Raw genomic sequence first — 57,671 nt, 5'->3', positions numbered from 1 at the left:
AAACCTACAATTGTAACGTACCAGACAGATTTGCAGGAATTTACAAATCCTGAGCGTGGTTTTTATAGACCATTTGGTACTAAAATGAGCGATTTTAAACAATTAGATGCAGAAGAATTAATTAACTTAAGGGAGCCAAACCCAGCAGCAGGTGGGTTTCAAGTAGGTAGTACTTTAACATACAGGTCATATCAGTTTAATACTTTTAAGGATAAACCTTTGACGGCTGATGTCTTACTCAAAATTCAAAAAGATATGGACATTGTTAGAGAGGTTGGTAATAAAATAATACTTAGGTTTACCTATAGTGATACTTGCTGTACACCTCCTTTTAATGATGCTCCAAAAGAAACTATTTTAACACATTTAGATCAATTAAAACCTCTTTTAGATAAAAACACGGATGTTATTGCAGTAGTTCAAATGGGACTCATTGGTCCATGGGGAGAACAATTTTATTCAGATTATTTTGGTGATTTAGAGCATGGACCTGTCACAGAACAACATTGGCTTGACCGTTCAGAAGTTATAAATAAATTGCTAGAAGTTGTTCCAGAGTCAAGAATGATTCAAATACGTGCACCTTATTATAAATTACGTTTTCTTGATGGTAAAGATGCTCATCCAGCAAAGGCTAAACCTTTAACCGAAAAAGAAGCATTTAAAGGGACTGCAATATCAAGACTTGGTCATCATAACGATTGTATCATGGCAAATTATGATGATTATTGGACTTACAATTCCTTTCATGAATGGCCCGCTGTAAGTGACACGCTAAACTTAAAACCTTATATAGCAGCAGAAACGAAATTTTTGGTCTTTGGAGGCGAAACTTGTCCTGGCGGTTTAAATGGTGAAGATGTATATAGTCCAGAAAATGATTGTGAATCAGAAGGTGGAAAAGCACAACATTATTTAAAAAGGTTTCATACATCATTCTTAAACACCTCTTGGTCTGGTGCTGTTAATGGTGATTGGACAAACATATGTATAGATGAAATTAAAAGAAATTTGGGATATCGTTTTGTCCTAAAGCGTGGTGTTTATCCATCAGTAATAAGAAATGGAGAAAAATTAGATATCGAGTTAGATCTTGTTAATGATGGCTATGCTTCTACTTATAATTACAGGATTGTAGAACTTGTATTGCGTAATATTGAAAGTCAAAAAGTCCATAAAATGAAAATTGACACAGATCCTAGGTATTGGTATACAGATGAACTACAAACAATTAAACTCAATGCTGAATGGCCAGAAGAATTGTCGAAAGGGAACTATGAATTGTTTATTAATCTACCTGATTCAGATTCGACTATATACGAACGACCAGAATATGCCATACGCTTAGCAAGTACCTATAAATCTAAATCAATTTGGGACGCCTCAACGGGATGGAATCTTCTGTTGTCTTCTATTAGTGTTCAGTAATCAAAGATTAAGCAAGAGTTACATCTTATTGTTGTGGGAAAATTATAAAGAAATCGTTACTTTTTAAAGTTCGTATTTAAATATAACCTTTCTACTTTATCTCTTGCCCATTGTGTTTTTCGTAAAAACTTTAGGCTTGATTTTACCGTGGGATTGGAATGAAAACAGTTAATTTTTATACGTTGGTCTAAGCCATCCCAGCCATAATGGTCTACAAGGTCATCTAATATTTTAGCGAGCTTTAAACCGTGTAACGGATTGTTAGGTTGTTCTGTACTCATATTACCAATCAATAGGTTTATAATCTTTTAGAAACTGACCGCACCAATGCTTGCCTGTATTGATACCATCAAAAAGAGGATCCATAACTCGTGCAGCACCATCTACAATATCTAACGGTGGTTGAAAGTCGTGTAAATCTTGTTTTCTTTTGGCCAATTCAGCAGGATCTTCATCGGTAACCCATCCCGTGTCAACGGCATTCATAAAAATACCATCTTTGGCTAAGGCTCTTGCAGAAGTATGTGTTAACATATTTAAAGCAGCTTTTGCCATATTGGTATGCGGGTGGCGACTTTCCTTAAAAAAGCGGTGGAACTTTCCTTCCATTGCAGAAACATTAATAATATGTTTTTGACCCGTATTGCTTTTTTTCATCAATTCAGAAAGGCGATTACATAACACAAAAGGTGCTACGGAGTTCACTAACTGAACTTCTATCATTTCAGTGGTTTCTATTTCACCGAGTTTTAAACGCCAGCTGTTGGTTTTTCTTAAATCTACTTGTTGTAAATCTGCATCCAATTGCCCTTCAGGGAACACCTCTTGAGCAACTAGTGTATTGTCAAAACTATACGGTATTTGAGACAATTTTGCAGAAGCCCTTAAACCAATTCCGGGTTCGGGACCGTGCCATGTTACTGGCATGTTTTTAGTAGAAGAGGCTCCAGAAGTCAATACTTTCAATTCATCTAAACAACCTACATGATCTTGCAGTAAATCTCTAGCAAATTTTGGTAACGAATCTATAGGTCGTTCTTCATTTTCCATTAAATGGGAATAAAAACCTGCAGGACGACGTACTGTTTGAGCAGCATTGTTTATTAAAATATCTAAGCTATCATAGTTGTGCTCAATATAATTACAAAAGATTTCAACACTTGGTATGTGTCGTAAATCAAGTCCGTGAATTTTTAAACGATGTCCCCACTCCGTAAAATCAGCTTCTTTAGAGAAACGTAATGCAGAATCTACTGGAAAACGTGTGGTAGCAATAACGGTTGCACCACCTCTTAATAACATTAAAGTTATATGATAACCAATTTTTAGACGAGAACCTGTAATAACTGCAACTTGCCCTTTTACATCGGCATTCTGAAAACGTTTTGCATAGTTAAAATCGCCACATTCGGTACACATAGTGTCATAGAAGTGATGCAATTTTGTAAATACGGCTTTACAGACGTAACAGTTTCTAGGCGATTCTAATTCTAATTGTTCTTTTTCTTCTAAGGCAGCAGCTCCTAATAATTTAGGTGCAGTAAATACGACTGCTTCACGTGCACTTCTAATCCCCGTTTCTTTACGAGCAGCTCTATCTCTTGCGGCTCGCTTCCGTTTTGCAGCTTTCTTTCCATCCTTTTTTCTACGAGAAAATTCTTCTCTACTTGGTCTAGAAAGCATTCCTGACGCTTTTAATAAAGCGGTACGCTTTACTTTGGGAATGTCAAAAATTTGATCGGTATCCGTAACTAATTGTTCAAGTATAGCAATGCACTTATCAATTTCTTCTGATGAAATTTCTGGTGTTGTATTTTTTTCTTGATGCTCTTTCTGCATTTACTTATTATCATTTAAAAGGATGTGAATCATATGAAAGATTTCACGTAAAGACCGCTAAGGTTTTCGCAAAGAACGCAAAAATTATTACTGTTTGTAATTAATTTCTTCGTATTCTTTGCGTTATTTATTTAGATTCAGAAACTGACCTGAAATACGGCATACTAAAATAACCTTAAGAAATACTTAAAACTTCCCGTTGTGTACCCTATCGAAATCAGCTATTAAAGTGAAATCTACTAAGATCAAAACCATAAAGCATCAGTTTTATTAAAAAATAAAATGCCAACTACTTTTTTAGCTTCATAAAATAATCGAAAATTTCTGGAACATTTTCACTTCCCATATCAGCATCGAAAGCTGCCTGAAGGTTACCCGAAGTTGCTTCAGCAATCTGGGAAACTGTACCAAGATCTTTCATCATCTGTACGAAATAGCCTAGATCTTTATTGGCATTTGCAATTGAAAATCCTAAATCACTTACGTTATCTACAGCGTAGTGTTTACAGAATTTCATAAAAGGTGAATTAGATGGGCCAGATGACATAATATCAAAAAGCTGCTGTCCATCTACACCTGCAAGTTTAGCAGCGGCGAAAGCCTGTGACATCGCTACAACAGTAGTCATTCCCATAAAATTGTTAATTAACTTCGTTGTATGACCAGCACCGAGAGCACCTAGATAGAATACGTTTTCACCTTGCTCGTCAAGAACAGGTTTCACTTTTTCAAAGGTTTCTTTATCTCCAGCTGCCATAATGTTTAGTAGTCCATCTTTGGCATGAGCTGGTGTGCGACCTAGTGGAGCATCAATCATGCCGGCACCTTTATTGGCAAGGTCTTTACCTATTTTTTTAGTAGATTCAGGAATCGATGTTCCGAAATCAATCAATACAGCACCTTTTTTTATACCTGCCAGAATTCCTTCATCGCCATAAACGATTTTTTCTACAACAGCAGAAGTGGTTAAACATAGCATTACGATATCACTTTTTTCAGCTAATTCTTTTGGCGAAGTTGCTTCACTAGCATTACCGCGAGCGATAACAGTAGCAACAGCTTCCTTATTTAGATCTATAACTGTTAGCTCGTAACCCCTCTTTTGAAGGTTTTCAACCATGTTGGCTCCCATTAGGCCGAGTCCGATAAATCCGATAGTAGGTTTTTTCATATTTAATTTTAAATTATTGGCAAAGATATGATAATTGACTTTCAAGAGGGCAATTAGTTTCTTAAAAACAGAAAAATATTGTCAAATAACAACTTTCTCAAAAGGAAAAAACTAAATGAGTTTCCAATAAACATACACTATTGCATACACAAAAGTTTAATATGATTCAAGCTTTTGTTAAATGCTTCATAGAAAGTTAAATGAATGTAATTCTGGTATTACCCCTAGCTAAAATGCTAAATTCTAAAAACTCTTACTTTTTTCTTCTTTAACCGGGTGTTGTTTAATTTATCACACAATTGAGTAGCAATTGAAGCAGGAACAGCTACAAAAGCACAATCAGGCTTTAATTCTATAATGCCCAATTGGTCCTTATTAATTTCACCTTGTTTAAAAAAGAGTCCTGCAATATCGCCTTTAGAGATTTTATCTTTTCTACCACCGGAAATAAATAAGGTAGTCCAAAATTGAGCTTTACGTTCACCTGTATTTGTTAATTTTTCAATGGGTGCTTTCCCTACAAAGTCTGGAAAGACTTCACCATCACCTTTTATCAAATATGCCGTTCCTTTTGCATTTACTCTGGCCGTTCTTCCATTTCTATGCGTATACGCTATCTCTGTTTTGGGAATTTCATAATGAATAATGAATTTCATCTCTGGAACATCAATACCACGTGATGCTAAATCACTGGCAAGAAGAATAGAAACACTTCCATTTCTTAATTTTATTAAGGCACGTTCTCTTTCTTGTTGCTCCATGTCTGCATAAAAACGGGTATGTGCAATGTTCTTTTTGTCTAAAAAGACACTTAAATCTTCCAATCGCTCTTTCTTATTACAAAAAATAATACCGGGTTCATTACCCAACTCATGTAATAAGGCCACAACGGTATTGTGTTTGTTTTTAGAAGACGAAACAATAGTTTTTACTACCAATTTTGAACCTGAAGTATCATCAAGATAGTTTAGGGTTACTGGTTTTCCAATATTTAGATATTTTGGTAAAGCCGCTCCTTTGGTAGCGGATGTAAAAATACGCTTATCAATATTTGGTAAATAGCTAATAATATCTTTCATTTCGCCATCAGCCCCTACTTCAAATGAGATGTCATATTCATCTACGACTAAGGTTCTTATCTCGTCTGTAGAAAAACGTTCTTGCTCAAAATGATCGAACAGTCTACCAGGCGTACCTATTAGAATAGAAGGCGTATGTTTCAATTCAATTTTATCTTTTGCAATAGATCTTCCGCCATAAATGGCATTGGCTTTATATCCAGAACCCATGTTTCTAATTACGTGTTCTATCTGAATAGCCAGCTCTCTAGAAGGTACAATAATCAATGCTTGAACTTCTTTTGATTCAGGATTCAATCTTGCAATTAATGGTAATAAAAAGGCCAAGGTTTTACCAGTTCCTGTAGGTGATAAAATGATGGTATTATCATTATTATCTATAACCTCCAAGGCTTCTTCTTGCATTGGATTCAGGGTATAAATCTTTAATTTTTCAAGAATGTCTTGTTGCTCTTTGATGATATTTGCCATATCTATTTTTTATTTTTTTTATTTTTTGAAGTTCCTGCTGCTGGAATAGCCACTTTTTTGGACTCCAAATAATTCGCCAATACTTTTTCTATTAATTCCTCTTTGGTTAAATGATGGAATATCGTTCGTACTTGTTTTTTTAAGTCTTCAGAAACGGTATGATTGGGCTTGGTTTTAAATATTTTTTTAGCCCACAGTAAGGTATTGTTTTCTTCAATACTCTCTGCATCTGCTTTTTTAAATCGATTAAATGTAATACCCAATGCATTTTCAAAAAGAGCAATATCTGCTACTTCTTCTTTTTGGAGTACGGTTAACGAAAGTCCCTTCGCTCCTGCCCTCGCTGTTCTACCGCTACGGTGAACATAAGCATCATAGGTATCTGGTAAATGGTAATTGACAACATATTCAATCTCCTTTATATCAATACCTCTAGCTGCTAAATCGGTAGCTACCAAAATATCAATATAACCTTCTCTAAATTGCCCCATGATACGGTCACGGATTCCTTGGGTAAGACTTCCATGTAAAGCACCTGAAGAAAATTTATTAATGGCTAAGTTTTTTGCTAATTTATTAACGGCGGCTTTGGTTTTACAAAAGATAATACCACGCTTGCCTTGTTTTGTATTTAAGAAATGTAACAACACTTCTAATTTTTCAATAGGTTCTACTACCACAAATTGATGGTCTATCCCTTGATGTCCAACGGTTGACATGTCTGCTTCTATATGCACTACATGTTTAGACATATAATTTTGAACCAATTGTTTTATGGTTCCAGGCATGGTTGCCGTAAACAATAATGTTCTTCTTTTTTTAGGAATTATTTTGATAATGCTGTCTAGGCCTTCTTTTAAAGCACTTACCATTTCATCTGCTTCATCTAACACTAAATACAAAATATTTTTAATGTCAATAGCGTTTCTTTCTACCAAATCTGCCAAACGACCAGGTGTAGCTACTACAATATGCGTAGTACTTTTTAGACGTTCTATTTGAGGTTTAATGGGAATACCACCGCAAACTGTAGCTATAGAAACGGAAAGCATATGTGCCGAAAAAGATTCTAAATTACTCGTGATTTGCTGCCCCAATTCTCTGGTAGGCACTAAGATAACCGCTTGTATAGCTGTGTTTTCTAAATCTATTAATTGCAATAATGGCAAGCCAAAAGCGGCCGTTTTACCTGTACCAGTCTTTGCTAAAGCCACAACATCTTCTTTCTGTTGCAATATAACAGGTATTGTTTTTTCTTGAATATCTGTAGGAACAGATATTTGTAAATCAGCTAACCCTTTTTGTAGCTGTGCATTAATTCCGAGATTGGAAAAACCCTTTGACATAAAAAATAATTTTGGCAAAGATAATGAACCTCTTTACAGGGATGCTATAAAATGGTGGATTAATGTTTAGTTGTTGTTCTTTATGCTATCCTTTCTGGTAATTTCTTCTTCTAGCAATAAAAAGTGTTAATGGTTCATTAAATTATTATTAAATGTTTGTTAGTCCTTGATTTTTCATAAAAATATGTAGAACTTCGTAAAAAACTTAATAATGACAATTTTTGTAGACATGGATGATGTGATAGCCGATACTTATGGCAAACACATAGAGTTGTATAATAAAGAACATGAAAAAGAATTAAGTGTAAACCAAATTTCTTCTGGTGAAGTCTGGCAAAATGTACCAGAAATGCATGTTGAAAGTATTAGAGCACATGCAGTAATGCCTGGCTTTTTTAGAGATTTAGACGTAATTAAAGATAGTCAAGAGATAATGGAGGCATTGTATGACAAGCATGAGGTATATATTGCAACAGCGGCTACTCAGTTTCCTAGCTCATTAAAAGAAAAAAGTGATTGGTTAGATGAGCATTTTCCATTCATTACATGGCAACATCGTATTATGTGCGGTCATAAATTTATTCTTAAAGGTGATTTGTTAATTGATGATAGAACTTATAATTTAGATAAATTTGACGGTGATACCTTACTTTTTAACTCACCACATAATAGTCATGATAATGGTTATTCTCGTGTTGCGTCATGGTTAGAAATAGCCGAACGTTTATTGTAGAAGTATTTACTTCTCAATACTCCCGCCATTTTGGAGTCCAGTTTGCTACCGCAAAATGAAAACACTCAAAAAGATGTTTTACTGATATCCTTTTTATAAATTAACTTATTCGTCCGTTCGAGTGATCTCGAAGAATGAGTCCCGACGCTTCGGGAGTATCGAAAACCTTTTCTTCTCCATACATCCTACGCTTCTGGGTTTATTTGCTACCACCTCAAAGAAAACAATTAAAGAGATATAATAATAGTTTTTGTATTATTCGTTGCGTTTACAGTCCATACACAAAATGTGGACAGAATAACGGAATTATAAAAAATATAAATATAAGCAACATAATTGCCCAAATTGCACCCATTAGTAATGGGTAAGCAACGAGCGAATCTTTTAAACTTGGTTTTATGGTATGAGCTATCAAACCGTGAACACCCAATGACAGTAAAAAGAACAACAGTGTCGCAATTATTATAATAAATAATGTTGAATGTGTTTGTTTAAATATATTTAGGTAAATACCTAATAATATAGCAATTACAATACAGATACTATAGAGTCTTCTTGCCATGATATTGTTTTTAAAACTAGTAGTAGGTTTTGTTAAAACTTAATAGAGGAAGTCTACCATAAGACTCCATTTTAATGACTAAGTCGTGATGGAATAATTGTTTTAAAAGCCCTTTTCTTTTACGTTTTAATACCGCAATAATATCCACATTTACTTCGCCCAAATACAGTTTTAAATCTTCAAAAGTATGGTCTGAAGGAATATTTTCATAGATGATATTTGGGTAATGAACTTTATCGTTAATATGATCTTCAAATTCTTGAATTCTAATCATGGGGTCAAACTCTTCTGATGGAGAGATATGTACCACCTTAATTTCCGCATTATATGGTTTGGCAATTTCTATCAAGGTAAGAATGGCTTGTAAATCTTTATATTCAAAATCGGTTGCATACACTATTGTATTGATATCTTTATGTGTGGCATCTTCAGGAATGGCCAACACGGGACAAGGAGCTTTTTTTATAAGCTTTTTTGTGGTATTACCCATGATAAATTCTTTGAATGCACTGGTACCTTTCATACCCGTAACCAATAGAAAAGCATTTAATTCTATCACTTTCGAAATGACAGCTTTTGTAACAGACATATTTTCAATGGCTTCTGTTTTCACATTCATACGTTCTAAATCATTTCCCAAATGTTTTGTGCAGTATTCAACAAGAAGTTCATTATTGTTTTGATATGCCACTTTTTCAAAGTCAGGCACGGGCTCTTCGACTTCAGTATCAAAAATAGTAGGATAATCAAAGATATGAACTACCAATAAATTGGCGTTTAGTTTAGAACTTAGTGCATGGGCATATTTTAATGCTGCAATGGCATTTTCTGAAAAGTCGGTAGCGTGAATAATAGTTTTCATTTGGTTGCTTTTATTATTATTTATGCTATAAATGTAGTATGATGTTTTTGGCTCTCCAATGACCTGAATCAGTATGCATTACTTTTTTAGCTGATTTAAATCATTTTTAATATGTAGTGTAAGGCGTAACTTTATTTTTTAAATTTGAAGTATATTTATACTTGTAGTTATTTGATTAATAGGCTTTTATATTTGAAATTAGTTCATAAACAAAGAAGTATCCAGATCATGAAAGAATTACACACCATCTTAAATGAAATAACAGAACTGACCAGTACCTTAGAAACCAAATACCCAGAGCTTTATCAGTTTTTAGGGGAAGATCCATTAACTATTGGAGCTGATGACCATCCTGAAATTGATATAAAAGTGATGAAAGATTATTTAGAGAGTTTAAAGGAAATACTAAAGCATTACCTAGATTCGCATAAAAGTGTAACTTAAGGGGTGAGTTAAGATATTTCTATCCTTAAATTACGTTCGAGTGATTTTAAAGTACATCACTTCTCGATACTCCCGACACTTCGGGATTTTTCGGCTATTGCCTCAAAGAAAACACTCGAAGTGACGTCTAATTGAGTAATAACAATAAAATCTAACAATTGAGCATAAAAAAAGTCCATCATAAATGATGGACTCTTAAATCTTAAAGTATATAAAATTAGATAACTTTTACGTTTACTGCATTTAATCCTTTTTTTCCTTCTTCTAAATCAAATTCAACTTCGTCGCCTTCGTTTACTTCATCTATTAATCCAGAGATGTGTACAAAATGATCTTTATCTACACCTTCTTCTGTGATAAATCCAAATCCTTTAGAATCATTGAAAAATTTTACTGTTCCTTTACTCATTGTAATGTAATTAAAATTATAATATTATTTTTGAATTGCAAAGATGATGCTATTTTTATAACAAACAACACTTTAATTGGTTTATTTTCAATTTATTATAAGAATGATGGTTGTTCGTTAACCCAATTATTAATAAAAAGGGCAACCTTTAACCATGTTTTATACGATTTATGAAGTGCATTATATTTTAAAAAAATTAGAATTGTAATTTTTTTAGTTTCGCTGTATTAATTAAAAAACCACCTGAATAGGTGGTTTTTTATTGTGTTGTGTTTATTAGGATTCTTAAACTAAACTTACTTTTACAGCACTTAGTCCTTTATCTCCTTGCTCTACTTCAAACTGAACGTGGTCATCTTCTCTTATATCGTCAATAAGATTTGAGGTATGAACAAATATTTCCTCATCAGAATCTTTTACTTTTATAAATCCAAATCCTTTTGCACTATTAAAAAACTTTACGGTACCTTCTTTCATTATTTCTATTTTATTATTATTAATATTAAATAATTTATTTATTAATTTTTTTATCATTATTTCTATGTTTATATTATTATCTATCGCTTATTTATAGGCAACAATTAACGATGGTCTTTTTCCCAAAAACCGAAGCATCTTTAAGTGCACGCGAATGGCCTGAAAGAAACTGCTTTGCACATGATAAGGCATGTTAAATTCTTTGGCTGTATCGGCTACTATTTTTGTTATATCTCTATAATGTATATGGCATACATCTGGCAGTAAATGATGTTCTATTTGGTGATTTAATCCGCCAATCAACCAAAATAAAACTTTACTATTTGGAGAAAAATTAGTAGTTGTTTCAAATTGATGTCTGTGCCACTCTTCTTTCATTGTCCCTTTTTCATCAGGTAGTGGAAACTCGTTGTCTGGCATAATATGAGCAATCTGAAAAACGGTACTTACCAAGAGTCCGGTTACAAAATGCATGCTTAAAAATGCCAATACGATAATCCACCAGGCTAAAGGAATCATAATTAACGGTAAGACTAAAGCATATGAATAATAAATCAGTTTCCAAGCCGTCATGCTTACTAATGCTTTTTTATATTCATTTTTTTTATTCAAAAAGCCCATGTTTTTATAGCGTTTTAAACTTGCAAAATCTTTAGAGGTAATCCAGAATATGGTAGACATTCCATAAAAAAACCAAATATAAATATGTTGATATTGATGTAACCAATGGTGTTTGGCATGCGGAGAAAATCGTAGGAAAAACGGTGTGTTAATATCATCATCAGCTTCATCAATATTGGTAAAAGTATGATGCAACACATTATGTTGAATTTTCCATACTGCCGCATTTGCCCCAATAAGATTGAAAGAATACCCTAATATGGTATTGATTGTTTTGTTTTTTGAGTATGATCCGTGGATGGCATCATGCATAACACCCATGCCAATACCTGCCATTCCCAAACCTGATACTAAATATGCTACAAATAACATCGCTGTTGATGTAACCACACCTGTGCTTAACAATAATAAGGGGATAAAAAACAAGGTTAACATCACAACGGTCTTGGTAACCATGTTGGCATTTGCCTTTCTACTTATCGCATTGGTTTTGAAATGAAAATTTACGCGTTTTCGTAAGGTTTTAGAAAAATCGGAGTTGTTTGTTCGTGAAAAAGTTGGATTTTTGATATACTATTTGTTTACTGTTTGCTAAGGCATTCTTAAAAATGTAACTTTTTTGATGCCCAAAAAAAGAAACGCAACTATTGAAAGAAACCGTAAATAAACTTATTGAAAAACTATAATGAAGTGTAACCCGCACCTAAGAAAACAGTAAAAGTACTTTGTTATTCCTTACTTCAAACAGCCATACTGTTTGTTGTACTATCTAAAAACGCTAAAGAAAATTAAATTCGGTTCAATTGAAATATATTCAATAAAAAGGAATGCTTATTAGCTATTTTATTTGACAAAGGTAGTCTAAATTAATGGAGCAGCTCCTAAGGTAACGTTAAATCGAGAAAACCAATCCAATAAACAACTTGAAAGCTGTCGTGTTTTTTATCTTTTTTTCGAGTATGTTTTATAGTGAAAAGTTGAATTACTTACACAAAATCATCAAGCTTTTTTCATCCATTAATAGGAATGCTTGACGTAATTATTATTATTATTATTATTATTATTTGGTAATAAATTCCACTTCCCTACCCTTCTCTACGCAATACCTCTAATGGCGGACTTTTCAATACACTTCTAATATTGCTAAGTCCGATCAGTAAAACCAAGATAGTAATACCTGGTAAGAACACTAAAAACGGAATTATAGATGGTATAAAAGGTTCTTTAAACAATAACGTTGCTAAGATTTGACTGCCAATTAAAGACAATAAAATTCCTACCAAACTACCAAGGATACCTAAATACAAATACTCTAACGCGGTAATTTGTAAAATTTGCTTGCTTTTTGCACCTAAGGTTCGTAACAATACACTCTCCTTAATTCGCTGACGTTTACTGGTGCGTACAGAGCCAATCAACACAATAATACCTGTGAGGATACTAAAGAAAGCCATAAAGTTGATTACCCACGAAATTTTATCAAGTATATTTTCAACTACAGAATACAATTGTCGTAAATCGATCACAGATATGGTTGGAAATTTTTTCACTAAATCGCGTTGCAGCGAAGCGGCACTAGTATCGTCAAGAACATGTGTACTTAACACATGAAATTGTGGTGCACTTTCTAATACGCCTTTTGGGAAAACGATAGAAAAGTTCATTTGCATTTTTGCCCAATCTACTTTACGGATACTCCCTACGGTGGTTTCCATTAACACACCTTGTACATTAAAAACAATTTGGTCTCCAACACTAACTGCGGCTCTTTTGGCAAGATCTTCGGCTATAGAAATCACAATAGGGTCTCCTGGTTTTAACGTTGTAACCCAAGTGCCTTCAATCAATTCTTCTGAGGGTATTAAGGAATCACGATAAGTAGTTCTAAATTCATGATTCAATACCCATTCATTAACTTTTGAGGTGCTGTCTTTACGAATATCATTGGCCAATTCTCCTTTTATACTGTGCATTCGCATAGTAATTAGGGAAATGTTATCCAAAACATGTAATCCTTTATCTGTAACTTCTTTGGCAACGGCTTGTCTTTGGTCAGGCTGCACATCTAATAAAATGATATTGGCATTTTCAGTACTCGATTCTAAGGCGGTTTTTGCCAACAATATATCTTTTGTAAAATAGAGTGTACTAATTAAAAATGTACCTAAACCTATCGCCAATATCAAAACCATGGTTTGATTGTTAGGGCGAAATAGATTTAATAAGCTTTGTCGAGCTGTAAATCCCCAAGAAGCAGGAAAATATTTTTTTATGGCTTTCATAAAAAGAGTGGCAATACCTGCCAAAATAGCAAAAGTGATGGATACACCTACTACAAATGCAAAGGCAAAAAGAACGTCTCTTAATAACCAATAGGAAAACAAATAGATAAAAAGAATGATGGCTATAAAGGTTAAAGCTCTTGCTCTTCTAGGTTTTTTACTATTGTCTTCACTCACTCGTAATACTTCTAAGGGTGATACATACCACGTATTCAATAAGGGTAATAATGCAAATAATACGGACATTAACACACCTAATAAAACCCCCATGACAATAGGTTGTGGCGTAATTGAAATTTCAACTTCAAAAGGTAAAAATTCCTGTAACAGTAATGGAAACGCTTGTTGTAACCCAATACCTACCACTGTACCGAGTATTCCACCTAACAAACCAATTCCAGCAATTTGGATCAAATAAATTAAAAAAGTTTGTTTTCTAGAGGCTCCTAAGCATTTGAGAACGGCCACATCGGTTAATTTTTCTTTAATATAGATATGTACTGAACTAGCAATACCAATACAACCCAGTAATAGAGCAATAAAGGCCGCCAGATTTAAAAATTTACTTACATTTTCAGAACTTCGTCCTACACGTTGACTGGTACCAGTATGTGTATCTAAATCAGCATCCTCGGCATCTAAAATAGGATCGTACTTTTTATCCAATGCTTCTAAATCCATAGTTGGTGGAGCAATAAAAAAGTATTGATATTCTTTGCGACTTCCAAATTGCAACAATTCGGTTTTTTCTATAAAACGATAAGGTATAAGTACAGTTGGTGCCACAGAAGTAGCAATTGCCGTACCTCCGGGAATGGATTTTAAGGATCCTACAATTGGTAAACTTAGTTTTCCTAATTTAATAGTATCACCAGGTTTTAGATCATATTGTAGCATTAAGGTAGCATCAACCAAAGCTCCGCCTAATTCTTGATAAGTTACTGCAGCAGTAACAGGTAGCGTTTCTAAAGTTCCGTAAAAAGGAAAGCCACCTTCAATGCCTCTTACTTTTACTAATTTACTGTCATCATTTTTTGGAAAGGCTGCCATCGAAGAAAAATTCACTTCTGAAGCTGCTGGTCCAAGTGAATCTATTATGGCTTGTACTTTTTCATTAGGGATTTGCCTGCTGTCAATAATATAATCAGCCCCCATCATTGCCTTTGACTGTGACTTAATATTTTGCTTTAGATTTTCGCTAAATAATTGAATGGAAACTACCGCGGCAATACCCAAAATAATAGCTGCCATAAACAGTAACAGTCTTGAACTACTTGCCTTACCATCTCGCCACGCCATTTTAAACAACCATGGTACCCCTGCTTTTGAATTAGATTGTTTCATTAAACGGTGGTTGTTCTTTCGTTAGCAATAATCTTTCCTCCTTTTAATCTTAAAATTTGCTGGGTTCTATTGGCCAATTCTAAATCGTGTGTAATAATTACCAGTGTGGTTCCAGCTTCCTTATTCAATTCAAAAAGTAATTGTATTACCTTTTCTCCTGTTTCTTCGTCGAGATTACCCGTTGGTTCATCAGCAAATAAAATGGATGGTGTTGTTGAAAATGCTCTAGCTAAGGCTACACGTTGTTGCTCTCCACCTGACAATTGTGATGGGTAGTGATCGTAACGGTCAGAAAGCCCTACTTTTTCAAGTAACTCCATGCCTATTTTTTTTGCATTCTTAGCTCCTTGCAACTCTAACGGAACAATTACATTTTCAATAGCTGTTAATGTGGGGAGTAATTGAAAGTTTTGAAAAATAAAGCCCACTTCTTTATTTCTTAACTGAGCACGTTCATCTTCATTTAAGTCATTTAAATTTTGCCCACACAGTTCCACACTACCTGAACCTGGTTCGTCTAAACCAGCACAGAGACCGAGAAGTGTTGTTTTTCCACTACCAGAGGGTCCTACAATAGAGAAGGTGTCTCCTTTTTCAATTTCAAATGAGATATTTTGTAAAACTGTTATTTTTTTTGAACCACTTGAATATGTTTTCTCAAGCTCGTTAATCTTTAATATCTTTGACATACTTTTAATAAAATTCTTTTATATGAACCTGTTCAGGGATAAGTCGCAAAATAAGCAAATGATTACAAAAATATATGACTCCTTCAATCCAATTTTCTTAAAGTTTTGTTATTTTATGATAGCTACTGTATTGATCTCTTGTCGTGGTGATGTTGCTAAAAAAGAAAACACTGAGGAAGTAAAAACAACCGAAGGTGTAGTTACGGATAAAACAGATTCTAAGAAAATTCTATTCTTTGGCGATAGTCTAACTGCAGGTTATGGTCTTGATGATATAAATGATGCGTATCCTGCACTGATTCAATCTACCATAGATTCCTTAGGGCTCGACTATACTGTTATAAATTCTGGTGTGAGTGGAGAGACCAGTGCGGGAGGTAAAAGCCGTATTGGATGGGTATTGAAACAAAAGGTTGATGTGTTTGTATTAGAATTAGGAGCTAACGATGGCTTACGAGGTATTCCTTTAAAAGAAACTAAAGCTAATCTCCAGTCGATTATAGATACCGTAAAAGAAAAATTGCCAGAGGCTACTATTATTTTAGCAGGCATGGAACTCCCACCTAATATGGGCCCGGAATATACTTCTGAGTTCCGAACCGTTTTTTCTGATTTAGCATCCGAAAACAAGCTACCCTTTATACCTTTTATCTTAAAAGATGTAGGTGGTGTGGTTGAATTAAATCAAGCAGATGGTATTCATCCTACGGTTGAAGGACATAAGATTGTGGCGAATACTGTTTGGGACGTTTTGGTAAAAGTGGTGGAATAGATGTATTATTACATAAACTAATTTAGTTTATACCAAATGAAGTTATAATGCATGATGCAACCCCGCTTTATTTTTTATAAATTTGGCTATAGACTTTCTTGTACTAATTAATTGATTGTAATTGTATTTATAAAGCATGCCAGACATTAAAAAATTCGGAACTTTTGCAGGTGTTTTTACACCTTCTCTACTTACAATTTTAGGTGTTATTTTATATATGCGTTTGGGGTGGGTTATTGGTAACGCTGGCCTTTTTGGTGCTATTATAATCATACTTATTGCACACGTAATCTCTATATCTACGGGATTGAGTATTTCATCTGTAGCCACGGACAAAAAAATTGGAGCTGGAGGTATTTATTATGTACTTTCACGTAGTATGGGAATTCCCATTGGCGGGGCCATTGGTATTGCGTTGTATGTGGGTACCGCATTTTCTATTGCATTATATTTAGTAGGTTTTGCAGAGAGTTTTAATGGGTATTTCAATTTTGGAATGGGTATTAACGATTTAAGAATTACCGGAACCATTGCATTGGTTTCATTGACTGCTCTAGCTCTAATTAGTACTTCTGTAGCATTAAAATCTCAGTTTTTTATATTGGCTGCTATCGCAGTTTCTTTAGTTTCTATATTTTTAGGAACACATGATTTTACACCACATTCAGTTTCTTTGTTACCTGCAGAAGGGGCTGTATCCTTAGAAATTGTATTTGCTATTTTTTTTCCAGCAGTTACTGGATTTACGGCAGGTATTGCAATGAGTGGCGACTTAGAAAACCCTAAAAGATCAATACCAAATGGTACATTATGGGCCATAGGAGTTGGCTTAGTAGTATATATAAGTGTCGCCATTTTTATGGCATATACTGTTGACTCTGAAGTCTTGAAATCGGATTATAATATTTTAATGAAAATAGCAATTTTTGCACCTGCTGTTGTAGCGGGAATTTGGGGAGCTACCTTATCTTCTGCTCTTGGCGGAATTTTAGGTGGTCCTAGAATGTTACAAGCCATGTCTGTAGATAGAGTTACTCCAAGAATATTTGCTAAAGGACGAGGCGAAAATAGAGAGCCAGTAAATGCTTTATTATTGGTGTTTTTAATTGCTGAAGCAGGAATATTAATTGGTCAATTAGACGTAATTGCACGTGTGGTGTCTATGTTTTATTTGGCTGCCTATGCGTTTATAAACATTACGTTTTTTTTAGAAAGTTGGGCTAATCCTGATTTTCAACCCTCTTTTAAAGTAAAAAGATGGATTGGCTTACTTGGATTTGTAGCCTGTTTTGTAGTAATGTTTAAACTAGATATGGTAGCCATGATGGGAGCATTGGCAGTAATTGGAGGTTTATATTTTTGGTTACAACGAAAGGAAGTGAAAATTAAATCTACCGATATATGGAAAAGTGTTTGGGAAAATGTAGTAAATAAAGGTTTAAAGAGAATTGATAATAAGCAAAATGTAAATGCCAGTTGGAACCCAAATGTTATTTTATTTAGTAGAGAAAGTGATCATCAATCGTATTTATTAGAATTGAGTAAAGCTGTTTCGGGTCGTACAGGTATTGTCACCAATTTTGACCTTATTATTGACAATAAGAATAAAATACCCTTAAAAAGATCAGAACAAACCGTAAGGGACGGAATCTATAAAAATTTAGGAATTTTTGCGAGACGGATTAAAATTGAGAACTTATATAGTGGTATTACAAATATAGCCATGACTTTTGGATTTTCAGGGGTTGAGCCAAATACCATTATGATGGGATGGCCTAAAGGTCTTGAAGATTCTGTCGAGTATGAAACAATGACAGAAAACCTATTGCACCTTGATTATAATTTGTTGTACTTAGATTTTGATATTAAGAAAAAGTTTGGCAATTATAAAACGGTAGATTTATGGTGGAGAGAAACGGATAGTAAAAATGCTGAAATGATGCTGAATATTGCACGTTTCATTTTATCATCTCCAAAATGGGATCACACCTCTATACGTGTTTTATTCATAAATAATACGGATATAAATCCTATAATCATTCACAACAAAATAGCTAAACTAGTTGATGACTTAAGAGTTATTGTTGAAATAAAAATAATAGAAAATGTAAAAGAACAAATTCCATTTTTTGAGATTATAAAAAACTATTCTGCAAAAACAAACTTAACTATTATTGGTATACCAAATTATAAAATAGAACAACAGGCGTCTTATATTGTAAGTGCTAATCAGTTATTTGAAACTATTGGTTCAGCTTTGTTGGTAAAAGCAGCTAATAATTTTAATGTATTAGATCTCGATTTTATTAATACTAAATCGTGATGTTAATTATTGTAAAGCATTAGATCATAAAAAAACCAGAGAAGTTATATTCTCTGGTTTTTTATTTTTTTTAAATGATTTCAATAGATAGGTTTACCAAATTTTTATACGCTCCTCTTCCGTTTTGTAATTGGCTTCACCAGATTGAACGTTAAAAGCCTCATAAAAAGGTGTAAAGTTCATTAACGGACCATTTACACGCCAAATTGGTGGTGAATGCGGATCTGTTGCTACATAATTACGTAAATAGGCATCACGTGTTTTTACACGCCATATGTTTGCCACTGATAAAAAGAAACGTTGGTTGGGTGTATAGCCACCAATCTTAATTGTGTCTTTTCCTTGACCTGTCATTTTAAAGGCATCAAAGGCAATAGAGATTCCACCATTATCTGCAGTGTTTTCACCAACTGTTAATCCACCTTTTAAATGAACACTATCTAATACCGTAAAGGCACTGTATTGATCAATAATTTGTTGTGTTTTAGCTTTGAACTTGGTGTAATCACTTTCCGTCCACCAATCGGTTACATTTCCATCTTTATCATATTGTGCTCCTTGATCGTCAAAGGCATGTGTAAACTCGTGACCGATAACCATACCAATACCACCGTAATTTACTGCATCATCAGCATATAAATCAAAATATGGGGCTTGTAAAATACCTGCTGGAAACACAATTTCGTTTAATGAGGGATTGTAATAGGCCGTTACTGTAGAGGGTGTGGTATGCCATTCATCTCTATTTGGAGCTTTATTTAATTGTTTTAGTTGGTATTGATAATCATCTTTATTTAAGGCAACTACGTTTTCAAAGAATTGTGTCCTGTCAATGTTAGCATCATAGGTTCTCCATACATCTGGATAGCCAATTTTTTTGCTAATGGCAAAGAGTTTCTCTTTTGCTTTTACCTTGGTACTATCACTCATCCAATCCAACTTGTCAATTCGCTTTTCTAATGTTGTTTGAAAATTATTTACCAAATCTAAAGCTCGCTTTTTCGCATCTTCATTAAAATAACGCTTTACATATAATTGACCTAAGGCAAAACCTATTTGCTGATCTACACGTCGCACCATTAGTTTTGTTCGTGGTTGTTGTACTGATTGACCAGAAATAACTTTAGAATATTCAAAAGAAGCATCTTGAAAAGGTTTACTTAATATATTATCATGACTTCCAATGGAATTTGCTTTTAGATACAGTTTCCAATTTTCTAAAGGAACAGAAGTTAGCATCGTATCTAAAGCATCATAATAAGCAGTTTGTCGTACATCTACTGAATCTACTGCTGTACCTAAGTTTTTCAATAAAGCAGACCAACCAATATTAGGATGTTTTGTGTTCAAATCAGCGACAGCAAGCTTGTGGTAATTTTCTTTAACAACTCTGCGTTCGATACGTGTTTTATGAGATGTTGCCATTTGCTTTTCAATGCTGTAAACAATGTCAGCTTTAGCTTTAGCATCTGATTCTCCTACCAATTCAAATAAGGTCGTTAAATAGGTTTTATACGCTTCTTGAATACTTTTTACTGATGGATCGTCCTTAAAATAGTAATCACGATCTGGTAATCCTAATCCCGTTTGCGAGAAGTGTAAAATATTTAGTGTACTGTTTTTTTGATCTGGAGAAATGTAAGGGCTAAACATTGAATAATCTCCGGACTTTATTTGTGTAGCTGCGAATTCTGTTATCGAGGAAACATCAGTAATCGCATTAATTCTATCTAATATAGGTTGAATAGGTTTACTACCACGTTCGTTAATACTAACGGTATCCATACCCGAGGTAAAAAAGTCACCTACCAATTGTTCAACACTTCCTTTTGAATGTTCTTTTTGAGAAACTTCTTCTAAAATGTTTTTAAGTAGTTCTTGCTGTGGAATATTTAAAAATCGATATGACCCTACGCCTATCTGGTCATCAGCAATTACTGCATTTTTAAACCAAGTTTTATTTACATGGTTAAAGAAATCGTCACCAGGTTTAATAGTACTATCAATCCCATTAAAAACAACAGGTTTAATTTCAGGATCATTTAGCGTATTACTTTCATTTTTACATGAAAACAAGATCAGTAAACACAATGATAAATAGTAAATGTTTTTCATAAATTATGAGGTTTAGTTTTCTCAAAGATATGAATATTTACATTTGTTATGTTTTTTGAATTTATTTTAGGAGTAAAATCAGAATGATAGACTACTAAAACACTCTAAAAAGTACATAAATAGTAGATGAATGATTGGACTTTATTTACCACCAAGCATACTGGTATATTATATCAATTTTATTATTTTTAAATTACTTCTTATGTTTCTAAACAGGTGGAAATTAAGTTTTAAAATTCACGTTTACCAAATTCACTATCAATAAATTTAGCTTTGTTCTTAGCTGCATTAAATGTATACGATAGGTTTAACGATACCATATCTACTTCATAAACATAATTGGTGGTTGTATAAAATTGACCTGGTCTTGACGTTGTAATACGTTGTTCATTGGTGTTTAATAAGCCCATATCTATGTTTTGCCATTGTAACGTTGCTGTTAACTTATTATCTAAAAATGATTTTTTAAGGGCTAAGTTTGGAGCATAAAATCTAGAATCTTCACCCATTGCTGTATTTCTATCCGATAAATAATTAAAAGAGAACTGAACCGATGCATTTTGCCAAAAAGAATAGGTAGAATTTAGATTGACCGAATAAATAGTTGATTCAGAATCAATGGCATAGGTTCGCTCGATTCCATCTCTATGTTTAAAACTTAAAGCTCCAGCTATTGCATAATTGTAGATGTTAAAACCTACAAAATTTGTCCAATTCTTAGTGGGCTTTATGGTTGCTCCAATTTCTAATCCTATGGCATTACTCTTACCTACATTAGAGTATACTCTGTTAATAATACTATCAATTACAGCACCATTCGGTTCATAAGCCAAGGTGTTGACACGATTGATAACATTATCTACATGCCTATAATAGGCTGTGGCATATACGGAATTACCTTTCCCCATATTTTTTGTGATACCCAACTCTACCAAGTCAATAAATTCTGGTAATAATGTGTTATCACCTTGTTCAAAAACCTCTGAATGTTCACGTTCTGCAAAACTGTTCATTTTAAAAGTTGTAGTGCGTTCTAACCTTTTGCTATATGCCGCCTTAACATTGGTTTTGTCATTTACTTTATATTGAACAGATGTCGACGGAAATATTTTAAAGAAATCGTAATTGTAACGGTTTGGCGTAATTTCACTTTTCAATGATTCTTCATAGGTCCTATTCATTGATTCTAAGCGTACACCCGCAGCATAATCCCATTTACTTTTTGCTCCTGTTAATTGTACATAACCAGAATGAATGGTTCTTTTCATTTTAATATCTGAAGAAAATTCAGACACCAAATTTCCGTTCCCTTCGTATACAAACTCTCCAGAGTGATCTAAATTACGAAATTGATATCCTGTTTCTATAATTCCAAAAACAAACGGTTTCCATTGGTAATCTAAATTAATACGCGTACCGTAGAGTGGATTGTCATTGGTATTATACTCTTGTTGATAAATAATATTGTTGTCAGGGTATCCTAAATTGTCATTAACCGTTGGACCGCCTAAAAAAGTGTATTCATATAATATAGACGTAGCTATTTTAGATTCGTTTTTAAATATATGAGTATAGTCAAAACTACCTAAGGCAAAGTCTCCTTTTCTAATTCTTAAATTGTGATTATAATATTGCAATGTATAGATTCTGTTTTCACTTCCTATAGGTGAAACAGCATGATTATCGTAATAAACAATATCAGCTAATCTATCTTTCGTGTGTTTTCCTGCAAATAAACCTAGAGAATAGGTGTCAGCATCATTAGGTGTAAAATCAACATTAAAGCGACCATTATAAGTAATTTCATCAAAGCTACGCTCTCCATCCGAAGGCAGAAAAGTAGTTTTATTTTCTGCATCGTTAATAATGAACATATCGCCTTCTCGCCTACCCGATTTATCGTTACGTTGATAGCTGGCTCCAAAAGAAAGATTCCAATGGTCATTTCTTTTATTGACAGTAGCATCTATGCCATAACGTTGGGCATCAACTTTTGCATCATAAGATTCTATAGAAGGGAATCCGCCACGTACATTAACTTGAGCATAAACACCATCAGTAGCACCTTTTTTGGTAATAATATTTAAAATACCACCTTTTCCTTCAGGATCATACTTTGCGGAAGGAGCAGTAATCAATTCAACACTTTGTAAGGCATTTGCTGGTAATTGTGCTAATATAGCACTTGCATCACCTTGCGTAGGCTTACCATTAACTAGAACAGCAAATCCTTGGCTTCCTCTAACACTAATAGCTCCTTGACCATCTACACTAACAGAGGGTAAATTTTTTATAATATCAACAGCATTACCACCTTCACTACTTTGATATTTTTTAGTATCAAATACTTGTCGGTCAATTTTATGAACCACGGTAGCTTTTTCACCTTTAACAATTACTTCATTCAATTCATTTCCCATGGTTAATTTGACAGAAGCTAAATCTACCAATACTCCTTTTTTAGAAACCACAATGCTTTTAATTTTACGTGTGGTATAGCCTAAAAATGAAGCTTCAATAGAATAGGTTCCTGTTTTTATATTTGCAAATGAAAAAGCACCATCAGCTTCCGTAATTACACCATTTATAGCAGTTCCATCTTCAGAATTAAAAAGTGCTACGGTTGCAAATTCTAATGGAGAATTATCAGATGCATCTACAATTTCACCTTTAATTTGTCCAAATGACAATTGTATAACAAATAGTAACGATAGCACTGTTAACTTTTCTTTAAATGACATTTAGTTTTGAATTTTTAATTGCCGACAAAACTAATAATCATTTTAGAATAGTAATGAACTTTTCGAAAAAGAATTATTTATATTAACAAGTAGGTATAAATGTTAAAATAGTATCACTTAACGATCTAATTAATATACTTGTTGAAAAGCTTTTACATGAGCATAAATGGCTACGGTGTCTATTTTCATTTCAATAGGTTCGTTTAACATTTTCATTCCTTTTACATCATTCATTTGACCTGCTTGAGAAACGGCTTTAACACCATAAAATTCACCTTCTTTATTTATTACTTTTATATCAATTATATTCTCAAATTCACGTACTCCCTTTACTTCCAATTGATCTCCATTTTTATCAATGGCAACAAGTTTGTAAATAGCTCCTTTTTCACCTATGGCCGCTACTGTTTTATAATTATCAATACTTGACAATATTTTAACAGGCAATATTTCGGTATCACTTTTAAAAGCTTTTATATTTATTAAACTACGTTGGTCTGAATCTAAAATGGCATTGACATCAAATGTATTTCCTTTATCATCTAAAGCTTTGACTTCTAAGAAGTATCCTTCAGGATGTACCCCTACAATATGCCAAAGAAAATTGTCATCAGCAGCCGCAGCTTGTGGTATCGCTTTAACATGAGCGTAAACATTGGCTCCAAAAAGGGTATATTCTAAATCTTCTTTCTTGGTTTTTACTCCTTTTATATCGTGTAGTTGTCCTTCAGGAGAAATTGCTTTTAGACCATAAAATTCACCATTTTTGGCTATTACTTTTATATGAATAATATTTCCAGAACGTAATACGCCTCTTACGCTTAAACGCTCCCCATTTGGTGCCACAGCTTTAATTTGATACACTGTGCTGTCTTTAGCTATTGCTACAAGCAGGGTCTGTTTCCCTTCATTAACCAATAATTTAACAGGAATAATTTTATCATTAACCAAAGCCTTAATACTCATAAGCGTTCTTTGATCTCCTTTTTGAAGAGCTTTTACTTTATAAGATTCTCCGTAAGCATCTACCGCAATAATATTTAATAGCCGACCATCAGGGTAAATACCTTTAACATGCCATACAGACTCAATTATACCTTTTGTCTCTTGAGTGGGTTGTACTTTATCATTAACAGCAGCTAATTTTCCGTTATCTTTAAAACTTACGAGCACAAATAAAACAAAAAGGACTAAAAAACTAATAGTTATTTGAAAAAAACGGGATATATGATTTGAGGTTTTCATGTTGATATATTTTACATTGTTGTTGCTATTATGGTTTACTATTTAATATAATTTAACTACAATTTATAATCTTAATATTTGTAGCACAATGATTTATATCAGTTACAAAAAAAATGATTTCAGTTTTGAATTCTTATCGTAGACCTTAATTTTAATTATTCTTGCCGCTACTATATTTTATCATTATTTTGCATGACTTAAAACAACTATTTAAATGAAGGTTTGTATTGCCGAAAAACCAAGTGTAGCCAGAGAAATTGCCGAAGTGTTAGGTGCAAAAACTAGACACGATGGTTATTATGAAGGTAATGGATATGCAGTTACGTACACATTTGGACATTTATGTACATTGATGGAACCTAATGATTATAAACCCCATTGGAAGAGTTGGGATTTGAATAATCTACCCATGCTCCCCGAAAAGTTTAAGACGAAAGTAGTTGACAACACGGGTATTCAAAAACAATTTAATATTATTAAGAGTCTATTTGATAAGGCGGATGTTGTTATCAATTGTGGAGATGCGGGTCAAGAAGGAGAATTGATTCAGCGATGGGTTTTAGATCAAGCAGGTTATAAGGGGAAAGTGGAGCGATTGTGGATTTCTTCCTTAACTACCGAAGCGATAAAAGAGGGGTTCCAAAAACTGAAACCTTCAGAAGATTATGATAATCTTTATTATGCAGGGTTTTCTAGAGCCATTGGTGATTGGCTCTTAGGAATGAATGCTACACGTTTATACACTGTAAAACACGGAGGTTATAAGCAAGTGCTTTCTGTAGGACGAGTACAAACACCAACCTTGGCTATGGTGGTCAATCGATTCTTAGAAATTGAAAACTTTAAACCTCAACCTTATTGGGAGTTACAAACCCTATATCGTGATACCTTATTTAGTTATGAGGAAGGTCGTTTTCTTAAAATGGAAGATGGTCAAGTATTGGCAGATAAAGTTAAGGAAGATGAGTTTGAAATTGTTTCGGCCACGAAAAAGAAAGGAAAAGATTATGCACCAAAACTGTTCGACTTAACAGGATTGCAGGTGTATTGCAATAAAAAATTCAGCTTTTCAGCAGATGAAACCTTAAAAATAGTCCAAAAATTATATGAACAAAAAGTAGTTACTTATCCTCGTGTAGATACTACTTTTCTACCCAATGATGTATATCCAAAAGTAGCTGGAATTCTTAAAAATCTGACTAAATATGCAGAATTAACGCAACCTTTATTAGGTAAAAAGATAAAGAAATCGACACGGGTTTTTAATGATAAAAAAGTAACCGATCACCATGCAATAATTCCAACTGGTGTACAAATTCCTTTGCAATACAATCAACAACAAGTCTATGACATTATTACGAGGCGTTTTATTGCTGTCTTTTATGAAGATTGTTCTGTTTCAAATACAACTGTAATTGGTAAAGCTGCAGAAGTTAATTTTAAAACCACTGGAAAAGAAATTTTAAAAAAAGGATGGCGAGTTGTTTTTGAAAATAAAAATGCAGAAACAACAAACAATGAAAGTGGTATGCTTCCTAATTTTGTTAAGGGTGAAAAAGGGCCACATGAACCATCTTTTTTGGAAAAACAAACCAAAGCACCGAATCAATTTACGGAGGCTTCCCTCCTACGTGCTATGGAAACAGCCGGAAAACAAGTAGATGATGAAGAGTTGAGAGACCTAATGAAAGACAATGGTATTGGAAGACCATCAACAAGAGCGAATATTATTGAAACACTGTTTAGAAGACAGTATATTAAACGAAATAAAAAGCAGTTGATTCCAACAGTTACGGGAATTCGATTGATTGAAACCATTCAAAATGAATTGTTAAAATCAGCAGAGTTAACCGGTAAATGGGAAAAGCAATTAAAAGATATTGAAAAAGGAGAATTTAGTGCGGGTACTTTTATAAAGAATATGAAACGTATGGTAGATCAATTGGTTTATGAAGTACGAAGTGAAACTAAACGTGCTAACATTTCTCAAAATACAGTACTTCAAAATCGCGAAAAAGAGAAAAAGGTGAAAAAGGTATCGGGAATTACAGCAGAAACTTGTCCCAAATGTAAAAAAGGAACACTCTTAAAAGGTAAGAGTGCTTATGGATGTAGCAATTACAAAAATGGCTGTAATTTTGTACTTCCGTTTTCCTTTATGGAGAAGAAAATATCAGAAAAGCAATTGATTCGGTTACTTCAAAAAGAATCTACTGTAAACTTAAAAGGGTTTACATCTGATCATGGAACTGTTGAAGGTCTCGTGCGTTTTGATGACCAATTTAATTTGGTTTTAGAAGAAAAGAAAACGACTAAAAAACCAACTTCTGATGCGTTAATTTGTCCTAAATGTAAAAAAGGAACTATTCTAAAAGGCAAGGAAAGTTATGGTTGTAGTGCTTATAAATCTGGCTGTGATTTTAGATTCTCATTTAAAGAAATTAGAGAAAAAGCGGGTGAACAAGCATTGACGAAGGAATTGGTATATGCTATATTAAGCGGCAAAAAATAAAAGGCTCCATGTGTTACACATGAAGCCTTATAAAACGAACTCAAAATATTAATGTATCTTTTTTAATTATCTAATTCTATAATCCCAACCACTTCGTACGCTCTTGTACCATCTACCTGAACTTTTTCGTAAAGAATGTTAGCGTATTCATAGTAAGTTTGTCCATCAATGACTACTTTTTCATAATCATCTGGAAGTTCATAAACAATTGTACCTACTTCTGGATCTACCACCTCATATTCATTATTTAGTTGTGTGTAAAATATACCTCCTACATTATAATAATTATAAGTGTTGTAACGAACTCTTTTGTAGTTAGTTGGTAACGTACTAACTCTAAATCCTACTTTAGGAGCAATAGCAATATAACGTCCTCTTGAATAGGTATAATACCTGTTATTGTTATAATAATATCGTTGGCCGTTATGATTAATCACTTTTCTATTGGGTACATTCCGTACAGACACCACTTTTCGTGTGGGTCTTTTATAGGTTACCTTAGTGCTAGAAATCCTTCTACTTGGTGTCGTTTTTTTAACTGGCGTATTTTTCTTAACTGTTGTTGTTCTTGTTGCAGTTGTAGTACTACTTCTACGAGATTGTCCTGAAATATCTGTTGCAAAAGCCATTAAAAATAATGAAGCTAATACCGACGTTTTAATAATTGATTTCATAATATATGTTTTTTGATTTAACTTCTTCTTAATACTTAGACTATAAAATGTATTAATCGTTTAATCCATTTCAATTTCTAAGCCAAAAAATGTGATTATCGATGAATTGTCACTTTTTATCGACGTTTACGTTGATTTTCTATACTTCATTAATTCTCTTTTCTTTCGTTTAATAAAAAAAAAGGAGAAATGCTATTAAGCATTTCTCCTTTGTGAATACAAAATGCTCTATTATTTTAATAAACCAATTAAACCTTGTAATTCGGTAAGGTTTAGACTTGAATTATTATCAGTATCTAGTACGTTAAAATTATCTGCAACTGATCCAATAGCCTCTGTTTAGCTTATGGCTTCGTTTTTGTCTACATCTAATAAACTGAAGAGACTTGATATTTGTTGTATAGTAGCTTTTGAACTCAATGAGCTTAATAGTGTTGCCGCATCAGAGATTGTTGATGTATTTGTACTCTTAAGACTATTACAACTTGCCATTGTAACCATCACTACTAATGATAATGTGATTTTCTTCATACTATTATATTTTTAAATTTCCTCGAAAGTACTGCTACCTCTTTGTATTTCAAATAAAAATATAACAATTCACTAAATTTATCGATGAAAAAAATATTTCCATAGATAAAGCGAATTATAGAGAACAACTTCTAGTTTTATAAGCAAGATTAGCCAAATCAGATGATAACGAAAGAGTACATCTTTCTAACACCTAAACTCCTCAATCCTTTAGTTTATTAGGATTATTATATATTGTATTGGAAAGTAGCCGTACGTTTTATCTTAAACCTAAATGTGTTATTTGATTGTAAATCTAATAGTTGTGAATAACCTTTTACTTTTCTTTTACATAACCTTTTTCATAATTTTACCACACCTTTAGCATTAAAATTTTTACAATCGTTATCATCCATGTTTTCTTGAAGTCTTCCTAGCAAAATAACATGTTCGTGCCAAATTTTAGATTTTGTCTTTACCTCCAGTTATAAAATAGATTGTGGCAAGACTTTTTTAACCGTTATACCTACTAGATACTGATATTTATAATGCTTTTAATATGGTGGCAGTATTTTATTTCATTAATTTTTTTTACGTTTTTTGGTTTTTTTTGTGTCTGATTTTTCCATGTATGCTTTTAATTCTTCCAAATCGATTTCGTTATCTCGATTGGTATCAATAGCATCAAAATTATTGGTTAGAAAAAGTTGTTCTTTTGCGGCTATTTCCAATTTATTTAATTTTCCATCTTTATTATCATCTGCTGCTTTCATTATATTTTCTGCAGATTCTTTTTTCCTGGCTCTACCATTTAAAGATGCTTCTAATTCTGCTAGATCAATAAATTTGTCATCATTGGTATCTATGTTGTCAAAATTTTGAGAAATATTACCACTTTTTGCTTTTGAGGCTTCGTCAACGTCAATTTTAGCATCGTTATTAGTGTCTAGCCTTTTAAAGATTTGGGTAGCATCTTGTTGCCCTCCTCTATTCCCTCCACGTTGTCCACCGCGTCTTTGTGCATAAATGGAGACATAGAAAAGTGTAAATAAAATGGCAAGTGTGATTTTTAAATTGTAATTCTTCATGATATTATTTTTTCTGTTATAAGTTTAGATGTATTATTTAAAAAAACTTGTGCTAGTTTAAAAAAAGCTTCGCAATTGCTTACGAAACTTTTAACAAAACGACTCAGCTAATTCAACTTACTTTTACTTAATTTTAATTTTGTTTCCTTTTCCCTTTTCTTTCGGGCTTTGGTGCATTTTCAAATTCTTTTTCAGAAATAAAACCATCTTTATCAGTGTCGATTTTATCAAAATTTTCTTCTAATCTACCTTTGACCTCAGCTTTAGCAAGTTTGCCGTCTTCATTAGCATCCATCTTTTTTAATAATTCACTGTAAGTTGGTTTTTTTCTGTCTTGTTTTCCTTCTTGTCCAAAAGAACTGTTCGAAACAAATGCCGTTAATCCTAAAACTAATAATCCTACTTTAATTGTGCTACTTTTCATATTTATAAATTTTAATGTTATTATTTACTAAAAACCCAACGCTTTAGTCCATATCAATAATACCTACAACCTCATAAGCTCTTGTACCATCTACCTGAACTTTTTCATACAGAATGTTAGCATATTCATAATAGGTTTGATTATCTATTTCTACTTTTTCATAATCATCTGGAAGTTCATAAACAATTGTACCTACTTCTGGATCTACAACTTCATATTGATTATTTATTCGGGTATAAAATATACCTCCAACATTATAATAATTAAAATTATTGTAACGAATTGTTTTATAATTAGATGGTAAAGTAATTATTCTAAAACCAATTTTTGGAGCTATAGCTATATAACGACCACTAGAATATGTATAGAACTTATTGTTACCATAAAAATATTTTTGTCCATTATGGCTTATCACTTTTTTATTTGGTACACTTCGTACAGATACAACCTTTTTAGTAGGTTTTTTGTATGTTACTTTAGTACGAGATACTTTTTTTGTAGGTATTGTTTTTTTAACTGGTGTCTTTTTTTTAACTATTGTAGTTGTTGTACTACTTCTTTTTGATTGTCCGGACACCTCGGTTGCAAACGCCATTAAAAATAATGAAGCTAATACTGATGTTTTAATAATTGATTTACTCACCAAATATTTATTTGTTTTTTTGTGTTTGTGATTTTTCTTTGAAAAGTTCATAATTAATGTTTTTAATTTAACTTATTTAATACTTAGACTATTCATTGTATTAATCGTTTAAATGTATTTCAACTTTTAAGCCAAAAAATACGATAATCGATAGATTGATATTTTTTATCGACGCTTGTGCTAATATTATATACTTCGTATGTTTTTTTTAGTTTAAAGATTTAAAAAAAAAAGAGAAATACCAATAAGTATTTCCCTTTTCTATTACAAAATGCTTTATTATTTTAATAAACCAAGTAAACCTTGTAATTCAGTTAGGTTTAAGCTTGAATTATTATCTGTATCTAAAACGTTAAAATTGTCAGCAACTGAGCCAATAGCTTCTGTCGAACTAATTGATTCACTTTTATCAGTATCTAATAAACTGAAAAGACTAGATATTTGTTGTAAAGTTGAGTTAGAACTCAATGAACCTAACAATGTTGCTGCATCAGCAATACTCGATGTATTTGTACTCTTTAGACTATTACAACTTGCCATTGTAACTAGAACTACTAATGATAATGTTAATTTCTTCATAATGTATTGTTTTTAAATTTCGGCGAAATTACGAGAATGAACTTCCACCGAAAAGTGAAATAGACCAAATATCATAATTCATCTATTAATATGAGATATTTATAGATTAAAAATTAAGTGAATTGTTATTTATAAAAGCTAGAAATTTAGCTTTATATTGATCTGAAATTGTTATTCTCTGTTTATTTATAATAATTTGGCTACGTTCAATGACTTCAATATTTTTTAAAGAAACAATAAATGAACGGTGTACACGCATAAAATGAGTTTCTGGTAATTCTTCCTGTAAAGATTTTAAACTCATCAATGTTAAAATTGGCTTCGGATTGTCTTTCAGCCATATTTTTATGTAATCTTTTAAACCTTCAAAATAAAGAACATCTGCTAATTTTATACGCAATTGTTTGTATTCTGATTTTACGAAAAGAAATTCTTTTTCTTCAGACACTTCAGTGTGTTGTTTTCCTTTAATCAATGAAAACCAATTACTGGCTTTATTTGCTGCTGCTAAAAATTCAGCATAATCAAAGGGTTTTAAGAGATAATCTAATGCTTCAACCTTAAATCCTTCCAATGCATATTGGTCAAAGGCCGTTGTAAAAATTACACGTGTAGTTTTGGGTAACATTTTAGAAAATTCAATACCTGTTAAATCTGGCATTTGAATATCTAAAAAAAGTAAATCTACCGGATCTGATTTGATATACTCCATAGCTTCAATAGCACTGCTACACTTTTTCTTTAAGCTTAAAAAAGGTGTTTTTTTAACATAACTCTCTACTAAGTTCAAAGCCATAGGCTCATCATCTACAATAATACAGGTGATTTTTAGGTTACTCATAACTTAAGCGGTTTCAATTTCTAAATGTACTAAAAAACGATTGTTTATGACACTTGATTTAAAGCTATGTTTATTTGGATACAATAATTGTAACCGTTTCTCTAAATTTTGAAGTCCAATGCCAGATCCACTTTTATCGTCTGTCTTTTTAGGAAAATTATCGTTTTCAATGGTAAATAATACGGTACTATCTTTTTTTGTCATTTTTATTTCAATTTCACTCGCTTTACTTGCAGACACACCATGTTTAAAAGCGTTTTCTATTAATGAAATAAATAGTAATGGAGCTACTTTAATACCTGTTTCTTCTGATGGAAAACTATAATTAACTACGGTTTTATCAGACACACGTAACTTCATTAAATCAATATATTTTTTCAAAAAGTCAATCTCTTTTGAAAGAGGCACCAATTCCATATTCGTTTCATAGAGCATATACCGCATTAATTTACTTAAGCTATGTATCGATTTTTTAGCTTGATCTGGTGAAATATCCACCAAGGAATAAATGTTATTCAATGAATTAAAAAAGAAATGAGGTTGTAGTTGGTAGTGTAAATGCTGTAATTCAGACTGTAACTTAAAATTAAGAGCTTCTTTACGTTCCGCTTCTGTTTTCACCCATCTTTTGGTTGTTTTTATAGCAATCGAAAAAAGTAAAGGAGCCATATAAGTGAGCATTTGAATGTAAACAAACATTTTAAACGGAGGACCATCTCTATTTTTATCATTAGGCCTTTTCATAAGTTCATCAAAAAATAAAACTTCAATTTGCTCTTTGAAAAATATCAAAAAAGTAATTATAATAATATTAATTAAAATGAACTGAATCGTTTTTTTTACAAATAAAAAATTATCAATAAATACAAAATAATTTAGATAAAAAATGAAAGCATATAAGACGGAAGGAATCCAAAAATGAATAATAACTCTATTAATATCTTGTTCTTGTCCATAAGATAAAAGATAAGGCATACTAAATAGAACAAGCCAAACTAGTAGATGTGAAAGGACGCTTATTTTTTTATTTTTGTGCATTTTGTATTATTTATTATTAATCCCAATTATTAGAACTGGTCACTGCATATCGTCCTGAACCCGTAAAAAAGAGTACCATTCCTCCAAATGCATATAACAAAAGTAATTCAATTTCAAGTCCTCCCGTTTTTGAAATAGCAAAAAGATGTTCTGAATGTGCCAAAGCTAGAGCTGCAAGTATCCCAAAAAAGAATATTAACGATGCTAATCTGGTTTTAAAACCCATAATAATAAGTACAGGTGCTATTAATTCTGTAATATAAACACCATATGCTATAATTGTTGGTAAACCAGCTTCTGTAAGCATATTTTTAATACCATCGAGGTTACTCAATTTTGCCACTCCGTGAAATAGCATTAGTCCTCCAATCACTACTCTTAATAGCAACAAGCCAAAGTCTATATCTTTTTTCATATTTTAAATTGAATAATTACTCAACATTTCGAACCAATCGAATATAGTTGTAATATCTTTCTCCACCTTCACTCGCAGGTCCATTTTCATGTTTTGTGTCAAACCGTACAGCCCCCGCACCATGAAAATCTAAACCTTGGTTGTTTACAGCTCTTCCAAATGAGACGTACCAAGCATAGTAATAGGGTTTTCCTTTTTGGAACCTTGCAGATGTACTTGACCAAAAGTAAGGATAATCTATATCACCGTTTTCATTGGTAATTTCAGAACTATTAAAAATAGGATTTATAGCTGGACCTTCTTTTGAAGTATCTTGTGCTCCTGGAGCGTAATCATAATCTACAATTCCTTGTAACTCTTTAATGTTTGGCAAACACCAATCTGAATGCCCAGCCAATTTAGAATCTTCTGCATAAACTAATGCATTCTTCCAATCTAAACCTGTTCCACTATCATTTTTAGACCACATTAAGCCAGTTGCTTTATCTGTAATGGTTTCATTTCCATTATCTTTAAAATCATTACTACCATATACAGCACCACGAACTGCTCGAACGTGTTTCAACATCGGGTTTCCAGTTGGACGTTCTCCATTTCCTGGCGGTGGCGGTCGGTTACCTTCTGTATCTTTACCTTCTAGTCTTTCTTGTCCTTGTAGATTTTCACCACTTGGAGGTGGTCCTTTTCGATCTTTCATGTCTTTTGGTTCTTCTCCTGCATACGCTTTAATATGGCCAGTAGCATGATTTACACCAAATACAGCAGTATACTGTCCTTCTTCGGTATGACCAACATATTTATTACTCGTCCAATATTGTTCACTTTTATCAACAAAATCATTATTTACTAACGAAAAATAGGTGGTGTCTAAATAGGGCCATCCTTCACTGAAATTACTAATAGAGTACAATTCTTTAGCTGTTGGTAGTCTCCAATCATCATAACCACCCAATTCTAAATTTTCTGCATAATCTTTAGCACCTTGCCAATCGAATCCTTCTGATGTTGGAATTTCTTGCCACATCAACCCCGTGTTTACATCGTTTGTTATACCATCTTCACTTTTTTGATAAGACATCTTCTTGCCCTTTAAATAATTGGCATCTTGACCATAAAGTGAATCACCTTGTTGCAACGTTGCAATTACTTGTCCATCTTCTCCATATGAGGAAATTTGACCAGTTGCTATTTGTACATAGTTGTTTACTTCAGTTTTAACCGTTTTCAATTCCTTTTTCTTATCAGAGCAATATTGTAGGCTTGTGGCAAAAAGCAAACTTATAATAATAGCTAAAAGAGAGTTGTTTTTAAAAATTTTCATTATAATATTATTAATTTATTATTCATAACGTAATGCTGTAATAGGGTCTAAAGCAGCTGCTTTTTTTGCAGGATACCACCCGAAAAAGATACCGGTAACCGCACATACTGCAAACGAAATGACAATGGAATACAATGCGACACTTGTTGGCCAGTTTAAGAATTTTTCAATAAATACTGTCGCTCCAAGCCCTAACATTACTCCTAAGAGTCCACCTGTTATACTTATTAATATGGCTTCAATTAAAAATTGCATTAAAATATCCGCTCCTTTTGCACCAACAGCCATACGGAGTCCAATTTCTTTTGTTCGTTCTTTAACTGATACATACATAATATTCATAATACCAATACCACCAATTAATAATGAAATACTAGCCACTGCAACTAACAGAATAGTAAGCATTTCACTGGTAGAACTAAAAGTAGAAATTAACTCTTCCATAGAACGTACTGTAAAATCATCATCTTCATATTCTGTTAATTTGTGTTGTGAACGTAAAATTTCAGTAACTTGTGTTACAGCAGCAGGAGCATCGTCTTCGCTAATTGCTGATGCCATAACTTGGTTTAAATAGTCTATGGCTAAAATTCGTTTCTGAACTGTAGTATAAGGTGCAATAACCACATCGTCTTGATCTTGCCCAAAGGTGTTTTCTCCTTTTTCTTCTAAAACGCCAATCACTTTAAACGGAATATTGTTAAAACGAATCATTTGACCAACAGGATCTTGACCGTCTGGAAAAATATTGTCAACAACCGTTTGACCAATTAGAGCGACTTTTGAAGCCGATTGCACTTCGGCATCTGTAAACATACTTCCACTTTGTAAATCAACAACTTTAATTTTAAGATAATCTGGATTAACACCATACAAAGTACTTGGCCAGTTATTAGAGCCATTAATTACTTGTCCACCTCCATTTACAACTGGAGTAACGTAACTTAGTAATGTAGCTTTCTCTTTAATCGCTTCATAATTTTTAAGCGTCAATGTTTGCACATCACCACCACTGCCTCTTGCTGGACCTCTATTGTCTGCACCCGGTTGTATGGTTATCATATTAGAACCCATAGCAGAAATCGTAGTTCGAATACTTTCTTTAGAACCTTCACCAATAGCAAGCATTGCAATTACTGATGCTACACCAATAATAATTCCTAACATGGTCAATAATGTTCTCATTTTATTAAGAACTATCGCTTTAAAAGCTATTTTTATTAAATTTAAAAGTCTCATAATTAATGGTCTTCTTTAGGTAATTTTGCTAATTCGTCTGCGGCAGATTGTACCTTATGGTTTTTGTAATCTTGAATTATATTTCCATCTTTTAAAACAATGGTTCTATTGCTGAATGTAGCTATATCGGGTTCATGGGTTACGAAAGTAATTGTAATTCCTTTTTTATTTAGGTCTTGAAATAAAGACATAATTTCATAAGAGGTACGTGTGTCTAGGTTTCCTGTAGCCTCATCTGCCAAAATCATAACAGGGTTATTTACCAACGATCTGGCAATGGCTACACGTTGTTGCTGACCACCAGAAAGTTGTGATGGTGTATGATCCATCCGATCACCCAAACCAACCATTTCTAATGCTTTAATCGCTCTTTCTCTGCGTTCTCCAGTTGATACTTTACTATTATATAATAGCGGTAGTTCAACATTTTCTAAAGCAGATGTTCTGGCTAATAAGTTATACGATTGAAAAATAAATCCTATTTTTTCATTTCTAATCGTTGCCAATTCGTTTCTGCTAAGCTCTTTTACGCATACATTATCAATTTCATAGATGCCTGCAGTGGGTTGATCTAAGCATCCTAAGATATTTAATAAGGTACTTTTTCCAGATCCACTTGATCCCATGATGGTAACGAATTCACCTTCTTTTATGGAAAATGAAATACCTCTTAACGCGTGAACCGTTTCGGTTCCCATGGTAAATTCACGTTTTAAGTCTTCTATTTTAATAATTTCTTTACTCATGATTGCTTACTTTTTTTTGCTTCCTGGTCTCTGCGGCATAAATGGACTTTCGTTTGCACCACTAGCTTCAGATTTAGCAACACCTTTTAAACTATAGACTAATTTTTCATCTTCGGAAATGCCACTTAAAATTTGCACATTAACACCATCACTAGCACCAAGTGTTACCATCTTCGGTGTAATTGATCCATCAGTACCTAACACCCAAATTGCAGTTGCTTCTCTAGATCTTTCGCTATTTTTTGTTTCTAAGCCATGTTGTTGATTATATGTAGCAAACACCTCTCTTTCTGGTTTAAAGTTGATGGCTTTAGCCTCTGCAGTTAATACATCATTCAACTCCAATGTGAAAATTGAAATGGTTGCTGTTAAGCCTGGTTTCAGTTTTAAATCTTCATTTTCGGCTTTAATAACGACAGTATATGTCACAACGTTTGACGTTACTGTTGGATCTAATCGTACTTGCGTTACAACTCCATTAAACGTTTCACCTACATAAGCATCTACCGTAAATTCAACTCGTTGTCCTTCCTTTACACCGCCTATATCTGCTTCATCTACATCTGCTTCTACCTGCATTTCTCTTAAATCTTGTGCTATGGTAAATAAGGTAGGTGTACTAAAACTGGCGGCTACTGTTTGACCTTCATCAATTGCTCTAGATAAAACTACTCCATCAATAGGGGAATAAATATTGGCATAGCTTAAATTGGTTTGTGCCTTCTGTAAATCTGATAGACGTTCGGTAACAGTACCTTTTGCTGTTTGTAAATTATAGGTGGCATCATCATAATCAGATTTACTAATTACTTGATTATCATACAAGGTTTTTTGTCTATTGTAAATGGTTTGCAAGTAATTTCTTTGGGTAACGGCATTATCATACGCTGCCTTGTTTTGTGTATAGGTAGCTTGTAGGTTCGTTTTATCTAATTCTGCAATCAACTGCCCTTCTTTTACCACACTATTATAATCTACATATATCTTTTCTACAACACCAGATACTTGTGTACCTACTTCTACTTGCGTAATAGGCTCAATGGTTCCAGTAGCAGTTACCATAGTTGTTACATTTGCAGTTTTTGCAACAACCGTTTTGGCTTCTATTACGATAGCATCGTCACTACTTATAAAACTATAGACTACAATAGCTAAAACTACTGTGGCTATGCTAGCTATAATTAATTTTCTTTTTGTTTTCATGTGTTTATATTTAATTTTTTTAATGAATCCCGAGACTTCGGTACTGTTTGCTATTAACCGTTCTAGTGGTTGATTAAAGTTTAATATCGTTTCCTTGATAAAATTGTAATAATTGATGGTATAAAATGTTTAAGTATTTTGCTTGTAAATAATTTTGTTGTGCATTGGTGAATGTATTTTGGTTAATTACCAAATCAGTAGTACTTAAATCTCCTAGTTCATATTTTTTTAAGGCTAGTTTATATGATTGTTCAGCAGCTACTTTAGAGGCATCAGCCGCCACTAACTGCTCTTGGGCAGATAATGTGTTTTGATACGCCGTTTCTATTTTTTGATAGACTTCCTTTTGCGTACTTTGCTTTTGTATTTCAGCTTTTTCAATATTTATTTTTGCAGTCTGTACCGCAGCTTTGGTTTGATTTTTATTAAATATTGGTATCGTTAATGAGAGCCCCAGTTTTTGGTTAAAATTGACATCAAATTGATCTGCAAAAGTATTGTCATTAATACTTGTATAGCCAGACCCTAAACTTCCTGACAGGTATAATGACGGTAAGAAACCACCTTTTGCGATTTCTAATTCTTTTTCATTAGCAGCAATATTTAAGTTGCTTGCATTAATTTCTGGTAAGGTTTTTAAGGCCTTATTGTAAATTTCAACCTGATTAAGTTCAAGATTTACTAATTCTATATTCTCATTAATTGTTTCAATTTCTAATTCATCTGAAGGTGTTAATTCTAGTAATTGTTTTAAGGCGATGATATATTGTTGGTAGTCATTTTTTGCTGCAATAACATTGTATTTGTTAGTTGCGGCTTGACTTTGAGCATCGGTATAATCGTTTAAGGCAATGGTACCAGCATCTAAACGTGTTTTTGCACGAATAACCTCTTGTTCTGATGCTTTTAAATTATTCTCAGCAATAGTTATGCTTTCTTTACTAAATAAAGCTTGTAAATACGTTTCTAAGATATTCAACTGAATGTTGTTCTTTTCAACTTCTTCTAAATACATCCGTTGATCTAGGAACAATTTATTTTGCTTAATCTGATTGTTTAATTGATTTCCTTGAAATAAGGTCATAGAGCTATTGATACCAATATTGGTGCTGTTAATTTGATCAGAAACATAATCGCTTGTAATGGGGTCTATGCTGGTACCACTAGAATAGTTTTGCGAAGCACTTCCAAATAAATTAGGTAGACGTGACGATTTAGCTTTGTTATAATCTACCTTGGCAATAGAAGTGTTTAGGGTGGCGTCCTTTATAGTAATATTATGTTCCAACGCATAGGTTATACACTCATCTAAGGTCCATACTTTCGTTGAATTACTCGTCGCTTCTTGTCCAAAACTAAATAGGCTAAATAGCAGGCTTGATATAATAAAATAGTATTTCATTTTTGTGTGTATTTTTATTTAACACTACAAATGTGATACTATATCTATTTTAATAAAAAGGTAATAGAAGTTTAACCTTATTGTCTATACAAAAGGCTTGTTTTTATCGATGGGATTTTTTGGTAGGTGGTAATTTGTTAGAAAAAAGAGTGGATTTACAACAAGATATTAATGGACTTACTCTAATATTCTAGTTCTTTTTGGCTTTGTTTTTTTAGCACAATTTTAAAATAATGAAATTCAATTTTTAATTAGATTATAAGTCCAATTCTTCGTCACCATCTGGTAATTCTAAAGCTTTTACAGATTGTATGGCATTACCCGCAATACCTTTAATAGAACCATACATATCTATGGTATTGGTAACTACTTTTTCAATTTGTTTTTCTCTTTGCTTCCAAATTCTTTGCATGGAACGCTTTTCACTATCTAAATCAGATTTCATTTGAGTAAAGCCTTCTACAATAGCTTCTATCTGCATTCTAAAGGTACTACTGGTAAGATAATCATAAAGTAAATCCATTTTATCACCTTTATTTTCTTGCGAAATAATGGCATTATTTACTTGTAAAATACCTTCTCTTAAAACGGTACAAAGACCTTTAAACTCATCATAATTACAGATCCAAATACCATCTTTTAAGCCCATTCTATCCATATCAGAGGGCATAACTTCAGTTACAAGAACACCTATGTTTGCACCACGGTCTCGTATATCTGCTTTAAACTTTTCAATCCAACTAGGTTGAAAATCTTTAGTTCTTTTACTTTCGTAATAAATGGTACCACAGTTTTGTTCAGTTCTAGAGTGAACAATTTGAATACAATCTCCTCCTCTTGCTCCTTTTTTTATTTCTTCAATGGTGTCTAAAGGAAATTTTGATTCCAGCCACTCCTCTATTGCTAATTCTTGAACTTCTCCTTGTAATTGCATGGAACCTTGCTCCTGCTTCCGTTTCATTTCTTCAGTAAGCTTTTTCTGGTCTTCTAATTGCTTTTGCATTTCTTTAAAACGCAATTCATTTTTGTCCTCTTCAAGTTTCTTAATTTTCTCCTTTTCACTTATAAGAATTTCATTAAGTTTTTTTTGAGCTTCAGCTTCAACAGCCTCTTTTAATTCTCCTTTTTCACGCTTTAGTTTTTCAATCTCAGCTTTAGACCGATTTAGTTCTTTTACCTGCTCAGACTTCTCATTTAATTCTTTTTGCAAAGCATCAAATTGTTCGGATTGTTCCTCTTTTAATTTTAGTTTTAATTTCGCTTCTATTTCTTTCTTATCTGCCTTAAGTTGATTTTCTAAGCGTTCTTGAAATAGTTGATTTTCTTTCTTTTTCTTTTGTTCAAAGTCTAGCTTTTCTTGTTTTAATTTATCTTGTTCACGCTCATACTTCTTCTTTTCTTCCGCAATTTGCGACTGGTATTTTTGTTTTATTTCTTCTTCTAATTGATGTGAAAGAATATCTTGAACATCTATTGTGGTGCCACAATTAGGGCATTTTATTTGAGTTTCGTTTTTCATTTAAACTTTAGTTTGTTTTATCTGACGTTCAAAGTTACTGTTTATAAAACTTATAATAACATGTAAACCATTTTCTATTGCCTCTGTTCAATTGGTAATTTATAGTCTAATTTGAATAGACTCAATAAAAATAGTTAATCTATTAATCGTTGTAAATTTAATTTTTTTTTATTAAAAACTCATATCACTATTCTCCTTTGAATGTTTTTTTTATAAATGCTTTACCTGTTTCATGAAGTTACTAAATAAGTATTTCAAAAGAAATTTAAAAAAGAAAAAAAACTAAATTATAGTAGGAAAACCCTGTTGGTTTTTATACTGTTTTTTATATTCGAAGTCTAAGGTTCCGGAGAATCTAAAAATCAAATCGATAGTTCATTTTAAAGGCAATGCCCAAATTTTTACGGGTAATGTCTTGGTTATAATTATCAGAAACTACCAAATAAATATAAGAAAGAGGTTTGTATTCCCATTGTAAACGGCTGTTAATATTAAAATTATCGCGTTGGGTATTGTATTGTAAATAGGTAGTCCAATTGAGTCTGTTGTTAAAAAATACTTCTCCTGTAAAACGGGTTAAATGAAACGTTTCTTTGCCTAAGTCATTCAAATCTATGTTGTTAATATCATAAGAAAATTCTAAATTGGCAAATGGCAATAACTGGTAGTTTAAATACGCCCCTGCAACGGTTCTTTTTCCGCTATAATAAGTTCCTCGTTGTATATTAATGCGATATCTTAATTTTTGGTTGTTAGCGGAGTTGTAACCTATTTTTAATATTCCGAAACGGTATTCACCCGGAGTTAAGGAATTTCCATTTCCTAAAGGGTCAAAACCATAATTTAAATCGATATAATCGTAATTAAACACATAGTAAATGGCAGAAAGGTTTTTAAAAAATACCGCAGAGTTTAAAAAAAATGAAGATTGATCTAAATTGCCATTTTCATCAAAATAGGTATTGTTGCTAAAGTTAACGACACGTATAGAATTTATCTTGCTAGAACTTTTATAAAACTTTTCATATTCTATGCCTGTGCTTGCTTCAGTATAGCCTGTTCTGATTATTAAGTCATTGATAGCATCATAATGATACAATCTAGGCGTAAAACCAATATCTGTAATATAGTTTTTACCTACATTTTTTATGCTGGCATTGGCACTTAAACCTCGTTTATTAAACCAGATTCCGGCGTTGTAGAAACTATTATCATTAGCAAAATCATCATTAAAACTTTTACCCACATTGGCCAAACCCAACCATTTATTATTGTCTGATTTGTAGTTTAGATTGAGCCCCGTAACACGGTTATAATCATTTATAAATTCAAAACCATCCGTTTCTTGTCGGTTAATGAGAAAGCCCGTAGTTGTGAAATTTCTAGATAATTGATATTCTGCCACCAATGCCCCAAAATTTTGTGAGGGATTGTCATTTTCTGAATCTGTTTGCACATCTAATACCCCAATTCTGGTTTTTGGAGATATGTTTCCTGATAGTTTTAATCCGAACTGAATGGGATTATTAGCTCCTACCCTTCTGGAATAAAACGGATTTACGCCATCAACCCCTAAATTTGAAAATAAATCAGAGTTTTCTAGAAAAAAGTTACGTTGTTCTGGAAAGTTGACTTCAAATCTGGTTAGGTTGGTCACTTGTTGATCTACATCAATCTGTGAAAAATCAGGATTTACAGTAGCATCTAACTTTAATGATGAAGTGAGATTGTATTGTACGTCTAAACTGGGTTTAAAATTGGTTTCTTCTGTATTGTCAGTAACTTTATTTTGATAATTTACCGTTATTGAAGGTGTTACGGCAAAACGTGAAGCCGATTTTTTAGGAAGATTATCTACTCGGAATTTTTCCGTAAAACGCAAGTCAAAATTGGCATAATTCCTTTTTACATTTTTTAGAATGGTCCAAGAATTATTTTTAACATCTCTAACATAAAATTGAATCCCAAAAGTTGAATTGTCACTATTAAAATTTAAAGATTTTAAAGGAATGGCGATTTCATATTGCTTATGCTTTCCATTTAAAAGAGCTTTCGACTGCCAAATGGCATTCCAACTAAAGCTTAGATCATAACCACCATTTACACGCCCTACCAAACCGTCTGTTTGATTACCTAGCGAATTGACCGCAAAGAAATATCCGTTTTGTTCTTGATTTTGTGTATCTAATATCATGATAAAGGAATCACTATTAAAAATAGATACATCTCTTTTTAATGTGCTAACTTGTGTTACTTCTGTTGAATCTTTATAAATAGCACTCACATATAAAAACTCACCATTATGAAATAGCTTTACCACTGTTTGATTTTTTGCCAAACCAACATCTGTAGGTAAATAATTATAAAATCCCGTATGTTCTGGTAATTGTTGCCAAACACCTTCGTTAAACTGTCCGTCAACTTTAATAATAGTATCTATAAATTTAATGGTTGATATTTGTGCAAATGCACTAAAACATAATAACGAAACAAAAGCTGTTAAAAAATACTTCATCCTATAACTCCTTTCTTAATGGATAAAACTTTTCCTCAACCTTTGATTGAAGTTTTCCATCTACCTTATCTAGAATAAATGAACCACCCCAAAGTGTATTTGGGTATTCTAAAATTTGATTTGTCATTAATCCCAATGAAGAAACTGTAGAATCAAGTTTTTTTATAGCTTCATCTTTTGGTAACCAGAAGAGATCTTCATCTTTTATAGATTTAATGGTGCCAGATTTGTATTTAGCAACATAAAATTGACGTGTGTCCGCCTTATCTTTAAATGTGTATTTATAGGTAAACATGCCTGCAAGCTCTATATCCTTGATAGTGACACCATAATTAGTAGCCATACTGTCTAAAACTCGATTAATATTCTGTTTACTGTAAAAACGGTGTGCTGGTGTCATCCATCCATACTTGGTTTTTCTAATTAAAATTTCATTTTTATCATTTAAAATTGTTAATCTTATAACAGGACTATTAATTTCTGTTTTTTCTTCTTTCTGATCGTTATCATCTGTTCTTGTAGCCGTTTTACTAATTATTTTCCAACCGGCATCAAATTTCTTTAGTAAGAACAAGTCGATATAAAGCATGTTTTTTTCAGGAAAGGATATTTCAACTTTAGCGGTTGCAATATCCTTTGAAACTTCTATTCCCAAAACTTTAGCATAACGACCATTAAATGTTCCTTTTGCTGCATTCTTAAAAAAACTTACATATTCTTTAGGGCTATACAATTTAAATTCACCATCTCTACCTGTTAAATACAAGGTGGCATTTTCTGTAAATGCACTTTCTAATAATTCTGGTTTATTATAGGAACTACCTTCCATATAATTTTGAAGTGGTTTTTCAACAGCGGCTAATTCTGATTGTGCAGGGGCAAATTGAAATGTAATGAAGACGGTAAATAGTAAAATGTTAATTTTCATAATAGATTTTTGAAGATTTTGTCAAATCTCTATAATCAGTAGAAAAAAGTAGTGAGGGATTATAAATGAGGTGTCCAGAATTATAAATTCGGATAAAAAACTAAGAAAATTGCTTTTTAAATTCGGAAGGTGTTTGACCATTAATCTTCTTAAAGGTGGCGTAAAATGTGGATTTCGACGAGAAACCCGCCTCAAAACCAATGGCTTCTAACGTGTATTGTTTGTTTTCTAGGAGTAGTTGTTTGGCTTCTTCGATTCTATATTCATTTATAAATAAAGCGAAGCTTTTACCTAAATTATCATTTAATAATTGCGATAATTTATGTGAAGAAATGTCTAATGCGTCAGCAATGTCTTTTAATTTTACATTGGTATTTTTATGAAATTGTTCTTTTAGCATAATCTGATGCAAAGCAACTGTTAAAGATTTGGCTTTATCATCTTCTATTTTTTTAGCAGCATATTTTTCTGGAATATCTTGAAATACATTTTCACGATTGTTTTTAAATAATAAAAAGATGAGTAATCCATAAAAGACTACAGAGAAGGTAATGGTTCCTATTAAATAGAGATAGAAATAACCTATAATATAGGCTGAAAAGATCAATACATTTCCAATAAAAACAGCTACTAACCACAATTCTGAAGTAGTACATTTTTCATTCTTTTGTAATAGCTTTTGAAAGATGTCTCTTAAAATAAAAGCAGATAATAAGATATAAATACCCCAAACCCCATAAATAAAATGAATAAAATACTGATGCCAAAAATCTACATTGGTTCTATAAGGCAATATTATACCTATTAAAATAACAACAATGGCAAGAATTAAATAGTGTATTTTCCAAGTTTGTGGTATGGTTTTTCTGTTTTCTACGGACGACTTTAAATAGTAAAACAAAGATATTCCAATTAAAAAACATGCGGATAAACCAATTTGAGAAATTAGTAAATCACGCTCAATGCGTTCTGTAAAAAGAATATAAACAGACTTTCCTATTCTAAGACTAAGCATTGAAAGCAAGAGTCCAAAAAAGAAATTCTGTACACGTTTCTGATTACTAAAGAAAAGGAAATAGAAACTGGCTAAAAATCCATTAAAGACCCCAATAGAACAGATAAAAAACAGTATTGGGTTGTCAAAAGCCATCGTAAATAATTAAAAAACCAAATATAGGAATATTAAAATAAGTTTGAATTGAAGTTTTACTGTTAAATTATGAGATATAGACAATAGCCTATTTGTATGATGACGCAATAATGTTCTATAATGTTAAATATTTATTAATAAAAATGAATGTTCATTCTTTTTTCATAGCTTTGTCCCATAATTAAATATATCATGGCTAAACTTCAGAAAAGTATAGATAAGCAAAATGCTCTCATTAAGGCAACTATTGAGTTGGTGAATAATAATGGTTTTCACGCAACACCTATGAGTAAAATTGCTAAAATGGCAAATGTATCACCGGCTACCATTTATATTTATTTTGAAAACAAGCAAGATCTTGTAAATCAAACCTATTTAAAAGTAAAATCTGAATACACGGATTATGCATTTGCAACTTACAAAGAAGATATGTCTGTGGAAGAAGGTTTTGAATTGATCTGGAAGCGGATTGCAGATTTCAAGCTTAAAGAATGTGAAAACGCCATGTTTTTAGCACAGTGTGATAATACTCCAATGATTGATGAACCGAGTAGACAAGAAGGAATTAAACATTTGCAACCCCTACTCGACCTATGGGAGAAAGGAAAAAAAGAAGGAATTATTAAAAACATTTCTGATTACCTTTTATATGCCTATTCGATAAATCCATTATCCTTTTTAATGATGATTCAAAAGCGAGGAGCATTTCAATTGGATAAAACACATATTGAAGAAGCCTATCAATCAGCGTGGAGTAGCATAAAAGAGTGTTAATAAAATGATCAAATGAAAAAAACAGCGATACTAATAGGAGCTACCGGTTTAACTGGTAACATTTTACTTCATAAATTAATGGAGGATACTAGGTATAATACTATCAAATTGTTTTCTCGTACTAAGATCGAAGGTTTACCTAATAAAGTAACCCAATTTGTAGGAGACCTTTTAAACTTAGAACAGTTTAAAGAAGACTTTAAAGGAGATGAAGTGTATTGTTGTATTGGTACAACGGCTAAAAAAACACCTGACAAAGAATTATATAAACAAATAGATTATGGAATTCCGGTGGCAGCGGCAAAGCTTTCAAAAGAGAATAATATTACTACTTTTTTAGTGATATCAGCTATGGGAGCAAATAAAGAAAGTAGTGTGTTTTATAATAGAACAAAAGGCGAAATGGAACATGATGTGTTAGAGCAAAATATAATACATACCTATATTTTACGCCCTTCCTTAATTGGTGGAGAACGAAAAGAAAGAAGAATATTAGAAAAAGTGAGTTTGGTTGTTTTTAAAATTATACAACCTTTATTTATTGGGAAATTTAAACAATATAAAATTATAAATCCAGAAAGCATTGCACAGGCAATGTTGAATTTAGCAAATAGAACAAGTAATGCAGAAGTAATAATTACTTCAGACGATATTAAAAAATTAGCAAAAAAATAGTAAATAAAAATTAATTAAATGGAATTATTAGACAAATTAAATTGGAGATATGCTGCAAAAGCAATGAATGGTGAGAAAGTAGCAGAAGACAAAATAGAACGAATATTAGAAGCAGCTCGTTTAGCACCGACCTCTAGTGGTTTACAACCTTTCGAAATAATTGTTATTAAAAATCAGGCTCTTAAAGAAAAAATAAGACCTGTAGCATGGAATCAATCTGTGATAACAGACTGCTCTCACCTACTTATTTTTGCTGCTTGGGATACTTATACAGAAGGTAGAATCAACTATATGTTCGATCTTACAAATGATATTCGTGGATTTAAAAATGAAGGATGGGAAAATTATCGTAAAATGCTACTAAGTACCTATCCACAAAAAGATGCGGAAGAAAACTTTAACCACGCTGCCAAACAAGCATATATCGCATTTTCACAAGCTATTATTGCTGCGGCATTTGAAGGTGTTGATGCGACACCATTAGAAGGTTTTGATCCTGCTGCTGTAGATGAGATTTTAGGCTTAAGAGAAAAAGGATTACGTAGTGCTGTAATGTTACCATTAGGGTACAGAAAACAAGATGAAGATTGGTTGGTAAATCTTGAAAAGGTTAGAAAACCTATGGGAGATTTAGTGACTGTAATAGAATAAAAAAAAACGATCATGATAAAAACAATTTTATTAAAAAACAGACCAGAAGGAACACCTTCAATGTCAGATTTTGAATTTATTACAGAGGAATCTGATTTAAATATAAAAGAAGGCGAACTACTTTTAGAAACAACATACGTTTCTGTAGATCCTTATTTACGAGGAAGAATGAGTGCTGCTAAATCATACGTTCCATCTTTTGAATTAAACAAACCCATACAATCAGGTGTTATTGCTAAAGTAATTGCATCTAAGAATAAAAATTTTGCAGTAGGTGATTTTGTTTCAGGAATGTTAGCATGGAAAACCAAACAAGTTTCTAATGGTGATGGCTTATTAAAAGTTGATGGTTCAAAAGCTCCTTTAAGTACGTATCTAGGTGTTTTAGGAATGACCGGTTTAACTGCCTATTTAGGTTTAGAACAAATTGGTAAACCTAAAGCAGGAGAAACATTAGTCGTTTCAGGTGCTGCTGGTGCTGTAGGTAGTGTGGTAGGACAAATAGGAAAAATTCTAGGTCTAACGGTAATCGGTATTGCAGGTACAGATGAAAAAATAGAAATGCTGAAAAACAAATTTGGTTTTGATGCGGGTATCAATTACAACACCAGTAAAGATATGAAAGCAGACATTGCAAAAGCAGCACCAAACGGTGTAGATATCTATTTCGATAATGTTGGCGGTCCTATTTCAGATGCCGTTCTTTTCAACATTAACCGCTTTGCACGAATGATTATTTGTGGAGCGATTTCTGTTTATAATAACAAAGAATTGCCTAAAAGTATTAGTGTACAACCTTTCTTAGTGAAAAACAGTGCGTTAATGCAAGGCTTTATTGTTTCTAACTATGCGGATAAATTTCCAGAAGCCATGAAACAATTGTCAACATGGTTAGCTGATGGTAAGTTGACATATACAGAAACTATTGTAGATGGTTTTGATAATATACCCCAAGCTTTTATCGATTTATTTGAAGGTAAAAACAAAGGAAAAATGATTGTAAAAATTTAAAAAAATAAGAAGATGAACAATTTTGAATTTAGAAATCCTACCAAAATTATTTTTGGGAAAGGTTCAATAGAAAAACTAAAAAATGAAATTCCTCAAGATGCCAAAGTATTATTACTCTATGGTGGAGGAAGTATAAAGAAAAATGGTATTTACGAACAAGTAACATCGGCATTAGCAGATGTAGATATGATTGAGTTTGGTGGTATACCTGCCAATCCAGAATATGCTGTATTATTGAAGGCATTGAAAGTAATAAAAGAGGAGAAAATCACTTATTTATTAGCCGTTGGTGGTGGTTCTGTTATTGATGGTACCAAATTTTTATCTGCGGCTGCTTTATATGAAGGTGATACCCCTTGGGATATTTTATCTAAAAGTATCAGAACAGAAAAAGGAATGCCTTTTGGTACAGTGTTAACATTACCTGCAACAGGTTCTGAAATGAACTCTGGTTCTGTTATTACGAGATCTGAAACCAAAGAGAAATTGGCAATGGGCGGTCCAGGCTTATTTCCTATATTTTCAATATTAGACCCTCAAGTTATTGCTTCAATTCCAACACGTCAATTGGCAAATGGTTTAGCAGATTCGTTTACACATGTGTTAGAACAATACTTAACCTATTCGGTAGGTGCATTACTTCAAGATCGTTTTGCTGAAAGTATTTTACAAACATTAGTAGAAGTGGCACCTAAAGTAATGAAAGATCCAACGGACTATGACGCCGCTTCTAATTTTATGTGGAGTTGTACGATGGCCTTAAACGGATTAATACAACAAGGAGTACCAAGCGATTGGGCCGTTCATGCTATGGGGCACGAACTTACAGCTTTGTTTGGTATAGATCATGCACGTACTTTGGCGGTAATTGCACCTAGTCATTACAAGTATAATTTTGAGGCTAAAAAAGAAAAATTAGCACAATATGGTGAACGTGTTTGGAATATAACGGAAGGAAGTATCGATGATAAAGCGTATGCTGCAATTGAAAAAACAGTTGACTTTTTTCATCAATTAGGTATTGATACGAAATTATCTGACTACACTAAAGATTATGAAGGTACTGCTGAAAAAATAGCACAACGTTTTACAGATCGTGGTTGGTTAGGTTTAGGTGAGTATAAAACGTTATCACCTGACAAGGTTGAAAAAATTGTAAAAATGGCGTACTAATTTTAAGTATAACACATAAAAAATTAAAAAAATGAAAATATTATTTGTATTAACTTCTCATGATAAATTGGGAGACACAGGAAAAAAAACAGGATTTTGGGTTGAAGAATTTGCAAATCCATATTACACATTATTAGATAAAGGAGCTAAAATTACTATTGCTACTCCAAAAGGTGGTGCCGCTCCTATAGATCCTAGTAGTGATTCACCAGATGCTGCAACAAAAGATACAGAACGTTTTAATAATGATGATGTAGCCAAAAATAAAATTGCAAATACAAAAGTATTGGCAGATATGAATGCTGATGATTTTGATGCTGTATTTTATCCTGGTGGTCATGGTCCTTTATGGGATTTAGCGAATGACGCTAATTCAGTAGCATTAATAGAAAAGTTTAATAGTCAACACAAACCTATTGCTTTTGTATGTCATGCTCCCGTAGCCCTAATGAAAGTTAAAAATTCAGAAGGTTATCCGTTGGTTGAAGGTAAAAAGGTTACTGGATTTTCAAATTCAGAGGAAACTGCAGTTGGCTTATCAGCAGTAGTACCTGTTTTAGTAGAAGATATGCTTATCGAAAATGGTGCGTTTTATTCAAACGTAGAAGATTGGGCTCCTTATGCAATACAAGATGGGAATTTAATTACAGGTCAAAACCCTGCTTCATCTGAGTTAGTGGCTGAAAAGTTATTAGCAAGCTTGAAATAAATAGAATCATTTCATACTATTAAAAAGGTTGTCTCAATTTAGGCAGCCTTTTTTTTATGAGCTGTATTTTGTTATAGTTGTTAATTACTTTGATTTATAATCCCAATGGAAACCATTTAAAATCTCGAAAAAAATGGAATACGTTATACGATAACATCCTTATAATCGTTTTGATATCGCAGTAAACGTTGGAGATCACTACATTTAAATCATGATTAAAGACGCTTATTTTCTACTAAACTTGATTTTAAAAACTACTCATGAAAAGCCTTTCGTATGCCGTTTTATTTTTAATTTGTATTTTCAATACTTCTTGTAGTGAAACCAATTTCCCTGGTGATGATGTTGATATTGAGGGGCTCGGTGATTCTGACACTGAAATTACTACCGATACTGATGCTGTGTATGGAGCAGATGTTGAAAATTTAGATGATGACGGTTTACCTGTTCGACTTTTTAGTGCACAATTGCCCATAATAACAGGAAACAGAGAGTATATTATAGAGTTAGAACGATGGGATATTCCGAATACAAATACTGATTTTTCCAAAACCACAACCAATTTGCAAGCAGCTATTGATTGGGCACATGACGAAGGTTATAGTCGCGTTATATTACCATCTGGAGAATATTTAGTAGGTGAAGATGTAAATGATATTTATTATGGTGGTATTGAAGTTCATGGTAATACTGAATTCGTTTTTAGTGAAGGTGCTGTATTATCAATACATGCAAATGATAAATGGAATTACTGTGTTTTAAGTTTAAATGGTGATAATATTATTGTACGTGATGGTGTAATAAAAGGGGAACGTGACACACATGTTTTTACCGCTCGAGAAGATGGTAAAACAGCTCATGATGAAGGACATGGTATTTGTCTGAAGGGCAATAATAATGTGCTCATACAAAATATGGAACTGCATAGTCTAACAGGCGATGGCTCTTTATTATTAGACTCAAATGATGTTACTTTTATTGATAATACTATTTATAATAATAGACGTCAAGGTATTTCAATTGTTGGAGGTGTTCGTGTTGAAATTAGAGATAATGAAATCCATCATATCAATGGTACTTCTCCACAATTTGGTATTGATATTGAAGGGCCAGGTCGTATCGATGAAGATATATTGATACAAGATAATTATTTCCACCATAATGCCGGTGGAGATATTGTCAATGCAACTGGTGAAAATGTCTATATTCTAGATAATATAATGGAACAAGGTGAGGATAGTAAATATACGGATGGTCCTATTGTTAGTTGGCATAAAACACATAACATTATTGCAAGAAATACAGTTACCATGATAAATGGTTCTGCTAACGGTCGTTTAGGTTATATTCAATACTCAAGTGGAGGCGATAAAGGTCATAATAGAGCAACATTTGTACATGATAATGTAATGAATAATTGTGGAATGTATATGTATAAGAGTTCTGATGCCGATGTAAGACGCAACCAATTTCTAGGATACTTTTTAGCGTTTTCTGATTTTGACAATGTCATCTTAGTCGATAACCTCGTTACCTATTCTGAAGAACATACAAATCTTAGATACTGTTGGTCTTATCGTTTTAAAAATGCTAGAGGTTTTGCAAGTGGTAATTCTTTAGGAGATGATTTGGAAGAACTTCCTTTAAGTGAAACGGATCCTTATACCATGCAATGTGTGCTAGATGGCTGGTAGTCTTAAAAAGTTATATCTATATTCAGAATAATAAAAGTTTATTCATTCGGATATTACATTCCATCAAATAGATCTAAAGGACAGCAAATAACTATAAGTATCTGCTTATTTATGCTGCTAAATTAAAGGAAATCTTTATTCCTTGTATCACCATACCAGTTCCTATTATAGATATAATCAATCCCATTATCTTACCAATAACTGAAATCACATTATTGCCAATTTTTTTGACTACGAGGTCGCTTATTCGAAAAGTTAAAAAGGTTAAGAAGCAAAGTAAACCGAACATTAAAATAACTATTACAATTTTAATATTACTTGCATTTGAACTAAAATTCATTGCGGTTACAATAGTACCTGGCCCAGAGATAATAGGTATAGCTAAAGGGGAAACGGCAATATTTTCATCAATATCAACATCCTTAATGTGTTTAACATTAGATTTTTTGGACTGTAACATCTCAAATCCTACAAAAAACACTAAAATACCCCCAGCAATTTTAAATGCGGGTATACTGATTTGAAACATTTCAAAAATAAAAGTTCCCAACAGCACAAAAATAGTAACAATAATAAAGGCAATAAAAGTCGCTCTTTTATTTATACTACGCTTTGTTTGTTTATCAGCACCTTCAGTCAATGTTAAAAAAATCGTCATATTTGTAATCGGATTTGCAATAGCAAAAAAACCAGTAAATACCGTTATTGCGAAAGTAAGCATGTTATCCATTGATAGATTTATTAATTTTTAATAATCAGCTGATGTAAAGAAACAGTTTTTAAAAAAGCAAATTTAGCTATTTTCTATGATATGGATGGTGAAAGACAATATTGGTCCAAAATTAAAGTATACTATTAATTAGTTATTGAAGTTATAACATTTGAGTTTCTCTTTTTGACCGTAAATAAAAGTTATCTTGGCTCAAATATATTTCAATTATAATAAAAATGGCATCAAATTATAAAAGCATTATTGAAAATGGCTATAACCTTGCAAAATCTCTTAAAGACCAAGGTAAATTAGCGACCTATATACCAGAGTTAGCTAATGTAGATCCATCAATGTTTGGCGTTCATATGACCAAAATTGATGGTACTGATTTTGGAATTGGAAATTATAAAGAGAAATTTTCAATCCAGAGTATTGCCAAAGTATTATCACTTACATTGGCTATTAAAACAATTGGCGAAAAAATTTGGAACCGTATAGACGTAGAACCATCTGGAACCAAATTTGACTCCCTATTATTATTAGAAAGCTACAAGGGAATTCCTCGTAATCCTTTTATTAATTCAGGAGCTATTGTTATTTGCGACATATTGATCACACATCTAGATAATGCACCTAAAGATTTTTTATCATTTGTAAGAAATTTAAGTGATTTACCCACACTCACCTATTCTGACAAGATTGCAGATTCAGAAAAAGCAACGGGTTATAGAAACGTAGCACTCTGTAATTTTATAAAATCATTTGGAAATATTAAAAATGACCCCGCTGAAGTACTTGATTTTTATTTTGATATGTGTTCTCTAGAAATGAATTGCCAGCAACTTTCTTATACTTTTTCGTTTTTAGCTAATGGTGGTCGTAAATTATCAAATGGAGAAAAAATTATAACCAATAGTCAGTCCAAACGTATTAATGCCCTTATGCTTACTTGTGGTTTTTATGACGAGTCCGGAGAGTTTGCCTTTAAAGTGGGGTTACCTGGTAAAAGTGGTGTTGGTGGCGGAATTGTGGCATTATATCCTCATAACTATTCTATCGCCGTTTGGAGTCCAAAATTAAACCCAAATGGAAACTCATTTAGAGGAATGAAATTGCTCGAAGAAGTTACAACTCACTCGGAAATGAGTATATTTTAATGGGCTATGTTTTTCCTATGGAAACGAATTTGAGAATAATTACATCTGCCAATGCAACATCTGGCTCCTCACTAATATAGGCCTACAAGACCTGTATTTAGCGTTCGCCCCTCTTTGCATAAGGGAAGTGCTTATACAGGAGTAAATAAAATTACTAATCAAGTGCTTTGTGCTGAAACTAAGCTAGATACATCACGTAAAAAAGTATGGCTTTCGAATTGACGGTTTCCTCAATTGAACTCAATTCAATCATTAAATACTTAGAAGAATGTTCTTATCGTTTGGGTAACAATAATTGGTGAATGAATTTCATTTTATCAACCACTCCAGGTGAAATTACAAAAGGATACATATCTGGAACGCCCATAGCTCTGTTAATACTGTTGACCGCAAACGATAACGGAATACAAGTACGAATGATGATATCAAAATCTTCAATGGAATAGGGATCGAAAGAAACCTTAGCCTTTAAGCTCTTCTTCTTACCAATTGGCTTCACATTAATTCCAAAAAAATAAGCAGTTTCTACCATATCCATAACATGTAAATAATGTGCCCAAGTTTCTGCCCAATCTTCCCAAGGATGCGATGTAGCATATTTACTTATAAATGTCTTTTGCCAATTTTTAGGAGCACCGTCTTTATAATAATTCTGTAAAGCCTCTCCATAGTCAAGTTTTTCACTTCCGAAAATGGCTCTAAAACCTGTCAATACTTTCTCGTTACTATGTACCAATCTGTCCCAAAAATAGTGTCCAACTTCATGTCTAAGATGTCCAAGTAAGGTTCGATATGGTTCAAATAATTGCTTTCGCATTTGCTCTCTTAATACAGAGTCTGCTTCCCGTAAAAGGATAGTGATTACACCATTGGCATGGCCTGTCATGAGATTTGGATTGTTTTGTTGTGCTATAAAATCAAAACAAAATCCCGCTTCATTATCTTCTTTGCTAATTAAGGTTAACCCAATTTTCTGAAGTTGATAAATCAAACGATGCTTAGCGACTTCTAAATGTTGCCATTTTTCAAAATTTTCTTTGTCGGAAAGATTGGGTATGGTTCTGTTTAATTGACAAGCACTGCAATAGTCATTTGGATCATTCTTTTCAATTAACCAATTACAAACCTCATATTCGTTATTCTTACAATATTTATATTCTATTTGTTCTCTATCTGAAATAAGGACATCTCCATGAGGATTAAAGGTAAGCATCTTACGATCTGTATTTCTAAAACCTGATAAATGTCCACAATTTTCACAAGTATAGTTTTCGAAATATAATGCGTGATCGCAATGACCACATTGAAATAGTTTCATAGTGTTATAATAATTGCAAAAGTAAGTAAATGATTGATATTGACTTATACCATTTCAATTGATAATTGATTTATATAATTAAGTCATTTCATTACTTAGATTGCACTCAATAATGAATTTATACAGAAAGATTCTGCATTTGAAGAAGTTTTATAATAAATAGATAATATAAAGTGTTATTGCTGTTGCTGTTCTTGCTGTATTAATGCTAAATTATGACGATAGCTGTTTTTGTCAATAATAGGAGCATCACTATATGGAAATTCAATAGTATCAATATTACTTTTTACGGTACTCACTTTTACTTTTACAAACAAATCTTCTTCTACGTTACCTTTAAAAACACCTTTTACAGGTGCACAATCTTTATAGCTACGACCTACTGCTAGTTTTACATGGTAAAGATTAGCTATTAAATTATTTGTTGGATCGACACCTAGCCATCCATAATTGGGAATATAAGCTTCTATCCAAGCATGTGTAGCTCCTTCACCTCTTGAGGCTTCATCACTAGGGCAAATATAACCACTAACATATCGGGCTGGTATTCCTAACATTCGTACCATTTGTAGTAAGATATAAGTAAAATCTTGACAGACTCCAGCTTTCATTTGCCAAACTTCATCTAATTTAGAATTTACATGCGTAATTCCTTGAATATATTTGAAATTGGAATAAATATATTCACAAAAATCCATGACCATTTTATAAGGAGAACTATTTGATAAATCCTTAGATTTTATCATTTCATAAATTTCAGGCGTACCATCAAAAGTAATGTACTTTAAGAAATCTATAAATTCTGGTTTGTTTTTCAAATCTTTTAAGGCTTCCCATTGCAATTTTACATCTACATTTTCATCAGGAAATAATTTTGGTGTTTTTTTAACCTCAATTTCAGAAACTATAGAAAGAAAATTATGGGGTTCTGTAACCATAAATGTACCCACTAAATTATTGTAAAAATCTAAATAAGTAGCTATAATTGGTTTATTACTTATGGTAAGTTTTTGAGATATTATTTCTTGAAATTCATTAGCAACTGGATAAAGCATAATTTGGTTAGCACCATCAATTACAGGATGGCTATAACTATATTTAGTAAGGTGCTTAATATAAAACGTTGGCATAACTTTACTTAGTTAACTTGTGAAAAATAAACAGTATTTACGGTTAAAGAGATATTTTTAATATCCTCCTTAATATTTTTGATAAAATTATCAAGACCTTGATCGTTAATACTCTCAATAGTAGTGTATTTTATTGTACTTTCAAGCTTACCAAGTAAAAATTCTAAATTATTTTTTTCCAATTCGTTACTTTGGATTAAATAGTCAATATGCTTACTTAATTTATTAATGCAATAATACACGGATCTAGGAAATAATTCATCCTGAAAAATCATGGTGATGATATTTTCTTGCTCAAATGATGATTTATGAGTTTTTAAATAATGTCTGTAGCCACCTATACTTAATAAAAGATTTTTCCAATAGAAACTTTGCTCCAATTTATCAGTTGTTTTACTAATTTCCATAAGTTTAAGAGCCGTAAATTCTGAAATTAAAATAACACGTTCTAAATAACGTCCTACAGTCAAAAAATAATAAGACGCCCCTCTTCCTTGGGTAATTTCCATATTACCATAATAAATTAAATGAAAGGCTTTTAGATCGTCTAAAAAATCTAATGGATCTCTTTCATGTAATTGTTGAGGTAAATCCTTATCAATAAGGTACAGATAATAATTATTTATACTTAACCACATCTCTCGTGAAATATGCTCCTGTACACTCCTAGCATTTTCTCTAGCCTTGGTAACTATATTTAAAATAGAATTACTATTATTTGTATTAAAGACCATATATTCAATACACTCAATAGCATCTTCTGTACTAAAATCATTGCCATCTAAATCATAATTTTTAATGATTGGCGTCCATGAAAATAATTCTGGAGAATCTTGATTGGCATAGTAATTTACTTTAAGTAAACTTAAAATACCATACCCTCTTTCCATATATCGATCTAACCATATCAGGTTATTTGCTACTCTACTTAACATGTTTTTCTATTTAATTTATTCAATTACCCAAG

Annotated in this window: 52 protein-coding genes (2 of these 52 only partly in view); 14 read left to right on the top strand and 38 right to left on the bottom strand. The window is 32.5% G+C overall.

Annotated elements, in window-relative coordinates; translation table 11 throughout:
* Nucleotides 1-1,428, top strand: the 3' portion of a protein-coding gene (locus D3P13_RS07975; RefSeq protein WP_198679989.1) for a DUF4832 domain-containing protein. Its footprint begins 69 nt before the window's first position; only the last 1,428 of its 1,497 coding nucleotides appear in the window; its start codon lies off the left edge, out of view; its stop codon occupies nucleotides 1,426-1,428.
* Between the two features lie 56 nt (nucleotides 1,429-1,484).
* Here the strand turns inward: D3P13_RS07975 and D3P13_RS07970 are convergent, their stop codons facing one another.
* From D3P13_RS07970 to D3P13_RS07950, 5 genes are all read right to left on the bottom strand, one after another.
* On the bottom strand, nucleotides 1,485-1,709 hold the full coding sequence (locus D3P13_RS07970) for a VF530 family protein (RefSeq protein WP_117880918.1): 225 nt from the start codon (nucleotides 1,707-1,709) through the stop codon (nucleotides 1,485-1,487).
* Between the two features lies 1 nt (nucleotide 1,710).
* The gene (locus D3P13_RS07965) at nucleotides 1,711-3,267 is read right to left on the bottom strand and encodes an SDR family NAD(P)-dependent oxidoreductase (protein ID WP_117880915.1); all 1,557 of its coding nucleotides are present in this window, start codon (nucleotides 3,265-3,267) and stop codon (nucleotides 1,711-1,713) included.
* 289 nt (nucleotides 3,268-3,556) lie between these two features.
* Entirely contained in the window at nucleotides 3,557-4,438 is an 882-nt protein-coding gene (locus D3P13_RS07960; protein WP_117880912.1) for an NAD(P)-dependent oxidoreductase, read from the bottom strand.
* A 236-nt stretch (nucleotides 4,439-4,674) separates the two neighbouring features.
* Nucleotides 4,675-5,988: a DEAD/DEAH box helicase gene (locus D3P13_RS07955; RefSeq protein ID WP_117880909.1), complete on the bottom strand. Its 1,314-nt coding sequence runs from the start codon at nucleotides 5,986-5,988 to the stop codon at nucleotides 4,675-4,677.
* Nucleotides 5,989-5,990: 2 nt separating this feature from the next.
* Entirely contained in the window at nucleotides 5,991-7,334 is a 1,344-nt protein-coding gene (locus D3P13_RS07950; protein ID WP_117880906.1) for a DEAD/DEAH box helicase, read from the bottom strand.
* A 211-nt stretch (nucleotides 7,335-7,545) separates the two neighbouring features.
* Here D3P13_RS07950 and D3P13_RS07945 point away from each other — a divergent pair, with 211 nt between their 5' ends.
* On the top strand, nucleotides 7,546-8,067 hold the full coding sequence (locus tag D3P13_RS07945) for a 5' nucleotidase, NT5C type (protein ID WP_117880903.1): 522 nt from the start codon (nucleotides 7,546-7,548) through the stop codon (nucleotides 8,065-8,067).
* 268 nt (nucleotides 8,068-8,335) lie between these two features.
* Here the strand turns inward: D3P13_RS07945 and D3P13_RS21890 are convergent, their stop codons facing one another.
* Both D3P13_RS21890 and D3P13_RS07940 read right to left on the bottom strand, forming a co-directional pair.
* Complete coding sequence (locus D3P13_RS21890) at nucleotides 8,336-8,629, bottom strand: hypothetical protein (protein WP_157972860.1); 294 nt, start codon at nucleotides 8,627-8,629, stop codon at nucleotides 8,336-8,338.
* A gap of 16 nt (nucleotides 8,630-8,645) precedes the next feature.
* On the bottom strand, nucleotides 8,646-9,491 hold the full coding sequence (locus D3P13_RS07940; protein WP_117880900.1) for a universal stress protein: 846 nt from the start codon (nucleotides 9,489-9,491) through the stop codon (nucleotides 8,646-8,648).
* A 228-nt stretch (nucleotides 9,492-9,719) separates the two neighbouring features.
* Between D3P13_RS07940 and D3P13_RS07935 the strand changes: the two genes are divergently transcribed.
* Nucleotides 9,720-9,935: a hypothetical protein gene (locus tag D3P13_RS07935; RefSeq protein ID WP_117880898.1), complete on the top strand. Its 216-nt coding sequence runs from the start codon at nucleotides 9,720-9,722 to the stop codon at nucleotides 9,933-9,935.
* A gap of 217 nt (nucleotides 9,936-10,152) precedes the next feature.
* On the opposite strand, the gene D3P13_RS07930 is transcribed toward D3P13_RS07935, so the two are convergent.
* The 5 genes from D3P13_RS07930 to D3P13_RS07910 all read right to left on the bottom strand — a co-directional run bounded on the left by D3P13_RS07930 (nucleotide 10,153) and on the right by D3P13_RS07910 (nucleotide 15,757).
* A complete protein-coding gene (locus D3P13_RS07930) occupies nucleotides 10,153-10,344 on the bottom strand; it encodes a cold-shock protein (RefSeq protein WP_117880895.1) in 192 nt (63 codons plus the stop codon).
* 285 nt (nucleotides 10,345-10,629) lie between these two features.
* Entirely contained in the window at nucleotides 10,630-10,878 is a 249-nt protein-coding gene (locus D3P13_RS07925) for a cold-shock protein (protein ID WP_317124791.1), read from the bottom strand.
* A 30-nt stretch (nucleotides 10,879-10,908) separates the two neighbouring features.
* On the bottom strand, nucleotides 10,909-11,898 hold the full coding sequence (locus D3P13_RS07920; protein WP_232829154.1) for a fatty acid desaturase family protein: 990 nt from the start codon (nucleotides 11,896-11,898) through the stop codon (nucleotides 10,909-10,911).
* A 629-nt stretch (nucleotides 11,899-12,527) separates the two neighbouring features.
* Complete coding sequence (locus D3P13_RS07915; protein ID WP_117881243.1) at nucleotides 12,528-15,023, bottom strand: ABC transporter permease; 2,496 nt, start codon at nucleotides 15,021-15,023, stop codon at nucleotides 12,528-12,530.
* Between the two features lie 44 nt (nucleotides 15,024-15,067).
* Complete coding sequence (locus D3P13_RS07910) at nucleotides 15,068-15,757, bottom strand: ABC transporter ATP-binding protein (protein ID WP_117880889.1); 690 nt, start codon at nucleotides 15,755-15,757, stop codon at nucleotides 15,068-15,070.
* A gap of 58 nt (nucleotides 15,758-15,815) precedes the next feature.
* Between D3P13_RS07910 and D3P13_RS07905 the strand changes: the two genes are divergently transcribed.
* Both D3P13_RS07905 and D3P13_RS07900 read left to right on the top strand, forming a co-directional pair.
* Entirely contained in the window at nucleotides 15,816-16,529 is a 714-nt protein-coding gene (locus D3P13_RS07905; protein ID WP_117881240.1) for an arylesterase, read from the top strand.
* Between the two features lie 136 nt (nucleotides 16,530-16,665).
* Nucleotides 16,666-18,852: an amino acid permease gene (locus D3P13_RS07900; protein ID WP_117880886.1), complete on the top strand. Its 2,187-nt coding sequence runs from the start codon at nucleotides 16,666-16,668 to the stop codon at nucleotides 18,850-18,852.
* A 93-nt stretch (nucleotides 18,853-18,945) separates the two neighbouring features.
* On the opposite strand, the gene D3P13_RS07895 is transcribed toward D3P13_RS07900, so the two are convergent.
* From D3P13_RS07895 to D3P13_RS07885, 3 genes are all read right to left on the bottom strand, one after another.
* Nucleotides 18,946-20,967 carry a M13 family metallopeptidase gene (locus D3P13_RS07895; RefSeq protein ID WP_117880883.1) on the bottom strand — a complete coding sequence of 674 codons (2,022 nt, stop codon included), beginning with the start codon at nucleotides 20,965-20,967 and terminating at the stop codon, nucleotides 18,946-18,948.
* Nucleotides 20,968-21,197: 230 nt separating this feature from the next.
* The gene (locus D3P13_RS07890; RefSeq protein ID WP_117880880.1) at nucleotides 21,198-23,708 is read right to left on the bottom strand and encodes an outer membrane beta-barrel protein; all 2,511 of its coding nucleotides are present in this window, start codon (nucleotides 23,706-23,708) and stop codon (nucleotides 21,198-21,200) included.
* 129 nt (nucleotides 23,709-23,837) lie between these two features.
* Nucleotides 23,838-24,953, bottom strand: a complete 1,116-nt coding sequence (locus D3P13_RS07885) for a DUF7486 family protein (RefSeq protein ID WP_117880877.1) — start codon at nucleotides 24,951-24,953, stop codon at nucleotides 23,838-23,840.
* Between the two features lie 214 nt (nucleotides 24,954-25,167).
* Between D3P13_RS07885 and D3P13_RS07880 the strand changes: the two genes are divergently transcribed.
* On the top strand, nucleotides 25,168-27,465 hold the full coding sequence (locus D3P13_RS07880) for a type IA DNA topoisomerase (RefSeq protein WP_117880875.1): 2,298 nt from the start codon (nucleotides 25,168-25,170) through the stop codon (nucleotides 27,463-27,465).
* 62 nt (nucleotides 27,466-27,527) lie between these two features.
* Here D3P13_RS07880 and D3P13_RS07875 read toward each other — a convergent pair whose 3' ends face one another.
* From D3P13_RS07875 to D3P13_RS07795, 18 genes are all read right to left on the bottom strand, one after another.
* Nucleotides 27,528-28,139 carry a DUF6515 family protein gene (locus tag D3P13_RS07875; RefSeq protein ID WP_117880873.1) on the bottom strand — a complete coding sequence of 204 codons (612 nt, stop codon included), beginning with the start codon at nucleotides 28,137-28,139 and terminating at the stop codon, nucleotides 27,528-27,530.
* 339 nt (nucleotides 28,140-28,478) lie between these two features.
* On the bottom strand, nucleotides 28,479-28,670 hold the full coding sequence (locus D3P13_RS21885) for a hypothetical protein (RefSeq protein ID WP_157972859.1): 192 nt from the start codon (nucleotides 28,668-28,670) through the stop codon (nucleotides 28,479-28,481).
* Between the two features lie 560 nt (nucleotides 28,671-29,230).
* The gene (locus D3P13_RS07870; protein ID WP_117880871.1) at nucleotides 29,231-29,737 is read right to left on the bottom strand and encodes an EF-hand domain-containing protein; all 507 of its coding nucleotides are present in this window, start codon (nucleotides 29,735-29,737) and stop codon (nucleotides 29,231-29,233) included.
* Between the two features lie 133 nt (nucleotides 29,738-29,870).
* On the bottom strand, nucleotides 29,871-30,161 hold the full coding sequence (locus D3P13_RS07865) for a CREC-EF hand family protein (RefSeq protein WP_117880870.1): 291 nt from the start codon (nucleotides 30,159-30,161) through the stop codon (nucleotides 29,871-29,873).
* A 43-nt stretch (nucleotides 30,162-30,204) separates the two neighbouring features.
* The gene (locus tag D3P13_RS07860) at nucleotides 30,205-30,855 is read right to left on the bottom strand and encodes a DUF6515 family protein (protein ID WP_117880869.1); all 651 of its coding nucleotides are present in this window, start codon (nucleotides 30,853-30,855) and stop codon (nucleotides 30,205-30,207) included.
* Between the two features lie 228 nt (nucleotides 30,856-31,083).
* The gene (locus tag D3P13_RS07855; protein ID WP_117880867.1) at nucleotides 31,084-31,383 is read right to left on the bottom strand and encodes a hypothetical protein; all 300 of its coding nucleotides are present in this window, start codon (nucleotides 31,381-31,383) and stop codon (nucleotides 31,084-31,086) included.
* A gap of 106 nt (nucleotides 31,384-31,489) precedes the next feature.
* A complete protein-coding gene (locus D3P13_RS07850) occupies nucleotides 31,490-32,224 on the bottom strand; it encodes a LytR/AlgR family response regulator transcription factor (protein ID WP_117880865.1) in 735 nt (244 codons plus the stop codon).
* A gap of 3 nt (nucleotides 32,225-32,227) precedes the next feature.
* The gene (locus D3P13_RS07845; RefSeq protein WP_117880863.1) at nucleotides 32,228-33,262 is read right to left on the bottom strand and encodes a sensor histidine kinase; all 1,035 of its coding nucleotides are present in this window, start codon (nucleotides 33,260-33,262) and stop codon (nucleotides 32,228-32,230) included.
* A gap of 16 nt (nucleotides 33,263-33,278) precedes the next feature.
* Complete coding sequence (locus D3P13_RS07840; RefSeq protein WP_117880861.1) at nucleotides 33,279-33,677, bottom strand: DoxX family protein; 399 nt, start codon at nucleotides 33,675-33,677, stop codon at nucleotides 33,279-33,281.
* A 16-nt stretch (nucleotides 33,678-33,693) separates the two neighbouring features.
* Nucleotides 33,694-34,998, bottom strand: a complete 1,305-nt coding sequence (locus tag D3P13_RS07835; protein ID WP_117880859.1) for an Lcl C-terminal domain-containing protein — start codon at nucleotides 34,996-34,998, stop codon at nucleotides 33,694-33,696.
* 18 nt (nucleotides 34,999-35,016) lie between these two features.
* A complete protein-coding gene (locus D3P13_RS07830; protein ID WP_117880857.1) occupies nucleotides 35,017-36,237 on the bottom strand; it encodes an ABC transporter permease in 1,221 nt (406 codons plus the stop codon).
* A gap of 2 nt (nucleotides 36,238-36,239) precedes the next feature.
* On the bottom strand, nucleotides 36,240-36,983 hold the full coding sequence (locus tag D3P13_RS07825; protein ID WP_117880855.1) for an ABC transporter ATP-binding protein: 744 nt from the start codon (nucleotides 36,981-36,983) through the stop codon (nucleotides 36,240-36,242).
* Between the two features lie 6 nt (nucleotides 36,984-36,989).
* The gene (locus D3P13_RS07820) at nucleotides 36,990-38,186 is read right to left on the bottom strand and encodes an efflux RND transporter periplasmic adaptor subunit (protein ID WP_117880853.1); all 1,197 of its coding nucleotides are present in this window, start codon (nucleotides 38,184-38,186) and stop codon (nucleotides 36,990-36,992) included.
* Nucleotides 38,187-38,259: 73 nt separating this feature from the next.
* The gene (locus D3P13_RS07815) at nucleotides 38,260-39,588 is read right to left on the bottom strand and encodes a TolC family protein (RefSeq protein ID WP_117880851.1); all 1,329 of its coding nucleotides are present in this window, start codon (nucleotides 39,586-39,588) and stop codon (nucleotides 38,260-38,262) included.
* Between the two features lie 256 nt (nucleotides 39,589-39,844).
* Complete coding sequence (locus D3P13_RS07810) at nucleotides 39,845-41,107, bottom strand: DUF2130 domain-containing protein (protein WP_117880849.1); 1,263 nt, start codon at nucleotides 41,105-41,107, stop codon at nucleotides 39,845-39,847.
* Between the two features lie 355 nt (nucleotides 41,108-41,462).
* Nucleotides 41,463-43,622 carry a DUF5916 domain-containing protein gene (locus tag D3P13_RS07805; protein WP_117880847.1) on the bottom strand — a complete coding sequence of 720 codons (2,160 nt, stop codon included), beginning with the start codon at nucleotides 43,620-43,622 and terminating at the stop codon, nucleotides 41,463-41,465.
* A 1-nt stretch (nucleotide 43,623) separates the two neighbouring features.
* The gene (locus tag D3P13_RS07800) at nucleotides 43,624-44,550 is read right to left on the bottom strand and encodes a nuclear transport factor 2 family protein (protein ID WP_117880845.1); all 927 of its coding nucleotides are present in this window, start codon (nucleotides 44,548-44,550) and stop codon (nucleotides 43,624-43,626) included.
* Between the two features lie 100 nt (nucleotides 44,551-44,650).
* Nucleotides 44,651-45,700, bottom strand: a complete 1,050-nt coding sequence (locus D3P13_RS07795; protein WP_117880843.1) for an AraC family transcriptional regulator — start codon at nucleotides 45,698-45,700, stop codon at nucleotides 44,651-44,653.
* A gap of 192 nt (nucleotides 45,701-45,892) precedes the next feature.
* Here D3P13_RS07795 and D3P13_RS07790 point away from each other — a divergent pair, with 192 nt between their 5' ends.
* The 7 genes from D3P13_RS07790 to D3P13_RS07760 all read left to right on the top strand — a co-directional run bounded on the left by D3P13_RS07790 (nucleotide 45,893) and on the right by D3P13_RS07760 (nucleotide 52,387).
* On the top strand, nucleotides 45,893-46,474 hold the full coding sequence (locus D3P13_RS07790; protein WP_117880841.1) for a TetR/AcrR family transcriptional regulator: 582 nt from the start codon (nucleotides 45,893-45,895) through the stop codon (nucleotides 46,472-46,474).
* A 12-nt stretch (nucleotides 46,475-46,486) separates the two neighbouring features.
* Nucleotides 46,487-47,149 carry an NAD(P)H-binding protein gene (locus D3P13_RS07785; RefSeq protein WP_117880839.1) on the top strand — a complete coding sequence of 221 codons (663 nt, stop codon included), beginning with the start codon at nucleotides 46,487-46,489 and terminating at the stop codon, nucleotides 47,147-47,149.
* Nucleotides 47,150-47,167: 18 nt separating this feature from the next.
* Nucleotides 47,168-47,800 carry an NAD(P)H-dependent oxidoreductase gene (locus D3P13_RS07780; RefSeq protein WP_117880838.1) on the top strand — a complete coding sequence of 211 codons (633 nt, stop codon included), beginning with the start codon at nucleotides 47,168-47,170 and terminating at the stop codon, nucleotides 47,798-47,800.
* Between the two features lie 12 nt (nucleotides 47,801-47,812).
* A complete protein-coding gene (locus D3P13_RS07775; RefSeq protein ID WP_117880836.1) occupies nucleotides 47,813-48,811 on the top strand; it encodes an NADP-dependent oxidoreductase in 999 nt (332 codons plus the stop codon).
* Nucleotides 48,812-48,823: 12 nt separating this feature from the next.
* Nucleotides 48,824-49,984, top strand: a complete 1,161-nt coding sequence (locus D3P13_RS07770; RefSeq protein WP_117880835.1) for an iron-containing alcohol dehydrogenase — start codon at nucleotides 48,824-48,826, stop codon at nucleotides 49,982-49,984.
* 31 nt (nucleotides 49,985-50,015) lie between these two features.
* Nucleotides 50,016-50,693: a type 1 glutamine amidotransferase domain-containing protein gene (locus D3P13_RS07765; RefSeq protein WP_117880833.1), complete on the top strand. Its 678-nt coding sequence runs from the start codon at nucleotides 50,016-50,018 to the stop codon at nucleotides 50,691-50,693.
* 260 nt (nucleotides 50,694-50,953) lie between these two features.
* On the top strand, nucleotides 50,954-52,387 hold the full coding sequence (locus D3P13_RS07760; protein WP_117880831.1) for a right-handed parallel beta-helix repeat-containing protein: 1,434 nt from the start codon (nucleotides 50,954-50,956) through the stop codon (nucleotides 52,385-52,387).
* A gap of 109 nt (nucleotides 52,388-52,496) precedes the next feature.
* On the opposite strand, the gene D3P13_RS07755 is transcribed toward D3P13_RS07760, so the two are convergent.
* Nucleotides 52,497-53,117, bottom strand: a complete 621-nt coding sequence (locus D3P13_RS07755) for a MarC family protein (protein ID WP_117880829.1) — start codon at nucleotides 53,115-53,117, stop codon at nucleotides 52,497-52,499.
* A gap of 218 nt (nucleotides 53,118-53,335) precedes the next feature.
* Between D3P13_RS07755 and D3P13_RS07750 the strand changes: the two genes are divergently transcribed.
* Complete coding sequence (locus D3P13_RS07750) at nucleotides 53,336-54,256, top strand: glutaminase (protein ID WP_117880827.1); 921 nt, start codon at nucleotides 53,336-53,338, stop codon at nucleotides 54,254-54,256.
* Between the two features lie 274 nt (nucleotides 54,257-54,530).
* Here D3P13_RS07750 and D3P13_RS07745 read toward each other — a convergent pair whose 3' ends face one another.
* The 4 genes from D3P13_RS07745 to D3P13_RS07730 form a co-directional block, all read right to left on the bottom strand.
* The gene (locus tag D3P13_RS07745) at nucleotides 54,531-55,574 is read right to left on the bottom strand and encodes a zinc-binding metallopeptidase family protein (protein WP_117880825.1); all 1,044 of its coding nucleotides are present in this window, start codon (nucleotides 55,572-55,574) and stop codon (nucleotides 54,531-54,533) included.
* A gap of 176 nt (nucleotides 55,575-55,750) precedes the next feature.
* A complete protein-coding gene (locus D3P13_RS07740; protein WP_117880823.1) occupies nucleotides 55,751-56,704 on the bottom strand; it encodes a transglutaminase family protein in 954 nt (317 codons plus the stop codon).
* 8 nt (nucleotides 56,705-56,712) lie between these two features.
* Complete coding sequence (locus tag D3P13_RS07735) at nucleotides 56,713-57,639, bottom strand: alpha-E domain-containing protein (RefSeq protein WP_117880821.1); 927 nt, start codon at nucleotides 57,637-57,639, stop codon at nucleotides 56,713-56,715.
* A gap of 15 nt (nucleotides 57,640-57,654) precedes the next feature.
* Nucleotides 57,655-57,671 carry the 3' end of a circularly permuted type 2 ATP-grasp protein gene (locus D3P13_RS07730; protein ID WP_117880819.1) on the bottom strand. 1,426 nt of this gene lie beyond the right edge of the window, so 17 of the gene's 1,443 nt are visible here — the last part of the coding sequence; its start codon lies beyond the right edge, outside the window; it ends in the stop codon at nucleotides 57,655-57,657.

This window comes from Aureibaculum luteum (assembly GCF_003449015.1).
GTDB classification, from domain to species: domain Bacteria; phylum Bacteroidota; class Bacteroidia; order Flavobacteriales; family Flavobacteriaceae; genus Aureibaculum; species Aureibaculum luteum.
This window is presented reverse-complemented; position numbering and strand designations above follow the sequence as displayed.

Coding starts and splice junctions, on each gene's coding strand:
- D3P13_RS07970 (WP_117880918.1), bottom strand. CDS start 1,709: ATGAGTACAGAACAACCTAACAATCCGTTACACGGTTTAAAGCTCGCT.
- D3P13_RS07965 (WP_117880915.1), bottom strand. CDS start 3,267: ATGCAGAAAGAGCATCAAGAAAAAAATACAACACCAGAAATTTCATCA.
- D3P13_RS07960 (WP_117880912.1), bottom strand. CDS start 4,438: ATGAAAAAACCTACTATCGGATTTATCGGACTCGGCCTAATGGGAGCC.
- D3P13_RS07955 (WP_117880909.1), bottom strand. CDS start 5,988: ATGGCAAATATCATCAAAGAGCAACAAGACATTCTTGAAAAATTAAAG.
- D3P13_RS07950 (WP_117880906.1), bottom strand. CDS start 7,334: ATGTCAAAGGGTTTTTCCAATCTCGGAATTAATGCACAGCTACAAAAA.
- D3P13_RS07945 (WP_117880903.1), top strand. CDS start 7,546: ATGACAATTTTTGTAGACATGGATGATGTGATAGCCGATACTTATGGC.
- D3P13_RS21890 (WP_157972860.1), bottom strand. CDS start 8,629: ATGGCAAGAAGACTCTATAGTATCTGTATTGTAATTGCTATATTATTA.
- D3P13_RS07940 (WP_117880900.1), bottom strand. CDS start 9,491: ATGAAAACTATTATTCACGCTACCGACTTTTCAGAAAATGCCATTGCA.
- D3P13_RS07935 (WP_117880898.1), top strand. CDS start 9,720: ATGAAAGAATTACACACCATCTTAAATGAAATAACAGAACTGACCAGT.
- D3P13_RS07930 (WP_117880895.1), bottom strand. CDS start 10,344: ATGAGTAAAGGAACAGTAAAATTTTTCAATGATTCTAAAGGATTTGGA.
- D3P13_RS07925 (WP_317124791.1), bottom strand. CDS start 10,878: ATGATAAAAAAATTAATAAATAAATTATTTAATATTAATAATAATAAA.
- D3P13_RS07920 (WP_232829154.1), bottom strand. CDS start 11,898: ATGGTTACCAAGACCGTTGTGATGTTAACCTTGTTTTTTATCCCCTTA.
- D3P13_RS07915 (WP_117881243.1), bottom strand. CDS start 15,023: ATGGCGTGGCGAGATGGTAAGGCAAGTAGTTCAAGACTGTTACTGTTT.
- D3P13_RS07910 (WP_117880889.1), bottom strand. CDS start 15,757: ATGTCAAAGATATTAAAGATTAACGAGCTTGAGAAAACATATTCAAGT.
- D3P13_RS07905 (WP_117881240.1), top strand. CDS start 15,816: ATGATTACAAAAATATATGACTCCTTCAATCCAATTTTCTTAAAGTTT.
- D3P13_RS07900 (WP_117880886.1), top strand. CDS start 16,666: ATGCCAGACATTAAAAAATTCGGAACTTTTGCAGGTGTTTTTACACCT.
- D3P13_RS07895 (WP_117880883.1), bottom strand. CDS start 20,967: ATGAAAAACATTTACTATTTATCATTGTGTTTACTGATCTTGTTTTCA.
- D3P13_RS07890 (WP_117880880.1), bottom strand. CDS start 23,708: ATGTCATTTAAAGAAAAGTTAACAGTGCTATCGTTACTATTTGTTATA.
- D3P13_RS07885 (WP_117880877.1), bottom strand. CDS start 24,953: ATGAAAACCTCAAATCATATATCCCGTTTTTTTCAAATAACTATTAGT.
- D3P13_RS07880 (WP_117880875.1), top strand. CDS start 25,168: ATGAAGGTTTGTATTGCCGAAAAACCAAGTGTAGCCAGAGAAATTGCC.
- D3P13_RS07875 (WP_117880873.1), bottom strand. CDS start 28,139: ATGAAATCAATTATTAAAACGTCGGTATTAGCTTCATTATTTTTAATG.
- D3P13_RS21885 (WP_157972859.1), bottom strand. CDS start 28,670: ATGAAGAAAATCACATTATCATTAGTAGTGATGGTTACAATGGCAAGT.
- D3P13_RS07870 (WP_117880871.1), bottom strand. CDS start 29,737: ATGAAGAATTACAATTTAAAAATCACACTTGCCATTTTATTTACACTT.
- D3P13_RS07865 (WP_117880870.1), bottom strand. CDS start 30,161: ATGAAAAGTAGCACAATTAAAGTAGGATTATTAGTTTTAGGATTAACG.
- D3P13_RS07860 (WP_117880869.1), bottom strand. CDS start 30,855: ATGAACTTTTCAAAGAAAAATCACAAACACAAAAAAACAAATAAATAT.
- D3P13_RS07855 (WP_117880867.1), bottom strand. CDS start 31,383: ATGAAGAAATTAACATTATCATTAGTAGTTCTAGTTACAATGGCAAGT.
- D3P13_RS07850 (WP_117880865.1), bottom strand. CDS start 32,224: ATGAGTAACCTAAAAATCACCTGTATTATTGTAGATGATGAGCCTATG.
- D3P13_RS07845 (WP_117880863.1), bottom strand. CDS start 33,262: ATGCACAAAAATAAAAAAATAAGCGTCCTTTCACATCTACTAGTTTGG.
- D3P13_RS07840 (WP_117880861.1), bottom strand. CDS start 33,677: ATGAAAAAAGATATAGACTTTGGCTTGTTGCTATTAAGAGTAGTGATT.
- D3P13_RS07835 (WP_117880859.1), bottom strand. CDS start 34,998: ATGAAAATTTTTAAAAACAACTCTCTTTTAGCTATTATTATAAGTTTG.
- D3P13_RS07830 (WP_117880857.1), bottom strand. CDS start 36,237: ATGAGACTTTTAAATTTAATAAAAATAGCTTTTAAAGCGATAGTTCTT.
- D3P13_RS07825 (WP_117880855.1), bottom strand. CDS start 36,983: ATGAGTAAAGAAATTATTAAAATAGAAGACTTAAAACGTGAATTTACC.
- D3P13_RS07820 (WP_117880853.1), bottom strand. CDS start 38,186: ATGAAAACAAAAAGAAAATTAATTATAGCTAGCATAGCCACAGTAGTT.
- D3P13_RS07815 (WP_117880851.1), bottom strand. CDS start 39,588: ATGAAATACTATTTTATTATATCAAGCCTGCTATTTAGCCTATTTAGT.
- D3P13_RS07810 (WP_117880849.1), bottom strand. CDS start 41,107: ATGAAAAACGAAACTCAAATAAAATGCCCTAATTGTGGCACCACAATA.
- D3P13_RS07805 (WP_117880847.1), bottom strand. CDS start 43,622: ATGAAGTATTTTTTAACAGCTTTTGTTTCGTTATTATGTTTTAGTGCA.
- D3P13_RS07800 (WP_117880845.1), bottom strand. CDS start 44,550: ATGAAAATTAACATTTTACTATTTACCGTCTTCATTACATTTCAATTT.
- D3P13_RS07795 (WP_117880843.1), bottom strand. CDS start 45,700: ATGGCTTTTGACAACCCAATACTGTTTTTTATCTGTTCTATTGGGGTC.
- D3P13_RS07790 (WP_117880841.1), top strand. CDS start 45,893: ATGGCTAAACTTCAGAAAAGTATAGATAAGCAAAATGCTCTCATTAAG.
- D3P13_RS07785 (WP_117880839.1), top strand. CDS start 46,487: ATGAAAAAAACAGCGATACTAATAGGAGCTACCGGTTTAACTGGTAAC.
- D3P13_RS07780 (WP_117880838.1), top strand. CDS start 47,168: ATGGAATTATTAGACAAATTAAATTGGAGATATGCTGCAAAAGCAATG.
- D3P13_RS07775 (WP_117880836.1), top strand. CDS start 47,813: ATGATAAAAACAATTTTATTAAAAAACAGACCAGAAGGAACACCTTCA.
- D3P13_RS07770 (WP_117880835.1), top strand. CDS start 48,824: ATGAACAATTTTGAATTTAGAAATCCTACCAAAATTATTTTTGGGAAA.
- D3P13_RS07765 (WP_117880833.1), top strand. CDS start 50,016: ATGAAAATATTATTTGTATTAACTTCTCATGATAAATTGGGAGACACA.
- D3P13_RS07760 (WP_117880831.1), top strand. CDS start 50,954: ATGAAAAGCCTTTCGTATGCCGTTTTATTTTTAATTTGTATTTTCAAT.
- D3P13_RS07755 (WP_117880829.1), bottom strand. CDS start 53,117: ATGGATAACATGCTTACTTTCGCAATAACGGTATTTACTGGTTTTTTT.
- D3P13_RS07750 (WP_117880827.1), top strand. CDS start 53,336: ATGGCATCAAATTATAAAAGCATTATTGAAAATGGCTATAACCTTGCA.
- D3P13_RS07745 (WP_117880825.1), bottom strand. CDS start 55,574: ATGAAACTATTTCAATGTGGTCATTGCGATCACGCATTATATTTCGAA.
- D3P13_RS07740 (WP_117880823.1), bottom strand. CDS start 56,704: ATGCCAACGTTTTATATTAAGCACCTTACTAAATATAGTTATAGCCAT.
- D3P13_RS07735 (WP_117880821.1), bottom strand. CDS start 57,639: ATGTTAAGTAGAGTAGCAAATAACCTGATATGGTTAGATCGATATATG.